Below are 57,671 nucleotides of genomic sequence, written 5' to 3'. Positions count from 1 at the left end.
TGACTTGGTAATTCCACAGCATCCCAAGGCACGCCGTTAATACCCGCCACATCGGATACATCAATTTTCGTGAGCATATGATGGATACCGTGACCAAATTCATGGAATAGCGTAGTGACTTCATTGTGCGTAAATAACGCTGGCTTATTTCCTATCGGTGCATTGAAGTTGCAAGTTAAATAAGCCACAGGCGTTTCAATGCTGTCATCCAGTTTACGCTTGCGTCCGATACAATCATCCATCCAAGCACCGCCACGTTTGTGTTCGCGTGCGTATAAATCAAGATAGAAACTGCCACGGAGTTGATCATTTTCATCGATTAAATCAAAGAAACGCACATCTTTATGCCAAGTATCCACGCCTTTGCGTTCAACTGCACGAATATTGAAAATGCGTTTAATTAATTTAAACAATCCTGAAATCACGCGATTTTCTAGAAAATATGGGCGAAGTTCTTCATCATTAATGGCGTATAAATGTTGTTTTTGTTTTTCGCTGTAAAAACCAATATCCCAAGGTGCAAGTTCCGTGACACCAAATTCTTTTTCGCAGTAATTTTTCAATTCTTGCAGTTCTTTTTCGCCTTGTGGTTTGGCACGTTCGGCAAGATGATCTAAGAAATCAAGCACTTGTTGTGGGTTTTCTGCCATTTTTGTGGCAAGTGAGAGTTCGGTGTAAGTATTAAAACCGAGTAATTTCGCCAATTCCACGCGTAATGTAAGAATTTCTTCCATAACTTTACTGTTGTCCCATTTGCCCGCATTAGGGCCTTGTTCAGAGGCGCGTGTTGCATAAGCACGGTACATTTCTTCACGCAATGCACGATTTTCGCAGTAAGTCATCACAGGCAAATAACTTGGGATTTCTAACGTAAAACGATAACCTTTTAATCCTTTACTTTCGGCAGATTGTTGTGCTGCTTGCAGTGCGGATTCGGGTAAGCCAGCAAGTTCAGCTTCGTTTTCAATGAGTTTTTCCCAACCCATTGTGGCATCTAATACATTATTGCTGAATTGTGAATTTAATTCCGATAAGCGTGCCACAATTTCGCCATAACGTTGTTGTTTCTCTTCGGAAAGCCCGATACCTGAAAGTTCAAAATCACGCAGTGAATTTTCAATGGCTTTCTTTTGTGCAATCGAATAATCGGCAAATTCAGCACTATTTTTTAACGCTAAATAAGCATTATAAAGCCCTTTATGCTGACCAATCCAAGTGCTGTATTCAGAAAGTAACGGTAAGCACGTTTGATAGGCTTCACGTAATTCAGTGCTATTTTTTACTGAATTGAGATGAGAAACGGGCGACCAAGCACGATTTAACCGATCATTAGTTTCCGTTAAAGGCAAAATGAAATTTTCCCAAGTAAAGTGCGGTTGTTTTAACACTTGTTCTATCGTATTGCGACAATCTTGAATTAATTTTTCAACAGCTGGTTGAATGTGTTCTGGCTTGATTTGTGAAAATGGCGGTAAGCCTTGAATGTTAAGTAATGGATTTGACATAGACATAAATGTTCCTTTTTTGAAAACTGTTTTTTTTTATGTGACGGCGAATTTTATAATATCAAGGTTGAAAAATCTAAAAAATCAGTAATAATAGTTTGCATTTTCTTTTTTTATTAGGAACATTATGAAAATTATTTACATTATTTTAGGTTTTCTTTCACTTGCAATTGGCATCATTGGGATTTTCCTTCCTCTTTTGCCTACCACGCCTTTTTTATTACTTACTTTATTTTTCTTCACAAAAGGTTCAAAACGCTTAGAACAATGGTTTTTAGGCACAAGTATTTATCAAAAACATCTCAAGTCCTTTAATGAAAATCGATCATTAAAGAAAAATACTAAAATTTGCATTTTGAGTTTTGCGACCACAATGTTGCTTATTGGTTTTTATTTCACGCCAAGCGTAATCGGGCGTAGCGTTATTGCGGCGTTGATTTGTATTAAGTTTTGGTTCTTTTTATTTTGGGTTAAAACTGAAAATGAATAATTTTCTCGCTTTGTGCCAGCGAAGTGCGGTTATTTTTTCCATCATTTTTACGATGATGGCTTGTGATAAATTGGATAGTCCCAAGCCTATTTCGCCACAAGTTGAAACGCCAAAAAATCCTCAATTAGAGTCCAACCGTGTTGAATTAAAACGTGGTGTTTATGGCGATTTGACTTTGCAACCTTGGCAAGCACAAAGCGAAGAACAAACTCAATTATTACGAGATCTTTTTGAAGGATTAACAGCTTATGATGCGCAGGGCAATCTTGTTCCAGCTGTAGCAGAAAGTTGGCAAACCGAAGACAATAAAACTTGGATTTTCACTTTGCGTGAAAATGCTAAATGGTCAAATGGCGAGCCTATCACTGCATCAGATTTTGTACAATCTTGGCAAACACTTTCTCAATCTGAAAGCCCAATTAAAAATTATTTGGCTTTTATGAATGTGAAGAATGCGAAGGCAGTATTGGAAAAAGCGTTATCTGTTGAATCCCTAGGATTGTTTGCTGAAAATGACCGCACTTTACGCATTGAATTAGATAAAGCATCGCCATATTTACCTTCTATGCTGGCACATGTCAGTCTTTTGCCTCACTATGCTAAATCGACTGAAATATTTATCAGCAATGGTGCATATCAGTTACAAAGTCAGGCTGAAAATCAGCATATTTTAACTACCAATCCTTATTATTGGGCGAAAGAAAAAGTGATATTTCAGCAAGTGAAGTATCAAAAAATTTCAGTTGATGCAGATTTGTCTGATTTTGATGTTGTAATGAATCCGAAAAAAGTCGATCAGAATATCCAAGATTATCCGCAACTTTGTACTTACTTCTATGAGTTTAATCTTTCCGATCCTGTGTTACAAAAAAGTGCGGTAAGAAAAGCGATTGTTTCGATGATTTCTACCAATAATTTGGTTGCAGATATTGCTCATCTTTATCCTAACAATACTTTTTTGCCAAAATCTATGCTAGGTGAGCAAGAATCTGTTTGGGAGCCAGTTTTTGCAGAACAGCTCTTTTCCCAAAATCAAATTAGTGAAACTCGTCCATTGAAATTACGCATTCGTTATGATGATTCATCTCTGAATGAAACCATTGCAATGCGATTAAATCATCAATTATCACAATCTGATTTATTACGAGTTGAAAATCAAGGGATGAACTGGCAAGAATTGCAAACCGCCCGCACAAAAGGCGATTTTCAATTAATTCGTTCTGGCTGGTGTGCTGATTTTAATGATCCTGCAGCATTTCTAAATTTATTCTATTCAAAAAGCCCAGATAACAAAAATGGCTATAAAAATGCGGAATTTGATCGTCTATTTGAAAGTGCAATGACGACGACATCCGAAAAAGTGCGGTTAGAAAATTACGCAAAATTAAAAGGGATAGTTCAACAAGAGCATTTAGTGTTACCCATTTTTCAATATAGTACGCCTGTTTATCTTGCACCGAGTATAATGGGCGCGCAAGTAAATTCTGTCGGTGTCATTTACAGTAAAGATTTGTGGAGAAAGGTTCAAAGTCAATAATTGCCCTTGCAATCAAGGAAAGAATTCTTTAAGATTGGAGGCATTGGGGACAACTCCTACATCGTCCCCTTGCGATTATCTTAGATAACTGTGCCTGAACAGCTAACTAAACAACAGATAATCAAGAAAATGAAAAAGGCAATTTTTTTCATTTTACTTACTCCTGATAAGCCCCGATCTTTGGAATACGAGACGGGGTTTCTCGTTTTTAGCAATATGCTAAAAAATCCTTTTATTATTCCGTAACTGAGAGTTTAAATAAAAAAGCCATACTGTTCAATATAACAGTATGGCTTTTTTAACATGTGTTGTTTTATTAAATAATCTCTTCTTGGCAATGTGGACAGGTCATTAAATGTTGTTCATCATTGTTATGCACAATGTAATGTCCCATTTTTTTCGCTTTTGTATCAAGATATTTTGTGTTGTAGCGGTTTTCGCCTACATTAAGCGGTACTCGTTCAACCACGTTGATACCTGCTTTTTTCATGGTTTCTACTTTTTCTGGGTTGTTGGTCATCAAGCGAACTTTTTTTACACCAAGTAGCTCGAACATATCGGCACAGACTTCAAAGTTGCGTTCATCCGCTTTGAAACCTAAAGCAAGATTAGCTTCAATGGTATCCATTCCTTTATCTTGTAAAGAATAAGCACGGATTTTATTAATCAAACCAATTCCGCGGCCTTCTTCACGATGATAAATTAAGACTCCGCGACCTTCTTCTTGAATTTGTTTTAATGCTGTCGCCAGTTGGAACCCACAATCGCATTTTAAGCTGTGAAGCGCATCGCCAGTTAAACATTCAGAATGGATACGTGCTAATACAGGTTCATCAGCATTAGAAATATCGCCCATCACTAAGGCTACATGTTCTTTTTTTGTATCTGGGAATTCAAATCCCACCATTTTGAAAATACCGTATTCAGTGGGTAAATTGGCTTGCGCAACTAGCTGAATTTTTGCCATAAAGTGATCCTTATTCGTAGTCATTTCTGTTAGAATGCGCGCGTTATTTTTGTTATCAAGGGGCGAGCATGTTCAAAAGGCTGTCATTATATACGTTATTACTTTGTCTTGTACCATTTTTTATTTGGGGTATTTCCTATCAGTGGCATGGTAATAGCCAATTAACTGAAGCTGATTATTGGCTTTATTTGCTCACTGAAACGGGTAGCGTACCTTATGCCTTAATCACCTGTGTGTTGTTTACGCTTTTGTTCGCATTTTTATTTAAAAATCCAAAACAATGGCTATTAGGCGTAATTGTGATGGGGATTTCAGTTATTGCAACTCAAGCCGCAAAAACAGGGGCAAAAGCATTATTTGAAGAACCTCGTCCGTTCACCGTTTATCTAGCTGAGCAAACTCATTCAACGCCTGAAAACTTTTATAAAAATGACCGCACTTTGCGTGCTGAAATAGCTAAGAATTTTTATTCGATGGATGCCATTACACCAGCTTGGTTAGTTCATCATTATGAAAATGAAACGGGGTATTCGTTCCCTTCTGGACATACGATTTTTGCAGCAACTTGGCTAATGCTTGCTGTTGGCTTTACCCAATTATTGGGTAACCGTTCTTTTAAAGCAAAATTGCTGGTGGCGGGTATTGCGGTGTGGGGCTTATTGATGTTGATTAGCCGTGTGCGATTAGGCATGCATTACCCAATAGATTTATTGGTGGCGACATTGCTGGCATGGTTGATTAATAGCATTATTTTTGCCTTTTTAAAGAAAAAGGCGATCTTCGTCATGAAATAGTATTAGGTGCTGACTTGTCTATACAAAATTGTGTGTTTCAAACCACCGTTCTATATTTTGAATAATAAATTGGGGAAGTAATATTTCTTGTTCTAAGAAAGTTTTATCCATGATGAAATAATTCATGTTTTTTAGATTTATTTCTGAAGGTTTTCTTTGTTGCCCTGATAGGTAATAATAGGTTGTCCACAATACTGGTAAAGAACTATTATTCCAAATATCTTCATATCTTTGAATTGAAGTATCAAACCAAAATCTAAACCAGCAGTGACGTTTATTTTTATATGTTCCTTTTTGGTTAGGGCAGTCTGCTAGTGTTAATAGAATATAAGGAATTTGATACTCTTCAAGTTTATCGTATTCCCAAATTTTTTGTTGATTAGCTAATATAATAAATTCAATAGGTTATAAGTTTTTTGCCAAAAAACTAATTTGACGATAATATTTTTGCCAATTTTTTCTGAATGAATTTTTTAATTCAGTCCATGCGTTTTATTTGGTGATAATGGAAAATATGATTGGTATAAATTGCTTTAGTTTAATTTTATGGGGCAGAATTCGCTTTTTGGGTAATTAGAAAAATTGCTATTAGAGGATGGTACTGTATTAACATTTTTCTCAAATAAAACTTGAGCACAAATAGGGCAGTGGCATTTGGGTCTAGTATCTTTTAAACCTAACGGTTTATTACCAAATTCAATAATGTACTCCTTGACAGTGATTAAAATTTCTTTGCTTGGATGGTTTTGCGTTTTCCATTTTATCCTATTTGTTATACACTAAAGAATAAAGCATAACAGGCTTAAATTTTGATGAATTATCCACAGTACAAATAAGGCGTTATTAAAATAATTTACATTCTACTATAGGATAATAATTATTCTGATGATTGGATGAGTTTTCTAGATAATCATTCTGATAAAACAAAAGGATTACAGGTAAAATTACAGACTTGTGAGTATTTTGGGTTAGTATCAAAAAAGTATATAGGTACTGTAAGAGATAAATGGTAATACACAATATATTATTTTATTGTGGTTTTAAAATTACGATTTTGGTACTTTTAGTATAAAGTAAGGGCTATTTTTATTATTTACGAGCACCAAATATCGCAATCAATTCTTTCACTTTTACGCGTTTTTCTGGGTTTTGGCTAATAGAACGTTGGACTTTTACCCGTTTAAATTTAGCACCGTTATAAATTTCACGCGTAAATTTAGTATCGTGATTCGAGATCAATATCGAAATTTGTTTTTCTTTTTGTATAGATTTCGCTAAATCTGCCAAAGCACGTTGCTGCGCCAGTCCAAACTCATTGCCCGCATAACCAGTAAAATTAGTCTCTTGTTGTAGCGGAGCATAAGGTGGATCACAATAAATCACCGAATCCTTATCGGCAAATTCAAAAGTTTTTTGAAAATCACAGCATAAAAACACCGCACTTTGCGCTTTATGCGCAAAATAACGTAATTCATCCTCTGGAAAATAATGAGTTTTGTAAGCACCAAAAGGTACATTAAATTCATTCTTGCTGTTATAACGGCATAATCCATTAAAACCAAAACGATTCAAATACAAAAAAATAATCGAACGTTCGAAAGGATCTGTTGATGCATTGAATTGGCGACGTTTAGCATAGTAATAATCGGGTGTATTGGCATCATCAGCGAAGAAAATCGGCTTACAATCTTCAATATAACCATCTACATTTTCTTTCACAATATTGAATAGATTGATTAAATCAGGATTGATATCTGCCAAAATATAGCGTTCAAAATTAGAATTAAGAAATACTGCTCCAGCGCCCACAAATGGCTCAATTAAGCAGTTTTTTTTGTTTGGAAAGGCTTTATTTATCTCGTCCGTTAAACGAAATTTTCCCCCCGCCCATTTTAAAAATGGACGGTGTTTTAACTTAGGTTTTAAAGATTGTTTTTTCGGACGTAACATCTTAATCCGTTTGAGTACAACGACGAATTGCGTTTAACACGAGGGTATGTTCGGTATCATTCGCCACATAAGCTTGACCTAGAGATTTGAGTAATACCAGACGCAATTTACCCGATAGAACTTTTTTATCACGCATCATATGCGGTAAATAGTCCTCCGGCTGCATCGTATCTGGAGATACGGTGGGCAAATTGGCACGAGCAAGTAATTTTTCAAGGCGAGACACATCTGCAATAGAAATATCTCCAAGTTCTTCCGAAAGCGCCGCTGCCATCATCATTCCCGTAGAAACAGCTTCACCATGAAGCCAGTTTCCATAACCTAAGTGAGTTTCAATGGCATGTCCAAAAGTATGTCCAAGATTAAGCAATGCACGATCGCCTTTTTCTGTTTCATCTCTCGCGACAACATCTGCTTTAATTTGGCAACAACGAGAAATACAATGTTGAAGCGCCTCAGGATGCAAAGCGACAAGTTCATCAATATGTTGCTCTAGCCATTCAAAAAATTCGTAATCTAAAATGGCACCATATTTGATAACTTCGGCAAGCCCCGCGTTTACTTCACGTTTAGGAAGTGTATTAAGCGTGAGCGTATCAATAATAACCATTGATGGCTGATAGAACGCGCCAATCATATTTTTGCCTAATTCATGATTAACCGCCGTTTTACCGCCCACTGAAGAATCCACTTGTGAAAGCAATGTTGTTGGAATTTGAATTAAACGCACGCCGCGCTGATAACTTGCCGCAGCAAAGCCAGCAACATCGCCAATTACGCCACCGCCCAATGCAATAATCGTGGTATCTCGCCCATGATTACCTTGCAAAAGTGCGGTGAAAATTAAGTTTAAAGATTCAAGTGTTTTGTATTTTTCGCCATCTGGCAATAAAACATGATCGACTACGCAACCACGTTTTTCCAACGCATAGATGACTGTATCAAGATAAAACTGTGCAACCGTGGGATTCGTTACAATCATCACGCGATCCCCAGGTTTAATCGGGTAACTACGTTCATCTTGTAACAATTCGCTACCAATTAAAATAGGATAGCGACGCTCTTGCAATTCCACATTGACGCACAACATAATTTATCCTTAGGTGTGTTTAAAGCGAACCATTTAGTCCAGTCATATTATCAATTAAATCAACAATTTGATTTACCATTACTTTGGCATTTTGTTCATCGGTTGGCAACGTGATGTCCGCAATTTCTTCATAAAACGGGTTGCGAGTCTTTGCTAAATCTTCCAATACTTGACGAGGATTCTCTGCATCTTGGAGCAATGGACGTTTTTTATCACGTTGAGTGCGTTGGAATTGTTTTTCCACCGTTGTTTCTAAATAAATCACAATACCACGTGCTGATAAATAATTACGGTTTTCCTTAGAAAGCACTGCTCCCCCACCAGTTGAAAGTACAATACCTTGCATTTGTGTGAGTTCGTTAATAATGCGTTCTTCACGTTTTCGGAAGCCGTCTTCGCCTTCCAAATCAAAAATCCAGCTAATATCCGCGCCCGTACGTTCTTCAATCACTGCATCGGAATCAATAAAATCCATATTAAGCTGTTGTGCTAATTGACGACCGATAGTACTTTTACCTGCACCCATTGGTCCTACTAAAAAAATATTACGTTTTTCCGCCATTGTTCTTTATCTAATTAAATTAAAAGTGAAATAAAATTCGATCATTTCTAATGAAAATAAACTGCGTAAAAATGCAGAAGATAGAAAGATCTCCCAAAAAATGGGGTAGATTATCGCAATAAATCACCCTATTTTTCAACCTCTATAGGGAATTTATTTTCCACGAGAAAGCATCTAAATATGGAATAGTTAAAATTCTTAATCATCTATGAAGTCTTCAAACCTAGGACTAATAACAAAAATAGCGCGTTAAATACGCGCTATTTTTAGCCTATTTTTCAATTTTATTTTTTAGGTAATGCATCAGTTGAAGCATTAAATTTCACATTTGATGAAGTGTAAGCCTCAAAGTGCGGATGTTTTTTCATAAATTTTATGAAACTTTCTGCATCAGGTAAGTAGGTATCAACGCCTTCATATTTTGGATCGTTAAATAATTTACCAAAGGTTTTATAACCGTCTTTACCGCCTGCAACATAAGCATTTGTTCCGACAAGATAACGTTTGTTATCATCAATCGGTTCCCATTGTTGGGTTTGTTTATTCAAGACTTCAACACTCACTAAACGCTTACCTTCCGCATTTGGTGTTTCATTCGCTTCATAACGAATACCTGCACCATAAGGGAATGCGCCTGTAGAGCCATCAACCAAAGCAAATTGCATTGCATCTTCAAGCACTTGTTTCACTAATGAACCTTCCATTTTATAGGTATATAACGTATTCCCGAAAGGTAAGAAAGTATAAGCATCGTTAAAGGTTACATTACCCGGTAAAATATCTGCGCGTACACCGCCAGCATTTTGAATAGTTAAATCCACTGTTTTGAGTTCGTTATACATTGTTTCTGCAATAAAACGCGTTGCAATAGAACCTTCTGGATTTGAGCCTGCTTTATTTGGGATACGGTTTGCTGAACCACCCGGCATTGCAGAACCTGTGATGACACCAACAATTTCTTGTGCTAAACGATCTTTTTCACTTTTATATTTTGAAATAAGCATGTCTGTTTTTGCATCATGATCATCAAGTGAAATACTCTTCATTGATTTTAAAGTATCAAGTGCTTTTTTACGTTCATCGCCAGTTAATTCCGTCCATTTACCTTCCGCATTTTTCACTTGAAGTTTATGAGAACTCATTAACACATGAGGAATTTTACGAGTAATAGACGCTATACCTTCAGGACTGAATTTAACACCCAAATCCCCCACCACGGCAGAATAAGCCCAGCCTTCCATTACAAATACAGGGTCTCCATTTGGATTTTTAAATTCAAGTGGATATTCATAGATTACTGGAAGTTTTAAACTACGTAATTCATCATTTCCGTATAAATAATGTGAATCGCCAGTAACGATCACATCAATATCATTTACTTTTTGAGCAATTTCGATATTTTTTTCACTACCTGCGTGTGAAAGTAGGATAATTTTATTAATTCCTTGCTGTTTTAGCGCATTTGCCATAATTTGTGCAGTAGCAATTTCATCGTAGAACTTCACATCCTTACCCGGAGAAGAGGAATTCACTGTTTTATTCACAGTATCTAAACCGATAATGGCAATTTTTTCTCCATCCACAGTGAAAATATCGTAAGGTTTCCATTTGTTATACAAAATTGAATTTTTATCAGGAATCACATTAGCTGAAAGCACTGGGATTTTTAATGGTTCAAGCAGTTTTAATAACCCTTCATTACCCGCGTCAAATTCATGATTACCTAAAGTAAAATAATGGAAATTACCTGCATTCATCACAGCTGCATCTGCAGAACCACCAAACAGCGTGAAGTAAAGTGTACCAGTAATGGCATCGCCTGCATGCAGTACTAATGGATTTTTGTATTTTTTACGCAATTTGTTAAGTTTTGCATTGACAGCAGAAAAACCACCAATATCCACTTTGGTTTGCTGACCATTTAAATTAATCCGTGTTTCGTGCGGTTCTAAATAAGAATGGTGATCATTGATATGCAAAATACTTAATTCCACAGCTTTGTGAGCTTGTGGTGCCTCTTTGGCAAGAGCTACACTAGTGAAAAGCATCGCAAATGCACTGAGTGCAAAGGAGGCTGATTTTTTGGATAAAAGCATAAAAACTCCTATTGGTAAGGGATTAATTTAAACCTTCTAGCATTGCTTGAAAGGTTTTGTAACGAATTGCATCATTATTGTGCTGTAAATTTTCTCGAGGTTGATCTAGATACGAAAAATCATCAACTTCCACACCTTTAAATTGGAGATTGAACATCATATTTGCTAAAGCAAGGCGAGGCTTAATTTCAGAAGAAGGAGTAATCAAACTTACACGATTTTCAGTAATCGGAAAAATAGTTTGATTAGGAAAATCTTGACGCATTTGTTCAATCATTTTTTGAAATATATCTTTGGCATTCAAAGACAATAATATAATTTGATCTGCTTTCGCTCCCCGCTCCATTAAAGTCTGAACAAATTGCTCTGAATTATCTGTTTGACGAATATAAATTTTTGCCTGATCATTTGCTAAAAAAGACACCAGTAAGTTTTTCTTCATTTCCTGAATTAAATTAGCATCAACAGTATTTATTGGCTCAAAGTATAAGTAATCAAGAAATTTAGGCGTGAGATTTTTATCTGTTTTAAAAATGCGAGTGAGGATTTTTTCGCTTATTTGGATCTGATTATCAAGAAATTGGGGAGGTAAAGAAAAAAGTGCGGTAAGTTTTTTTTGTAAATTTGTAATTTGTTGTTTATCTTGTTTAGCTAAAGCCATTGAAAATTGTTGCTTCAAAGCCTCAGCTGATTCAGTGGATATTGATTGATGAGAAGACGGATTAGCTATTACACCTTGTTGAACACCAATAAATGATGCTAATCCAATTAACACAGAATGAAAACTAATTTTCATATATAAACCTCATTTAACTGATATTTTATCAAGCTAAAATACCGCTATACGCGTAAATTTGACCTAAAACAGCTGGATGCCTCGTATTATATCGTAAAACAAAATAAATTGTGAATGATAATTAAAAGGAATACAACCTACTTTATGCATACAAAACTTGCAATTTTGCTTGAAAAGTATAAAATTCGCAGGCTTTTTGTCTATATATACAGAGAAAAAAGTAAGCTATATTCTCAAATCACTTTCGAATTTGAGAATATTCTTTTAGTAATTAAACATTTAGAGGAAGGTTATGGTAACCATTCGTTTATCTCGTGGCGGAGCTAAAAAACGCCCATTTTATCAAATCGTAGTCGCTGACAGTCGTTCACCTCGTGACGGTCGCTTCATTGAACGTGTAGGTTTCTTCAATCCAATTGCACAAGGTAATGCAGAACGTCTTCGCATTAATCTTGAGCGTGTAAATCACTGGGTTGCTCAAGGTGCTTCACTTTCTGATCGTGTTGCGAGCTTGGTAAAAGAAGCACAAAAAGCAGCATAATTTTGCTTTTTGATTTAGTTCTCAAACTAAGATAGGTGAAAAATATGGAACAACAACATATTGAAGTTGTGGGCAAATTAGGCTCAACCTACGGTATTCGTGGGTGGTTGCGTATTTATTCATCAACAGAACAAGCTGAAAGCATTTTTGATTATCAACCTTGGTTTTTAAAAATCAAAGGCGAATGGCAATCAATTGAATTAGAAAACTGGCGTTATCATAATCACGAAATCATCGTTAAATTAAAAGGCGTTGATGACCGTGAAGCTGCACAAATTTTAGCGAATGTTGAAATTGGTGTAGATTTATCTGTTTTCCCAGAACTAGAAGAGGGCGATTATTACTGGCACGATTTAATCGGTTGTACAGTCGTAAACTTAGAAGGTTATACAATGGGAACAGTAACAGAAATGATGGAAACGGGTTCTAATGATGTATTAGTGGTTAAAGCCAATACCAAAGATGCTTTTGGAAAACAAGAGCGGTTAATTCCGTTTTTGTATGAACAAGTAGTTAAAAGAGTCGATCTCACCACGAAAACTATTGAAGTGGATTGGGACGCTGGTTTCTAATCTCAAGTATGCACAAACGTAATGTAGTAGGCTTTTTATGTGGATAGGGGTAATTTCATTATTCCCCGAAATGTTTAAAGCAATTACGGAATTTGGGGTTACAGGTAGAGCCGTAAAACATAATCTTCTGAAAGTTGAATGTTGGAATCCAAGAGATTTTACATTCGACAAGCATAAAACCGTGGACGATCGCCCTTATGGTGGTGGCCCAGGAATGCTAATGATGGTGCAACCTTTACGGGATGCGATTCATACTGCAAAAGCTGCGGCAGGAGAAGGCGCAAAGGTGATTTACCTTTCGCCACAAGGACGTAAACTCGATCAAGGCGGCGTAACCGAGCTTGCTCAAAATCAGAAATTGATTTTAGTATGTGGACGTTACGAAGGGATTGATGAACGGTTGATTCAAACTGAAATTGATGAAGAATGGTCAATCGGCGATTACGTTCTGACCGGTGGGGAATTGCCGGCAATGACATTAATTGATGCTGTTGCACGTTTTATTCCCGGTGTATTAGGCAAACAAGCCTCGGCAGAAGAAGATTCTTTTGCAGATGGTTTATTAGATTGCCCGCATTACACTAGACCAGAAGTGTTAGAAGGATTAACTGTACCACCCGTGCTGATGTCGGGACATCACGAAGAAATTCGGAAATGGCGATTAAAACAATCGCTACAGAGAACGTGGCTCCGACGCCCTGAGCTCTTAGAAGGCCTAGCTCTGACTGACGAACAACGTAAGCTGTTAAAAGAGGCGCAAGCCGAGCATAACAGTTAGTTTCAGTTACATCTAGGATCAATAAAGGATCAAACAATGTCTAACATTATCAAACAACTTGAACAAGAACAATTAAAACAAAACGTACCTAGCTTCCGCCCAGGTGATACTTTAGAAGTTAAAGTATGGGTGGTTGAAGGTAGCAAACGTCGTTTGCAAGCATTCGAAGGCGTGGTTATTGCAATTCGTAACCGTGGCTTGCACTCAGCATTTACTTTACGTAAAGTATCTAACGGCGTAGGTGTTGAGCGTGTATTCCAAACTCACTCTCCAGCTGTAGATTCTATCGCAGTTAAACGTAAAGGTGCGGTACGTAAAGCTAAACTTTACTACTTACGTGAACGTTCAGGTAAATCAGCTCGTATTAAAGAGCGTTTAGGCGCATAATTCCATTATATTTAATGATAATCTAAAAAACCTTGGGATATTCCAAGGTTTTTTGCTATGTGGATCATGGTAATTTAATTAATCATTAGGATGATCGATTAAAATTCCTTATTTTACTTCAACAACGATATCGGATTCTGATTTAGGTTTCAATTTACCCACTTCATATAAATCAATGCCCGCATCTTTGGCTATGTCAATTACTGTTTGAACGCAATTAGGCTCAACAGCCACTAATAAACCACCTGATGTTTGAGGATCACACAAAATCGCTTTTTGTTCTTCCGTTAATACGCCAATTTTATGTCCATAACTTTCAAAATTACGCCCTGTTCCACCGGGTACGCAACCTTGAGTAATATAATCTTTTACACCGTCCAAAGTTTTAATTTTGTCCGAAAAAACTACCGCACTTACATTTGAACCTTCACAGATTTCAATTAAATGACCAAGTAAACCAAATCCAGTGACATCCGTCATTGCGGTGACGCCATCCACTTGGGAAAATTGACTACCAATAGAATTCATTTGGCACATGGCTGCAGTAGCTAAACCTTGATGTTCTGGTTTTAGTTTTCCTTTTTTTTCCGCCGTCGTCAAAATACCAATACCAAGCGGTTTCGTCATATAAAGCTTACAACCTGATTTTGCAGAAGCATTACGTTTCACTTTTTCAGTGTCAATCACGCCTGTCACGGCTAAACCAAAAATAGGTTCAGGCGAATCAATGGAATGTCCACCCGCCAAAGCAATCCCCGCTTGATGGCAAGCAAAACGCCCACCATCAACAATTTTCTGTGCAACTTCTGCAGGTAATACATTGGTTGGAAAACCTAAAATAGCAATTCCCATTATCGGCTTACCGCCCATAGCAAAAATATCACTGATGGCATTGGTCGCAGCAATTCGTCCAAAATCAAAAGGATCATCCACAATCGGCATGAAAAAGTCTGTGGTACTGATAATTGCAGTTCCATTACCAAGATCATACACCGCCGCATCGTCTGCAGTTTCATTGCCAACGATCAGATTTGGATCATAAAATTTTTCCAGTTCTGAATGTAAAATTGTCCCTAACACCTTAGGCGAAATTTTACAGCCTCAACCTGCACCATGGCTGTATTGCGTCAGCCGAATTTTTTCTTCCATTTCTTATTTACCTTATTGAATATCCGTTTTCGAGAATATGACTTTCAAACCCTATTTTTAATTGTAAAGATCCTCACCATCTTTCCTTGTACGCAATAATTGCAAAATCCAAACATATTGCTCTGGAGATGGTGTAACAAAAGATTCTATTTCTTCGTTCATTGCTCGGGCTGATTGTTCAGGATCATCACTTAAATTCATTGCAGGATGAATTTCCATTTCATATTTGCCCGTTTCAGCGTTATAACGAGGAAACATTGGAATAACAACGGCTTTAGAAAGTTTTGCCATTTTATTTAACCCTGGCAATGTCGCTTTATAAGTCCCAAAGAAATCAACAAATACGCTTTGTTCCGCCCCAAAATCTTCATCTGGTAAGTAATAACCCATTTCGCCTTTACGAACATGATTTAAAAAAGGTTTAATACCATTTTGGCGTGCGTGCATTTTTCCGCCGAAACGTTGGCGTGCAATCGTCCAAAGCCAATCCACCAATGGATTACGGTGTGGATTATACATAGAAGTCATTGGCATGCCTTGAGTGTGCAAAATAATGCCAGACGCATCAATCGCCCAGCCATGTGGCACCATAAGAATAATATTCTTTCCTTCAGCTTTTGCCTGTTCGATATGTTCAAGACCGATAAATTCGCTTCGTTTTTGCAAATGTTTCTTTGAACGGATTGCAATCTCACCAATTCCAAACATAACTTGTGTAACAACCGTAAACATTTTATCAATCACTTGCTCACGTTGTTGTTCAGTCCAATGAGGGAAACAATATTGCAAGTTAGTTTGTGCACGCGTACGCTGTTTCTTTGCTTTATGCCCAATCCAAATACCTAATTTTCCCGCAAATTTATCGCGCAGACGAAAAGGCACAAATGCTAACAACAATAAAAAGAAAATACCAAGCCAAATCCCCAAATATTGAGGCTTTAAATACGACCATGAAAAGTGCGCTTCATAGCCCACTCTCGCCGTCAAACGTAAATTTTGTTGATTATCCGACATAATAAAATGTAATTAATTTTAACCGCACTTTTGCGCGCTTTCCGAATTAAAAATGAAACCAACCCTGATCGTACACCATTTTAGCCGTCATCATAAAAGACATGATAACAACCATCGGTCGAATCAAGGTTTTACCTTTCGTCATCACCATTTTGGCACCTAAATTTGCACCTAAAATGCTCCCAGCCATCATCACGAAACCCACTTTCCAAAGAATTTGTCCGCCCAATAAGAAAAGTGCAAAAGAAGCAAGGTTTGAAGTGAAGTTCATCACTTTTGCATGTGCCGTCGCTTTTGGGAGATTAAATCCTAGCAAAGTAACACAGGCTAAACTCATGATTGAGCCAGTTCCTGGGCCAAAGAAGCCATCATCAAAACCTAAAAATGGGCTAACTAAAAGACCAAATAACATGTAACTTAAACGCTGTTTTCGATCTTTATCACCTAATTTAGGGGTAAATAAAAAATATAGACCAATAGCTAAAATCAAAAAAGGCAGAATTTTTTTGAAAATCGCCATATCAATTGATTGAATTAATAATGTACCTAGGGCTGAACCTAAGAAAACCCAAATCAAAATAAACCAAATATCGCGTAAATTGACCGCTCTTTTTCGCAAGAAATAAAGGCTTGCGGATAATGCACCGCCCATAGCTTGCAATTTGTTGGTGCCTAACGCCATTGCTGGTGGCATGCCAGTCATAAGCAACGCTGGAATAGTAATTAATCCACCACCGCCAGCAATTGCATCGATAAATGATGCAACAAAACCAACACAAAACAATATTGCTAAAAGATCAATGCCGATATCCATATTGATTTACCTTAATGCTATTCTAACCATTCACTCCGATTCGGGGAATTTAAAATTTGTTGGCACAAAAACGGCTCAGGCGGTGTAACTTTAGGTTTGCTCACTGAAGCACCTGGTTTTGGCGGTTCAAACCAAGAATATAATTCGTCTCCACAACCATCACCAGCAGGCACAGGCGCTTGATTTTCACAATAAGGCGCATCTGCTGGGCAAGTTAAACGAACATGAAAATGAGAGTTGTGTCCATACCAAGGACGAACTTTGTGTAGCCAACCGCGATCATTGCCAGCGGTTTGACATAATTTTACCTTAATCGCAGGATTAACAAAAATACGCGTCACATTTGGATCTTGCGCGGCTAACTTGATTAACGTCGCATGATTGCTATTCCATACTCGTTCATCCACTCGTTGCGCCTTTCTATCTACAACTAATAAACCTTTACCATCAGAATTCAGTGCATCGGCGTCTGACATTTCGCCCATTCTTAACCAAATATCCGCATCTAATCCCATCTGATGGCTAGCATGACCCGTTAAAAAACGCCCGCCACCCGGCATGGCAATATCGCCCACTAACATCGTTGGCAACCCAGCAGCTTTAACGCGTTGCCCCAAACGTTCAAGATACTGAATCATATTTGGATGACCATAATAACGATTGCGATTCATACGAATAACTTGGTAACCTTCACCTTTCGGCGGTAATGCTTGCGCTCCAATAATACACCCGTTGGTATAACTACCAATAGGACTTGCTTTACCATCTTCACTTGGAATAGGGCGTTTCACTTTTTGCCAATCTAGAGGAGACGCAACAACGTTCAGAGAGAAAAGTGCGGTAAAAATTATGGTTGTTTTTAATAAAATTTTATTCATTCTAAAGTTTTGCTGTAGGTAAATATATCCTAGGTTTTGCCGTGGGTAAGTATACCCACGGTTAGAAAAATAGTTCCCCTTTGGGGAACTTTACACCTACCCCAAAGGGGTAGCATCAAACTAACCTAGGGTATACCTACCCTAGGCACAGACTCCCATCTTACACTAAGATTATTTACACTGTGCCTTAAAACGTAAGAGATGATCTAATAAGACAATCGCCACCATAGCTTCCGCAATTGGCACAGCACGAATCCCCACACAAGGATCGTGACGACCTTTTGTTACAACTTCTACGGGTTTACCATTAAGATTGATTGAACGACCAGGAATCGTAATGCTTGAAGTTGGTTTTAGTGCAATAGTGGCGATAATTGGCTGTCCTGAACTAATTCCGCCTAAAATACCGCCTGCATGATTACTTTCAAAGCCATTAGGTGTCATTTCATCACGATGTTCCGAACCTCGTTGTTTAACCACAGCAAAGCCATCGCCAATTTCTACACCTTTTACTGCATTAATTCCCATTAATGCGTGAGCAAGATCGGCATCTAAACGGTCAAATACTGGCTCGCCCAATCCTACAGGTACATTTTCTGCAATAACAGTAAGTTTTGCGCCAATAGAATCTCCTTCTTTTTTAAGTTCACGGATCAATTCATCGAATTTTTCTACCGCACTTTCATCAGGACAAAAGAATGGATTACTGTTTACCTTTTCCCAATCAATTTGTCCCACTTTCTGCGGAGCAATTTTTATATTACCGATTTGGCTTAAAAAACCTCGCACCTCAATGCCAAAATGTTCGCGTAAATATTTTTTCGCAATCGCTCCCGCTGCAACCCGCATCGCTGTTTCACGCGCTGACGAACGCCCACCGCCACGATAATCACGGATGCCATACTTTTGCTGATAGGTAAAATCCGCATGACCAGGGCGGAAACGATCTTTAATGTCACCATAATCTTGCGAACGCTGATCACCATTTTTAATGATCATTCCAATACTTGTGCCTGTGGTTTTTCCTTCAAACACTCCCGATAAAATTTGAACTTCGTCATCTTCACGACGAGGCGTAGTATATCGAGATGTTCCTGGTTTACGGCGATCTAGATCTGGCTGAATATCTTTCTCGGATAATTCGAGATTTGGTGGCACGCCATCAACGATACAGCCTAATGCAATACCATGTGACTCCCCAAAGGTTGTCACACGGAAAAGTTGTCCAATTGTATTACCAGCCATAATTTCCCCTTATTTTTTTACATCAACGAAAGGAATTTCTTCGCCTGTATCATTATTTTTGATAAATACATCTAATTGATTAAAGGCAATATCAATATTATGTTCTGCAAATAATTCATTAATACGGCGATTAAGGGCATCTGTAGTACTGGTGCGATCCCCAACTTGTTCTACATAAACACGTAACTCGTGATCCAGTGTACTTGCACCAAAAGTTAAAAAATAAGCAGATGGTTTAGGATCGCGTAAAATAGTCGGCTGTTCATCAGCTGCTTGAAGTAATAATTGGCGCACGAGTGTTAAATCAGAACCATAAGCAACACCAACGCTAATCACTAAACGTGTCATAGTGTTAGATAATGCCCAGTTGGTCACTTGACCTGTCACAAAAGATTTATTTGGCACAATCACTTCTTTGCGATCAAAATCAATCAATGTAATTGCACGGATACGAATTTTCGCTACAGTACCGCTCACTTCATTAATGGTAACCACATCGCCAACTCGGATTGGGCGTTCAAATAACAAAATGATACCTGACACAAAGTTTGCAAAAATCTCTTGCATACCAAAACCAAGACCAACAGAAAGTGCGGCGAATAACCATTGTAATTTTGACCAAGACATCCCTAAGGTTGCAAATGCCCAAGCACCACCAATGGCGATAAAAATATAAGTAAGTAGTGTCGTAATCGTATAAGGCGTACCTTGTGAAAGATTCACGCGAGAGAAAATTAATACTTCCAAAATGCCTGAAATATTACGAACCAACACATAAGTAATTCCTACGATAACCAAAGCAACAAGAAGATTAAATAAAGTAATGCTTTCCATTACAGTGCCAGCATCGGTTGTCGTGGTTTGTTGCCAAAGTGTAATTTCACGTAAATAGCTCACTACTGTGACTAAATCTGACCATACATAGTAGAAAATCCCTAATAATGCTGTCCAAATAAAGAGATCTACAAAACGTAATAATTGGCTACGCACATCATTTAACGCCAAACTTTCCTCTGGCTCTCCCACTGCAACCACATCATCAGAGGATATATTTTCATAATTATTTTCAAGTGCTTTTTGACGACGTTTTTCTGCTAAACGGCGATGTGCTAAACGACGAGAAGAAACCGTAATACCACGGTAAATCGTATTGCGTACTAACCACCATACACACCAAGCAATATAAGAATGAATAAAATGCTCAATTAAATTTAAAGCGGTGTAGTAATAGCCTAAAACAATAAGTACGATTAATCCCACAGGAATTAATCTCAAACCAATTTGTACAATTCTTATTAACCAATGATGTTTATTTGTTTCAGGTTCATAAGAGCGAAGTACTCGATTAAAACGAGGGGCAATAATCGCCGCACAGAAAATTAGAGCCGCAATAGTATTAATTTGACCTAACACATCATTAGCTAAACCTGCATCAGTGACATTGCTAAACACAGAAGTATTTAAAAGCAATACAACCACAATAATAATGCGCTGGATAACACCACGAAAACGTTGTGCATTCTCTTTTGAAGATTCAAAATGATTAACAAAAATACCATTTGGACGGAACAATGAAATCCAAAATGTAAAGAACCACCAATAACCCGCCATACTAAATGACCAATGCCAAAATTCTTCTGGATTTTTGAAGAAAAAGAAGCCGATCATTTGGCAAACTGCTAAAAACCAAAGTGTACTAGAAAGCGTTAAAAACGCTGTTAATAACAGGGCAAGTGGAGTACTCCACTGACTATCTGTATCTAAACGATGTATTTCACGATTAATTTTGTTTAATTGTTGTTTAATACGATTTTTAAATTTAAAAATTGCACCGCCTACAATAAATAATCCTAAGAAATACATCAGCAAATAAGGTAAATTGTCATAATTAGTTGGAAAACCTAATTTTTTCAACATACCATTAAACTGTTCAATTAAAGCTCTTGGCAGCATTTTTACCCAATCTAAATTAATAGGATTATTACTTTTCACCCAAAAACTTTGCTGCTCTAATTTAGATTGAATTTGATCACTGATTTGTGTAATTTGCAGCTGTGTTAATTCCAAAGAAATCGCGAGATTTAATTGATTATTTAAAGATTTAATCAGATCAGATGTCATTTTCCGACGCTCAGTTAATAGCGTTTTAACTTGCGTTCTTTCTGCCTCAGTAAATTGTTTTCCATCTTCACTTTCAACTTTATTAATATAGTTATCTAGATCATAAAGTTCATTGCGTTTTTGAGTAATGTCAAAAATATGTACACGCAAATCGGCAATTTGTTTTGATAAACCTTGAATATTTAAGTTAGTCGGTAATTTTTGTTTTTGTTGTTGGATAATACGTGAAAGAACTAACGTGCCTTGTAATGCACTAATTTGTTCATCAATAGTACGTTGAGTTTGAGTGAGGCTATCTAAAATATTCCGCATTCTTAACTCATCTTGAGTTAATGAATTCGCTTTTTCTGTTTGTTGTAATAAATACTGACCAAGCTGTGCATTGCGATCAAGTTCTTTTTGAATGTAATCATTTTGCACAGTTTTTTGCTGTTGCTGAGCTTGTTCTACTTGATTTTGTGATTGCTGAAGATTTTTTTGATTAATGACTTCTTGAATCGCAATAATATTTTGCTGCTGTACTTGCAAACGTAAATTCAATAGGTCATAACGGCTTTGATAGAGTAAAGAAAGCTGATCATTATTTTTTAATAAGTTTTGATTATAACTATTCTTTAAATCAATCAGTTGTAATTCAATCTGATATTGTTTTCGCAATATGCTACCAATATCATTATTGGCTAATTGTTGATTGATTTGCTGTGTGCGTACAACATTTTCTGTTAATGCCGCTTGTGCTCGTTCAGAAATAGAACTTTGCCCTGCCAATTGTGCATTTACTGTGCTTAATGCGTTTTGCGTATCTTGTAATTGATCATTTAACTTAGTGAGACTATTTTGTAAATAGTCCTGTGATTGCGCATTATAATCAGTACTTGTTGCCGTTTCTTGTTGTTTTTTTAATGCTTGAATTTCTGCATTATTCTTTCTAATTTCACTCTCTGAATGGCTTAATGTTGTTTGCAATGCATCATTGATTTTTTGTTGAGCTTGAATTTGCTGCAATAAATCAATTGATGTTTGTAATTCTGCTAACAACCTATTTTTTGCCTCCCCCTCACTCATTTTTTGAGCGTTAGCCAAATCGGCTTTAAGCGATTGCTCCGTTGGTAATACATTTGTTGAATTTGCCGCCAATACTCCTTGCGAAACGCTAAGGGTAAACATTGCCGAGGCAAAAAGTGCGGTAAAAAATGGAGGTATTTTCATAAGTTTCCTAATCATTATTTTTCCCTAATCTAAATGGTAAATTAATTTATCTCATCTCGCTTTGCCAGCCAATCAGCAAGCTGTTTACGTGAGATCTTAATGCCTTTCTCAAGTATCAGTGGCAAAGGATAATATGCAATAGGTTGTTTAAAACGTGCAAGTTTATCTTGTAAAAAAAACATTAAATTTTCAACCGCACTTTTGCTAAAGGGTTCATTAAAATCCACTAAAGCGACAGGACGCTGACCAAATTCTTTGTTTTTTTGTGGTAAAACAAACACTTGATTAACGGAAGAATGTTGAATAATCACTTGTTCAATTTCTTCTGGCTGAATATTTTCGCCACCTGAAATAAACATATTATCAAGTCGTCCGATAATAACAAGTTCGCCCTCTTGCCAAATGCCTTTATCTTTTGTCTGAATCCAGCCTTGGTTATTCGTTAATGGAACAATTTGTTGATCTTTCCAATAACCCATCGCCAAACCTGCACCTTTCAGCCAAATTTCATCATTTACTAAACAATACTCTCTACCTAAGAGCGGTTGCCCTACGCCTTGTTTTCCGTCAGATTTTTTAGCAAAAACTGTCGAAGCCATTTCCGTCATTCCGTAGCCAGAATACGTTTCGATACCGTATTTCACCATTTTTTGTGTAAGTTCTGTCGGAATATGCGCACCGCCCAGTAAAATATGACGCGTAGCAAATGAAATGCTCGGATTTTCCTGTAAATAATCTAATAAACGCTGTAATTGCGTTGGCACAAGAGAAACGTGGGTCGTCTTTAATAATGAAGCATAAAAATCATCTTCTGGGAAATGTAATTGTGCACCGCAATATAACCAACGCCAAACAATACCTTGCCCTGAAACGTGATATAAGGGTAATGAAAGTAACCAAGATTGATTACAATCAAACTTCATTAAGTTACATACCCCTTTTGCATTATCCAAATGCGCTTGGACATTATGCACAACTGCTTTTGGTAAACCTGTCGAGCCAGACGTGAGCGTCATTGTAGCTGGGCGAAAAAAATCGGCTTTTTGTGTAAAAACACCAATTTCTTGCAAATTCAGTAAATCTTTATCATAAAAACAAAAATCAATTTGATAAAACTCACATAATTTTGCAATTTTTTCTTGTGGAAAAGCAGGGTTTATGCCTAAAACTTTTGCACCAAGCTGAATTGTCGCCAGATATAAAAATAAAATTTTCTCTGAATTTTTTCCCACAAAAGCAACCGCACTTTCCGCATTTACGCCTTTTTTTTGTAAAAAAGCCACTGTTTGGTTAATCTTTGTAGTCAATTCTATCCAAGTAAGCACATCGCCCTGCGTAGTACGCAAAGCGATTTTATTTGAGAAATCAGGTTGAATAGCAAAATCTTGCCAAGGATACATTATTAATTTACCGTGAAATATGATCGCACTTCATCAATCAATGTTTCAGGTAATTCCATAGATTGCATTGCGCCTTCTAGCATTAACATTTTTCGTCCACTATTTGTATTGGTAATAACCCAATAAGGCGTATCTGGAATTTGTTTTGGTTTAGTATGGTTACCTGCCATTAATAATGTCGCTTCATCGCGTGCAAAGTAAACTCGAGTACGTCCTTGTAAAGATTCCGTTGCTTGTGCAAAACTTTCAGGATTTGTACGATAAAGCACACGTAAAATCGCTAAGAAACGTACAACAGCCTTACTTTCTTCTTGAAATTCAGTTGAATTTAATAAAGTTTGGACTTTTTCTACAATCTGATTAATTGCGGTTATTGATTGCTTTTTTGTTGTTTTGATATTTACTTCTTTCACATTGATAGCCTGTTTTGGCTTTTGATCTGTTTCTGCTGAAGTAATAATTAAATCATTAACAATTGAAGTATGCACAGGTAAACTAAGCAAACGGCGTAAAATATCCGAAGCACTTTCTCCAATAGAGCGGGTTTGGCTCGCAATATATTGGTATAATTCTTCATCTACTTCAATGATCTTCATTTTTATCTCTCTGTTTGCTAAAATTTTTTTCAATTATAACGACTTCTTTACAAATTCTCACGTAAAAATTATGGCAAAATCATTACTCAATTATCAATTTCATCAAGTAAAACAAACGATTAATACACCTGTTTTAATTTTTATTCACGGTTTATTCGGCGATATGGATAATCTCGGCGTTATCGCGAGAGCTTTTAGTGAACATTACAGTATTTTACGTATTGATTTACGCAATCACGGCCATAGTTTTCATTCGGAAAAAATGAATTATCAACTGATGGCTGAAGATGTTATCGCAGTAATCCGCCACTTAAATTTATCCAAAGTGATATTAATTGGTCATTCTATGGGGGGAAAAACCGCCATGAAAATCACCGCACTTTGCCCAGAATTAGTCGAAAAATTAATCGTAATTGATATGTCCCCTATGCCTTATGAGGGATTTGGTCATAAAGATGTTTTTAATGGCCTATTTGCGGTAAAAAATGCAAAGCCTGAAAATCGTCAGCAAGCCAAACCGATTTTAAAACAAGAAATTAATGATGAAGACGTTGTACAATTTATGTTGAAATCTTTTGATGTTAATTCAGCTGATTGTTTTCGTTTTAATCTTACCGTGCTTTTTAACAATTATGCCAATATTATGGATTGGGAAAAAGTACGTGTATTTACGCCAACTCTTTTTATTAAGGGTGGAAATTCCTCTTATATAAAAATAGAAAATAGCGAAAAAATTCTAGAACAATTTCCTAATGCAACTGCCTTTACGATTAATGGGAGTGGACACTGGGTTCACGCCGAAAAACCTGATTTTGTTATTCGTGCAATTAAACGATTTCTAAATAAGAATTAAGTGGTTTAAGTGAGAATGCTTTTATGATATAGTTCGCCGAATTTGGATAAGTCTTATAATCAATAGATTAAATTTAATATAAAAGGAAATAAAAATGGCAATAGTTGGTCTTTTTTATGGTAGTGATACTGGAAATACTGAAAACATCGCAAAACAAATCCAAAAACAATTAGGTAGCGATTTAATTGATATTCGTGATATTGCCAAAAGTAGCAAAGAAGATATTGAAGCATACGATTTCTTGCTTTTTGGTATTCCAACTTGGTATTACGGCGAAGCACAAGCAGACTGGGATGATTTTTTTCCAACACTCGAAGAAATCGATTTTACAGATAAACTTGTAGGTATTTTTGGCTGTGGCGATCAAGAAGATTATGCGGATTATTTCTGTGATGCTATCGGAACTGTACGCGATATTATAGAGCCACACGGTGCAATTGTGGTAGGAAATTGGCCAACAGAAGGCTATAATTTTGAAGCTTCAAAAGCCTTATTGGAAGATGGCACTTTCATCGGATTATGTATTGATGAAGATCGCCAGCCAGAGCTTACCGCAGAGCGTGTAGAAAAATGGTGTAAACAAATTTATGATGAAATGTGTTTAGCTGAATTGGCTTAACATTTTTGCATAATAGGAAGAAAAATTATGTCTGAAGAAAATATTAAATTACTCAAAAAAGCAGGATTAAAAATTACAGAGCCTCGCTTAACTATCCTCGCTTTAATGCAAAATCATAAAAATGAACATTTTTCTGCAGAAGATGTTTATAAAATTTTGCTGGAACAAGGTAGTGAAATTGGATTAGCCACAGTTTATCGTGTGCTTAATCAATTTGATGAAGCGCATATTGTAATCCGTCATAATTTTGAGGGAAATAAATCCGTTTTTGAGCTTGCTCCAACAGAACATCACGATCATATTATTTGTGAAGATTGTGGCAAAGTATTTGAATTTACTGATAACATTATTGAACAACGTCAGCGTGAAATCAGCGAAAAATACGGCATAAAATTAAAAACGCATAACGTATATCTTTACGGAAAATGCAGTGATATTAATCATTGTGACGAAAACAATTCAAAATAAATAATATCTAAGGCGACAAAATGTCGCCTTTCTTATATTCAAATTTTATCCGAAAAAATAACCGCACTTTATTACAGTGCGGTTATTTAATTTAACTTTTTTATCTGTTAATAAACGCCTTGAGCCAACATAGCATCAGCTACTTTAACAAAGCCTGCTACATTTGCACCAACAACATAGTTGATGTTTTCTTGACCTTCAATTGTGCCGTATTTTTTACAGTTTGCGTGAATATCTAACATAATGCGATGTAATTGAGCATCCACTTCTTCCGCTGTCCAATATAAACGTTGTGAACTTTGTGCCATTTCTAAACCAGAAGTAGCAACACCACCAGCGTTAGCAGCTTTACCCGGGCCAAATAATACATCTGCAGCTAGTAATGCTTCTGTTGCTTCAATTGTTGTTGGCATATTGGCACCTTCAGCCACTAATTTCACACCATTTTTAATTAAAAGTTGTGCATCAGAAAGTTCTAACTCATTTTGAGTTGCACAAGGAAGCGCGATATCAACTTTCACTTCCCAAGGGCGTTTACCTTCAAAATATTGTAAACCAAACTGTTCTGCATAATCTTTCACACGCCCACGTTTTGTATTTTTAATTTCGAAAAGTGCGGCTAATTTTTCAGTAGTAAATCCATTTGGATCATAAACATAACCCGATGAATCAGAACAAGTTACTACTTTTGCACCAAGCGATAATGCTTTTTCAATCGCGTATTGTGCTACATTACCAGAACCAGAAACTGAAACTACTTTACCTGCAAAACTATCGCCTTTTTCAGCAAGCATTGCTTGAGCAAAATAAACTAATCCATATCCCGTTGCTTCCGGACGAATTAAACTACCACCGAAAGAAAGACCGCGACCAGTGAAAACACAGGCTGATTGGTTTGATAATTTTTTCATATAGCCAGCTAAATAGCCAACTTCGCGCCCACCGACGCCTATATCGCCTGCGGGAACATCTGTATCAGCTCCTACGTGACGATAAAGTTCAGTCATTAATGCTTGGCAAAAACGCATAACTTCAGCATCAGATTTGCCTTTAGGATCAAAATCTGAACCGCCTTTTGCCCCGCCCATAGGTAATGTTGTTAAAGCATTTTTAAAGATTTGCTCAAAACCTAAGAATTTTAAGATAGATAAATTTACTGATGGATGGAAACGCATTCCCCCTTTAAATGGGCCTATGGCACTATTAAATTGTACACGAAATGCTCTGTTTACTTGCACTTGCCCTTTATCGTCAGTCCACGCCACACGGAATTGAAATGCACGTTCAGGCTCAACTAAACGTTCTAATAATGCTTCTGAACGATATTTAGGATTGGCTTCTAAAAAAGGCCAAATTGATGTGAATACCTCGCGAACCGCTTGTAAAAATTCAGGTTGATAACCATCGCGTTGAGCAACTTTTGTTAAAAATGCGTCTAAGGAAGCAACTTTTGACATAATGAATTTCCCTCTTTGTTGATGTTGTGTGTATTGTATTTTTATTGTATTCGCCTCGTGAGGCGTATAGACAATATGCAATGGCTAATTTAATCTTGCAACCATTTTTATAAAGGAAATTTAAAGAAAAGGAAAAAGTAAAGAAATTATCTAAAAAATATCGTATTTATTAGATAAAAAATAAAAAAACGACAGAAAACCATCAGGTAATGATATTTTCAATAAAAAATATAGAGCAGACTACAAATCATATTTCTAGTAAATCACTACGAAAATATGTTTTATGAAAAAACAAAATTAGGGTTATATCAATATAATAAAAACGGGGGCAAAGCCCCATACGATTAACAATTCAGTTCATCATTGTGTTTTTTCTGATTCATCATTATTTTTAACCGCACTTTCGTCGTCTTTTGGTTGATAAAATCGAGCGACCAATAGACCGATCTCAAACAGCAAGCACATCGGTATGGCAAGCAAAGTTTGTGAAAAAACATCAGGAGGCGTTAAAAGCATTCCAATAAAAAATGCCGCAACAATAATATAAGGGCGTTTTTCGGAAAGAGCCTTTACAGTGGTAATACCAGTCCAGCAAAGTAGAATAATCGCAATTGGCACTTCAAAACAAACGCCAAAAGCTAAAAATAACGCTAAAGCAAAATCTAAATAACTACTAATATCTGTTGCGATGGTAACGCCTTCTGGGGCTGTTTGTGTAAAGAAGCTGAATACAAGAGGAAAGACGACATAGTAAGCAAAAGCAACACCGCAATAAAATAAAATCGTACTGGAAAATAACAACGGATAAATCATCCGTTTTTCGTGCTGATATAAAGCAGGTGCAATAAAAGCCCAAATTTGATAAAGCAAATAAGGGACAGAAATAAAAATTGCAACAATCGCAGTTAATTTAATTGGCGTAAAGAAAGGCGTTTGAATATTGGTTGCAATCATTGTTGCGCCTTTTGGCATAACAGCCGTTAAAGGTGCAGCAACAAAATGATAAATATCATTGGAAAAATACACCAAAGCAACAAAAACCAACACTACACAAATCACACAGCGTAATAAACGGTTTCTTAGTTCAACAAGGTGCGTAATTAAAGGTTGAGATTCATCCACATTACTCATAAAAACTCACTATGATTTAGTTTTTGAAGATTGAGATTTTGACGCTGGAGCGATTTCAATATCATCAGGAGGATAATAGCTAGATAAATGTGTGTTCAGTTCTACTTTCTCGTGAGTTTCAAGTGCGGTCAAATCTGTAGGTGTTTTTTCTGCTTCAGATAAAGTTTCTGCAGCCTCCTCAACTGAGATTGCATTTTGAGACTTTTCTGCATTTTCAGCCGCACTTTTGATTTCTTTGATTTGATCTTCCACCGTTGTACCAGCTTGAGCTGCTTTATCTTCTAGCTCCGCTTTCATCTTATCTGCTTGAGCTTTTAATTCTTCCACCGTTTTACTCAATTCTGGTGAAAGAGCTTGCAAATTAAGGGATTCCGCTTTTTTAATACTATCTTGTAATTCTTGCAATTTTAGCTCTTGTTTCAACTCATTTTGAACGTTAGCAGCTAAACCACGAATTGTTTTTACCCAATCCATTACAGTGCGAATTGCTATAGGCAAACGTTTCGGGCCTAATACAACCAATCCCAAAACCATGAGTAAAATAAGTTCTGAAAAACCAATATCAAACACGGATTAAGCCTGTTCTTTCTCTTTTATATTTTCTTTTTTTGCAGACGCTGTTTCATTATCTATAGACTTAAATTCCGCATCTTTTACTTTTTCATCTTCTTTCATCGCCTTTTTGAAACCTTTCACAGCTGCGCCAAGATCTGAGCCAGCATTTCTTAATTTTTTCGTGCCAAAAATCAATAAAATAACGACTAATAAAATAATCAGTTGAGCGGGGGATAAACCAAACATAATAAACTCCGTTCTGTAAAAAAGAAAAAATTTGGCTCGGAATATACTCTTTTTAGCCATTTAGAACAATAGCTATCGGAGATTATTTTTATGTTATCCTGATCTTGATCACAAAACCTGATTTTTAACTTATTTATGTAATAAAAAAGTTAAAATTTATCTATCTCTAAAAATTGTATTTTTCTTCTAATTCTGCGATGTGAGCACTTTTATCCTTTTAGCTCGTTTCAGGAATTTGCGGTAAATTCACAGCTTTTACCGAGCCTAGTGCTTTCGCTTTTTGATAAAATGCTAACTTATATTCCAGTAAGTCTAAATAGCGTTTTAATTCGGCAATTTGACACTTTACATTTTTTGTTTGATTTTCAAATAAGGAAAGGCGTTCTTCAATGGTATCGTCGCCAATGATGGTACATTCCGCAAAGCGTTTGATGTCTTTTAAACTCATTCCTGTATTTTTCAAGCATTGTAATAAACTCAACCATTGCAAATCCTTGTCGGTAAAACGGCGATTACCGTATTCATCACGTCCGACATTAGGTAACAAGCCTTCTTTGTCATAAAAGCGTAAGGTGTAGGCGGAAATGCCTATTTTTTCAGCAGCTTTAGCGGTGGTGTAAGTCACTTTTTATTCCCTTTAAACAAAAATGATAAAAAACACTTGCTTTAGAGTGAACTCTAAAGTGTAAACTGATGCTATCTTGCTTAGGCAAGGCAAATTTGTCAATGAATTAAAAGGAAAAACAATGGAAATTAAACAAATCAACTCAACCATCAAATCTCGTGCGGCGGTAGCATTCGCCCCAAATCAACCCTTACAAATTGTAGAAATCGACGTAGAAATGCCTCGCAAAGGCGAAGTGTTAATTCGTAACACGCACACGGGCGTTTGCCATACTGATGCGTTTACGTTATCAGGAAGCGATCCTGAAGGGGTATTCCCTGTGGTGCTAGGACACGAAGGTGCGGGTGTGGTTGTTGCGGTTGGCGAAGGTGTGTTAAGCGTAAAACCAGGCAATCACGTCATTCCTCTTTATACTGCTGAATGTGGCGAATGTGAGTTTTGCCTCTCGGGTAAAACCAACTTATGCGTCTCAGTGCGTGACACGCAAGGTAAAGGCTTAATGCCAGATGGTACGACGCGTTTTTCTTGCCAAGGCAAGCCAATTTATCACTATATGGGCTGTTCGACTTTCAGTGAATACTCAGTTGTTGCGGAAGTTTCACTGGCGAAAATCAACCCTGAAGCGAACCACGAACAAGTATGTTTGCTCGGCTGTGGTGTCACCACAGGTATTGGTGCGGTACATAATACGGCAAAAGTGCAAGAAGGCGACTCTGTTGCCGTGTTTGGCTTGGGTGCGATTGGTTTAGCGGTAGTGCAAGGTGCGCGTCAAGCCAAAGCCGGCCGTATTATCGCCATTGATACCAATCCTGCAAAATTTGAGTTGGCAAAACAGTTTGGTGCAACGGATTGTTTAAACCCGAACGATTACGATAAGCTGATCAAAGATGTGTTGTTAGATATTAATAAATGGGGCATTGACCATACCTTTGAATGTATCGGTAATGTAAACGTAATGCGTCAAGCATTAGAAAGTGCTCACCGTGGCTGGGGACAATCCATTATCATCGGCGTAGCGGGTGCAGGACAAGAAATTTCAACGCGTCCGTTCCAATTGGTAACAGGCCGTGTTTGGAAAGGTTCGGCATTTGGTGGCGTGAAAGGTCGCTCTGAACTTCCGCAAATGGTGGAAGATTCAATGAAAGGCGACATCCAGTTAGAACCGTTTGTGACTCACACAATGCCACTTGATCAAATTAATGAAGCCTTTGAATTAATGCACGAAGGTAAATCGATCCGCACTGTTATTCATTACTAAGGTACGTTATGAAACTGATTGAACAACATCAAATTTTTGGCGGTTCGCAGCAAGTTTGGGCGCATAATGCCCAAACGCTTCAATGCGAAATGAAATTTGCCGTCTATTTGCCAAATAATCCGGAGAATCGACCTCTTGGCGTGATTTATTGGCTTTCTGGCTTAACTTGTACAGAACAAAATTTCATTACCAAATCAGGCTTCCAGCGTTATGCGGCAGAACATCAAGTGATTGTGGTTGCGCCTGATACTAGCCCTCGTGGAGAGCAAGTGCCGAATGATGCGGTTTACGATTTAGGGCAGGGCGCGAGCTTTTATCTTAATGCGACCGAGCAGCCTTGGGCGACGAATTATCAAATGTATGATTATATTTTGAATGAATTGCCTGATTTGATTGAAGCAAATTTCCCTACCAACGGCAAACGTTCCATTATGGGACATTCAATGGGTGGACACGGTGCATTGGTATTGGCACTGCGAAACCAAGAACGTTATCAAAGTGTTTCTGCTTTTTCGCCCATTTTGTCGCCAAGCCTTGTGCCTTGGGGAGAAAAAGCCTTTTCTGCCTATTTAGGGGAAGATCGTGAAAAATGGCAGCAATATGATGCCAGCTCGCTCATTCAACAAGGCTATAAAGTGCAAGGTATGCACATTGATCAGGGCTTGGAAGATGAGTTTTTGCCTACACAATTGCGTACCGAAGATTTTATCGAAACCTGTCGAGTGGCAAATCAGCCAGTCGATGTGCGCTTCCATAAAGGCTATGATCACAGCTATTACTTCATCGCCAGTTTTATTGGCGAGCATATTGCCTATCATGCGGCATTTTTGAAGTAAGCTAAAGAGCGGTCAGTTTTCAAAGCAGTTTGGGATAGCCGGCACGAGGGCGGTAAAAAGTGCCGGCAATAGTTTATTCAGTCTGAACTAGAAGAAGAACCAAGCCTGAAACAATATCAAAAAATTTCTTTAAATAATAATCTAACTCTTTGGAAAGGTAGATAATCTCTTTCTAGCCATTTTATCTTTATTTCCAAATGCGAGAATCAAATATTTTCTTACGTAATTCAGGGTATTCATCAATTTTAAACTCTGGCGTTTTTCCTTCTTTAAGCTGGCGTTGATAATCTTTCATTAATTTCCATACGATTGGCGACAACATCAAAATTGCAATCAAGTTAATAATTGCCATGACTGCCATTACCGTATCTGCGAAATTCCACACCACATTACCAGAGCGAACCGCACCGAAATACACGAAAAATAGCACCATTAAACGGAACAAAAATACAAACCAAGGTTTATTTTTTATAAAACGGATATTGCTTTCCGCATAAGCATAGTTACCAATAATAGAAGAATAAGCGAATAACAATAAGATAAACGCTAGGAAATGCACCCCAAATTCACCTATGTGATATTGCAAAGCATTTTGCGTAAGAGAGATACTTTTGAGCGTTTCGCTACCATAATTATTCGAAAGCAAAATAATGACGGCAGTACAAGTACAAACGATCATTGTATCAACAAACACACCGAGCATTTGCACTAAACCTTGGCTAACTGGATGTTTAACGTGAGCTGCTGCAGCCGAATTAGGCGCAGATCCCATTCCCGCTTCGTTTGAGAATAAACCACGTTTAATCCCCATCATCATTGCTTTTGATACCAATGCACCAAACATTCCGCCAGCGGCAGCATCAAAACTAAATGCACTTTGAACAATACGATGAATCACGGAAGGGATCATATCAATATGCATGCCAAGAATAATTACCGCCATAATCAAATAGAAAAGTGCCATCATTGGTACAAGGTTGCTCGAAATAATCGCAATACGCTTAACGCCACCGAAAATAATAAGTGCGGTAAAAATTACTAATGAAATACCGACATATTCCCCTTTCCAATTCCACGCATTACTCGTCGCTTCAACAATAGAGTTTGCCTGCACAGAATTAAAGGCAAAACCAAATGTAAAAATTAATGCAAGTGCAAAAGCCACTGCCATACAACGTGATTTTAAACCTTGAACAATATAATAAGCAGGGCCACCGCGGAATGATCCATCTTTATCTTGAATTTTAAATAATTGAGCAAGGGTAGATTCAGCGAAAGCACTCGACATACCAATAAATGCCGTTACCCACATCCAAAACACTGCGCCTTCGCCTCCCAAGGCGATTGCTGTTGCAACCCCACCAATGTTACCCACACCAACGCGGCTCGCAAGACCTGTCGTAAACGCTTGGAAAGGTGTTAATGAATTTCCCTCCACCGCACGACCAAACCACATTTCACGAAGGCTTGCTGGGAATAAACGGAACTGCACAAATCCTGTTGTAATGGTAAAAAATAGACCAGTCCCAAGCAAAATAATAATTGTGGCATTCCATAAAGGCCCATCAAGGTGTGCGACTATCCAAGTTAGCACTTCTTCTAACATTTTTGAAAATTCAAAGTCCATAATCATCCCTCAAGCGATAAATAATTTGATTGTATGGTTTTTCAATGAAAAGGCGAGATTTTTTAATGATTTCTCTAAAGAAAAGAAAAACAAAAAAGAAAAAATCTAATAAATTTAGAATATTCTAAATATTTTTCAAAATAAAGGGCGTATTATTTGAACACGCCCCACTAGTTTGTTGAATTATTTGGTTAAAAACAACGCTGCCGCGCCACGCACACCACCAGAATCGCCGTGTTTCGCTTTTTTAATTGGTGGAACTTTTGCTGTCCGCATCAAATGAGGCGGTAATGCTTTTGGTAAAGCTTCATAAAGGTAATCAAAATTAGATAATCCACCGCCGAGTACAATCATATGCGGATCAAATGCCGTAATGATATTGCCAATAGAAATCGCCGCCAACTCAACAAAAAGATTCACAAAATCTACCGCACTTTTATTGCCTTGATAGAACAAATCAATAATTTCACGAGCGGATAATGTTTCGCCTTTCAAATCTCGATAAAGAATTTCAAAACCGCGACCAGACAGATAATTATCCAAACAAGCCTTGTTGCCACAACCACATTGATAAATAGGGGCGTTATCCCATCCCAATAATTTCAAGGCATGATAATTTAGTTGTAAATGACCAAGCTCTCCAGCCATTCCCACTTGACCTGAATGAACTTTACCGTTTAAGACAAAGCCGCCACCAAAACCAGTTCCAAGAATTAAACCAAGTACAGTCGGATATTGCTGATTTTCCGTATCCCATGCTTCAGATAATGCAAAACAATTTGCATCATTTTCTGCCCGCACTTCACGGCCTAAACGCGCAGACAAATCGTGTAAAATTGGTTTATTATCTGCCACACGAATATTGGTAATTTCGGCTAATCCAGTTTGTTGATTAACAAAACCAGGTACGCCCAAACCTACGGTGCCCACTTCACCAAACTTTTCATCAGCACGATTCACTAAATCCACAATCGTGTTAAGCCATTCTTCATAGTCGGTTTTAGGTGTTGGCACCCGTTCAGAATATAATTTTTCTAATTTTTTATTGAATACGGCAAGCTCTATTTTCGTGCCACCAATATCTAAACCATAATACATAATCTGCTCCTGTATAAAGAAGTGCACTTAAAATTAACCAAAATTTTAACCGCACTTAAATCATTATTTTATGACAAAGATCGCCTTTTTCTTCAAAAAGATCAAAATAATGCTATTAATTACTCAAAATAGCAAGTCTATACACTTAATCTGGTTCGTTTGAAAAAATTATGAATTTGCCTGTTGTGAATAATCAAGGTTTTGGAAAAGTGGATGATTATCTAGGGGAATTCACGGTATTATGCGAATAAAACAAGTTTTAAATTAAGTGCTTTACTTACTCTGAATGTATGAAATTGAGCGAATATTAATATGGGAATTTTGTCTTTAATTAAACAAACCTTGCAAAATATCAAAGTTTGTTGAAATAATTTTTGCTTTTCTTTGCAATGAAAGGGGAGGAGAGTAAAATAGCACCAATTATAGAAGTATTTGTAGTCGTAAACTTGTTAAAAGTATTAAATTTTCATCAACTTTTTCAATGTCAATAGTTGGAGTTTGATTATGGCATCAGAAAATCAAAAACTATCTTCTGTTGCGCTCACACCTGTTGAAGCAACAGATTATGCAGAAAATACAGCAACTTATAAAGCAAATAAACGTCCATTTTTATCGTTTATGTCCGGTATTAGTGCCGGTGCTTGTATTGCCTTGGCCTTTGTATTTTACACGACAACACAAACTGCTAGTGCAGGCGCACCTTGGGGATTAACCAAGTTAGTGGGTGGGTTAGTATTCTCCTTGGGCGTAATTATGGTGGTGATTTTAGGATCTGAATTATTCACTTCTTCTACTTTAACTTTAGTCGCCAGAGTGGGCGGTAGAATCACCACGACACAAATGATTCGAAATTGGATCGTAGTATATTTAGGCAACTTCGTTGGTGGTTTATTTATTGCGGTTGTTATTTGGTTTAGTGGACAAACAATGGCAGCAAATGGCCAATGGGGTTTAACAATTCTTGCAACCGCCCAACATAAAATTCATCACACGTGGTTTGAAGCTTTTAACCTAGGTATTTTATGTAACATTATGGTGTGTGTGGCGGTTTGGATGTCTTATTCTGGTAAGACTGTTACAGACAAAGCATTTATTATGATTATGCCGATTGGTTTGTTTGTCGCGTCAGGATTTGAACACTGTGTGGCTAATATGTTTATGATTCCGATGGGAATTATTACCGCACATTTTAGTACACCTGAATTTTGGCAACAAATCGGTGTTGATCCGATGAAATACGCAGATTTAGATTTGTACCATTTCATCGTGAAGAATTTAATCCCTGTAACGTTGGGAAATATTGTCGGCGGGGCAATTTGTATTGGTGTATTCCAACGTTATTTAACCAAAACGCATTAAAGACTTACTTATTTATTAATTAATTAACAAAGGAAATGACTATGTCAGAACTTAATGAAATGCAAAAATTGGCGTGGGCTGGTTTTGCTGGTGGCGATTGGCAAGAAAATGTCAATGTACGTGACTTTATCCAAAAAAACTATACCCCTTATGAAGGCGATGACTCTTTCTTAGCAGGTCCAACCGAAGCAACAACCAAGCTTTGGGAATCTGTAATGGAAGGAATTAAAATTGAAAACCGTACTCACGCGCCATTAGATTTTGATGAACATACACCATCTACCATTATCTCTCACGCACCCGGTTACATTAACAAAGATTTAGAAAAAATCGTTGGTCTTCAAACTGATGAACCTTTAAAACGTGCCATTATGCCATTCGGTGGTATCAAAATGGTGGAAGGTTCTTGTAAAGTTTATGGTCGTGAGCTTGATCCAAAAGTGAAAAAAATCTTCACTGAATACCGTAAAACACATAACCAAGGTGTATTTGATGTTTACACGCCAGATATTTTACGTTGCCGTAAATCTGGGGTATTAACTGGTCTTCCAGATGCTTATGGTCGTGGTCGTATCATCGGTGACTACCGTCGTGTAGCACTTTATGGTGTAGATTTCTTAATGAAAGATAAATACGCACAATTCTCTTCTTTACAAAAAGACTTAGAAGATGGCGTAAATCTTGAAGCAACAATTCGTTTACGTGAAGAAATCGCAGAACAACACCGTGCATTAGGTCAATTAAAACAAATGGCAGCAAGCTATGGTTATGATATTTCTAACCCAGCAACTAATGCTCAAGAAGCTATTCAATGGATGTACTTTGCTTATCTTGCTGCAATCAAATCACAAAATGGTGCTGCAATGTCATTCGGTCGTACCGCAACCTTTATTGACGTGTACATCGAACGTGATTTAAAAGCAGGAAAAATTACTGAAACTGAAGCGCAAGAATTAGTTGACCACTTAGTTATGAAACTTCGTATGGTTCGTTTCTTACGTACACCTGAATACGATCAATTATTCTCTGGTGACCCAATGTGGGCAACTGAAACCATCGCAGGTATGGGTTTAGATGGTCGTACATTAGTAACCAAAAATACATTCCGTATTTTACACACTCTTTACAACATGGGTACTTCTCCAGAACCAAACTTAACCATTCTTTGGTCTGAACAATTACCTGAAAACTTCAAACGTTTCTGTGCAAAAGTATCGATTGATACCTCATCAGTTCAATACGAAAACGATGATTTAATGCGTCCAGACTTCAACAATGATGACTACGCAATCGCATGTTGTGTATCACCAATGATTGTGGGTAAACAAATGCAATTCTTCGGTGCACGTGCAAACTTAGCGAAAACATTGTTATACGCAATCAACGGCGGTATTGATGAAAAATTAGGTATGCAAGTAGGCCCGAAAACTGCACCAATTACTGATGAAGTATTAGATTTTGATACAGTAATGACCCGTATGGATAGCTTTATGGATTGGTTGGCAAAACAATATGTGACTGCCTTAAACGTAATCCACTATATGCACGATAAATATTCATACGAAGCCGCATTAATGGCATTACATGATCGTGATGTATACCGTACCATGGCTTGTGGTATCGCGGGTCTTTCTGTTGCGGCTGACTCACTTTCAGCAATCAAATATGCGAAAGTTAAACCAGTTCGTGGCGACATCAAAGATAAAGATGGCAATGTTGTTGCAACTAACGTAGCAATCGACTTTGAAATAGAAGGTGAATATCCACAATATGGTAACAACGATAACCGTGTTGATGACATCGCTTGTGACTTAGTTGAACGTTTCATGAAGAAAATTCAAAAACTTAAAACTTACCGCAATGCAGTGCCTACACAATCTGTATTAACCATTACTTCTAACGTGGTTTATGGTAAGAAAACGGGCAACACCCCAGATGGCCGTCGTGCTGGTGCACCATTCGGACCAGGTGCGAACCCAATGCACGGTCGTGACCAAAAAGGTGCGGTAGCATCATTAACTTCTGTAGCTAAACTTCCATTTGCTTATGCGAAAGATGGTATTTCTTATACCTTCTCAATCGTACCAAATGCGTTAGGTAAAGATGCCGAAGCACAACGCCGTAATCTTGCTGGTTTAATGGATGGTTACTTCCACCACGAAGCAACAGTTGAAGGTGGCCAACACTTAAATGTGAACGTGTTAAACCGTGAAATGTTATTAGATGCAATGGAAAATCCGGATAAATATCCACAATTGACTATCCGTGTATCAGGTTACGCAGTACGTTTTAACTCTTTAACTAAAGAGCAACAACAAGACGTAATTACTAGAACTTTCACAGAGTCAATGTAAAAACATTTTTATTTTTGACCGTACTTTGGTGGGAACATAATGAGCCTGATTTAAATCAGGCTCATTTTTTATAGACTAAATATTTGGTAAAATTTAGCTATATCTAATTTTAGGAAATTTATGTATGTCAGTTCTTGGACGAATTCACTCTTTTGAATCCTGTGGCACTGTAGATGGGCCAGGTATTCGTTTTATTTTATTTATGCAAGGCTGCTTGATGCGCTGCAAATATTGCCACAATCGTGATACTTGGGATCTTGAAGGGGGTAAAGAAATCAGTGTCGAAGATTTAATGAAAGAAGTCGTGACTTATCGCCATTTTATGAATGCTACTGGCGGTGGTGTCACGGCATCTGGCGGTGAGGCTGTGTTACAAGCAGAGTTTGTACGCGATTGGTTCCGAGCTTGTAAAGCGGAAGGGATTAATACTTGCTTGGATACAAATGGTTTTGTACGTCATTATGATCATATTATTGATGAATTATTAGATGTAACAGATCTTGTTTTACTCGATTTAAAAGAACTTAATGATCAAGTTCATCAAAATCTTATTGGGGTGCCAAATAAACGTACCCTTGAATTTGCAAAATATTTGCAAAAACGTAATCAACATACTTGGATTCGTTATGTTGTGGTTCCTGGTTATACTGATAGCGATCACGATGTGCATTTATTAGGTCAGTTTATTGAAGGTATGACCAATATTGAAAAAGTTGAACTTCTTCCTTATCATCGATTAGGTGCACATAAATGGAAAACCCTTGGGTTAGATTATGAGCTTGAAGATGTATTACCGCCAACCAAAGAATCCTTAGAGCATATTAAAACAATTCTAGAAGGTTATGGACACACTGTAAAATTCTAGAATAAATGTCAGCTAACATAAGGAGTAAATAATGAAAAAAATTATTTTAACATTATCACTTGGGTTACTTACTGCCTGTTCTGCTCAAATCCAAAAGGCTGAACAAAATGATGTGAAGCTGGCACCGCCGACTGATGTACGAAGCGGATATATACGTTTGGTAAAGAATGTGAATTATTACATCGATAGTGAATCGATCTGGGTGGATAACCAAGAGCCACAAATTGTACATTTTGATGCAGTGGTGAATTTAGATAAGGGATTGTATGTTTATCCTGAGCCTAAACGTTATGCACGTTCTGTTCGTCAGTATAAGATTTTGAATTGTGCAAATTATCATTTAACTCAAGTACGAACTGATTTCTATGATGAATTTTGGGGACAGGGTTTGCGGGCAGCACCTAAAAAGCAAAAGAAACATACGTTAAGTTTAACACCTGATACAACGCTTTATAATGCTGCTCAGATTATTTGTGCAAATTATGGTAAAGCATTTTCAGTTGATAAAAAATAAAAAAATCTGCACCTTAATTAGTTTAAATTTTATTCAACTTTTAGGGTGCAGAGAGTATTCGATTTTTCTGCAGTTATTGCTATTTTACTGCTGGCACTTTTAAGTCTGGCTCGTTTGGTTTTTCAATTGGTGCAAAAGTTTTATCTTTATTCGCATCAATAATTTTTTGAGTATCATTTGCTAATGCGGTTAAACCCATTTTTTCATAAGCTTCCTGCATCAGAAATAATCCTTCATAAGTTGCTTTAGTATCAGGATATTGTTTTAACATTCCTACCACACGATTTGCAACTGCTACCCACGCTTTACGTTTTGCATAGAATTTTGCAATCTCTAATTCGTGACGAGCCAGTGCATCTTTAATATAAGCCATACGCGCTAAAGCATCTTGTGAGTAAGGGCTATTAGGGAATACACGAACTAAGTTTTGGAAATTAGAAAAAGCGGTACGCATAGAGGTTGTTTCACGTGTAGCACGGTCAATTCCAAAAAAATCTTGAATGAAATTATCGCCTGTTGCTGCATTAGTTAAGCCAGCCATATATACCGCATAGGCTTGATTTGGGCTTTGTGGAAATTGATGTAAAAAGCTATCTACCATCAATAATACTTGCGTATAATCTTGAGTTTTATAATTTGCATAAATTAAATCTAACATTGCTTGTTCTTGATAAACGCTACCTGGAAAACGCTCAGTCGTCGCTTTTAAATAGCGAATGGCTTCAGAGTAACTACCTTCTTGTAATGATGTTGTACCTTTTGTGTATAATTCATTTACCGATGCTTGTTCAACATCTTTTGAACCACTTGAACATCCAATAACCAATGCTGCCACGGCAAGCAATGCCAAAGATTTTATTTTATGCATTGTTTTTTCCTTAATTTTTACGAAAACCAATAAATAAGATACAATTGTCCGCTATTGTATAGAACATTAATCAATAAGCCAACTTTTAAAATTTCTGAGAGCTATTTATGCCACAAATTACCCTTTCGGCTGAAGTGCAGCCAGAACAAATGGGACAACGTTTAGACCAAACACTTGCAGAGTTGTTCCCTGAATATTCTCGTTCCCGATTAAAAACATGGATTGAAGCCGATCTCGTAAAACTTAACGACCGCATTACTAATATTCCGCGTGAGAAAGTGCTTGGAGGAGAGAGAATAGAGATTATTGTTGAAGTGGAAGATGAAACACGTTTTGAAGCAGAAAATATTCCATTGAATATTGTGTATGAAGATGATGATATTATTGTGATTAACAAACCCAAAGATCTTGTGGTACACCCTGGTGCTGGCAATCCAAATGGAACTGTACTCAATGCGTTACTCTATCATTATCCACCGATATCAGAAGTACCTCGTGCAGGAATTGTGCATCGATTAGATAAAGATACGACAGGTCTAATGGTTGTTGCGAAAACTATTCCAGCACAAACTAAGTTAGTGCGAGACTTACAAAAACGCAAAATTACGCGCGAATATGAAGCAGTCGCTTCAGGCATTATGACTAAAGGTGGCACAGTAGATCAACCTATGGCTCGTCATGCAACCAAACGTACTTTAATGGCTGTTCATCCAATGGGAAAACCAGCTGTTACTCATTATCGTATTATGGAAAATTACCGTAACTACACCCGTTTACGTTTACGTTTAGAAACGGGGCGCACCCATCAAATCCGCGTTCATATGGCACATATTGCTCATCCATTGCTAGGCGATCAAACCTATGGCGGACGCCCTCGTCCACCCAAAAATGCGAGTGAAGACTTTATGGAAGTATTGCGTAATTTCAAACGCCAAGCTTTACATGCGGTCATGTTACGCTTAGCTCATCCAATTACAGGGGAAATGATGGAATGGTATGCACCATTACCAGATGACTTTGTTGAATTGCTTAATGCCCTCAAAGCCGACTATCTCGAACATCAAGATGAGTTAGATTATTAATATGCAAGCAATTAACCCCAATTGGAATGTTCCAAAGAATATTCATGCCTTTACCACTACTCGTGAAGGGGGCGTGAGCTTAGCGCCTTATTTGAGTTTCAATTTAGGCGATCATGTCGGTGATGATAAAAGTGCGGTAAAAACTAACCGCACTTTATTAGTCGAAAAATTTAGCTTGCCACAAAAACCTATATTTTTAACGCAAACACACAGCACTCGAGTACTTCAATTACCTTATTCAGGACAAAATCTTGAAGTGGATGCAGTTTATACAAATGTTCCCAATCAAGTTTGCGTTGTTATGACTGCAGACTGTTTGCCAGTTCTATTCACTACAACATCTGGCAATGAAGTGGCGGCAGCACATGCTGGCTGGCGTGGTTTATGCGATGGCGTACTAGAAGAAACAGTGAAATATTTTCAAGCTAAACCTGAAGATATTATCGCGTGGTTTGGCCCTGCAATAGGTCCAAAGGCCTTTCAAGTTGGGATTGATGTTGTAGAAAAGTTTGTTGTAGTAGATGAAAAAGCCAAACTCGCCTTTCAACCTGATGCAATCGAAGAAGGTAAATACTTGAGTAATCTTTATCAAATTGCAACTCAGCGATTAAACAATCTAGGTATTACGCAAATTTATGGTGGAAATCACTGTACATTCAACGAAAAAGAAAAGTTCTTTTCTTATCGCAGGGACAATCAAACGGGACGAATGGCAAGTGTCATTTGGTTTGAATAAATAGTTTAAAAGCGCATTTTACGCGCTTTTAGTCATCTTTGTTTTATATTCTTTCTGCGATAATACCGCCACCCAAACAAACTTCGCCAAGGTAAAATACGGCAGATTGCCCTGGGGTTACTGCTGATTGAGGTTCATCAAAAATCACTCGAATGGTTTCATCATCAATTGGTTCAATCACACAAGGAATATCTTGTTGGCGATAACGCGTTTTCACCGTGCAACGTAATGACTCTCGAATTGGTTCGCGATCAACCCAATGTAATTGGCTGGCAATCAATCCTTTTGAAAATAAACGAGGATGATCGTGACCTTGCGCGACAATAAGTTCATTATTTTCTACATCTTTATCTACTACATACCAAGCCTCATCTCCCGCATTTTTTAGACCACCAATGCCTAATCCTTTGCGTTGTCCCAATGTGTGATACATTAATCCATCATGGCGACCAATAATTTCATCATTTACAGTGCGAATATTACCTGGTTGAGCTGGTAAATAGCGTGCTAAGAAATCCTTAAATTTACGCTCACCAATAAAACAAATCCCTGTAGAATCTTTTTTCTTCGCCGTAATTAAGCCAAGATCTTCAGCAATAGCGCGAACAATGGGCTTCTCGATTTCACCAACGGGGAATAAACTTTGCCCCACTTGTTTATGGCTTAAAGTATAAAGAAAATAACTTTGATCTTTATTGGTATCTAAACCACGTAATAGTTTTGCATTTTCATTATCTCCCGCTCTACGTACATAATGCCCTGTTGCAATATAATCTGCACCGAGATCTTCAGCTGCATATTCTAAAAATGCTTTAAATTTAATTTCTTTATTACACAAAATATCTGGGTTCGGTGTGCGTCCTGCTTTATATTCAGTTAAAAAATGCTCAAAGACATTATCCCAATATTCTGCCGCAAAATTAATTTTATGTAGTTTGATCCCTAATTTATCGCATACTGCTTGAGCATCTGCAAGATCAGCTGCGGCAGTGCAATAATCTGTATCGTCATCTTCTTCCCAGTTTTTCATAAACAGGCCTTCCACCTGATAGCCTTGCTGTTGAAGAATAAAAGCTGACACAGAAGAATCCACGCCACCAGACATACCACAAATCACTTTTTTTGTCGCATTTCTCGCAAGCTGTTCTTGCGTCAGTTGAGGAAAGTGTTGATTATAAGTATTTGAAATTAACATAGTTCTCCCGTAACTTCGGTTAAGGCGAAGCACATTGGTCATTGAATTAGAAAACGGCAAAATAATTTTGCCGTTAATTTTATTTTGCACATAAAGTGCGGTCAGTTTTGAGCAAGTTATTTCACTTCATAAAATTGCGAGTCATCATCTTTTTTCGCAAATTTTTGCTCATATTCAGCTTTCGCTTGTTCATCGCCTGCATCTAATTTTGATTGAAGCGTGTCGCAAGGTTTATCACAATCACAAGCTTTGTCAATACCAAGGGTAGATAAACCACCGCAGCTGCCTTTTAAACTTTGTTTTTTGATAATAAAGCCGATAGACATCAACAATATAATTGCGACGAAAGCGATTAAAGTAAAAAATAAAGTTTGCATAACTATTCTTTTGTTTCTGTTAATTTTTTGAAAGCAGAGGATGATTTGGTAACAAAACCATTATCTGTTCTAATGATTAAATAAACGGCAAGATTATTTTTCTCAGCCACTTCTAACGCCTTGTCTTCCCCCAGCACAAATAACCCTGTAGATAAGCCATCTGCAGTCATTGAGGTTGGTGCAAGTACCGTAATTGAGGCTAAATGATGCTGAATTGGATAACCTGTTTTCGGATCAATTTCGTGCGCAAAGCGTTTGCCATTTTCTTCAAAGTAAATACGGTAATCGCCAGAACTTGCCATTCCCATATTGTTTAATCCAATGACAGCTTCAGCCGCTCTTTCGCCTGTTGTAGTTGGTTTTTCAATGGCAATCTGCCAAGGTTTACCTTCAATATTTTTTCCTTTCGCACGAATTTCACCGCCGATTTCAACCATGTAATTCTGAGCATTTAGTTGTTCTAACTTTTCAGCCACCTGATCAACGCCAAAACCTTTAGCAATTGACGATAAATCTACGTAAACTTGAGGAAGTGCTTTGCTTAATGTCGGTTTTGCACCACTCATATCAAGGGCAATTTTATCAATGCCAACCCAGGCTTGGCGTTCAGCTAATTGTTCTGGTGTAGGTTGTTTTTCGGGGCGTTTTTCAGGACCAAATCCCCATAAATTTACAACTGGACCAACAGTTACATCCAACGCGCCTTCGGTCACTTTATTTAAACGAATCGCTTCAGCTAATACTTTGGCAAAATCTGCTGAAATCTCAATCGGTGTGTTCACTTGGGTATTTTGATTGAAGCGGCTCAATTCCGAATCTTTTTTGTAAGTGGACATTTTCGCATTCACATCTTTTAAGATTGCTTCAATTTCTTCATGCGTCTTTTCAGATGTTGCTTTTATTGAACCATCATCAAGGTATTTAACATGATAAGTTGTCCCCATTGTTTTACCGCTTAAAGAGATAACTTTTGTTTCTTTTTGACAAGCAGCAAGACTTAATGCCATTGCTACCGCTATGATACCGCTTATTAATTTTTTCATCTGGATTTCCTAAATTTGTGAATTACTGGCAAACTCAACAAAACTTACCTGTAATCATAGAAAATTTTTAAAAACATCTTAAATTTTGACCGCACTTTATCACAAAGTGCGGTCAGCTTTTATGATGAATTGATTAACTAAAATCAGCCACCAAAGTCATCTAATAAAATGTTTTCATCTTCAACACCAAGATCTTTCAACATTTTAATTACAGCTGCATTCATCACTGGAGGCCCACACATATAGTATTCACAGTCTTCTGGTGCTTCATGATTTTTCAAGTAGTTTTCATAAAGTACATTGTGAATAAAGCCTGTATAGCCAGTCCAATTATCTTCAGGCAATGCATCTGAAAGTGCCACATGCCATACAAAGTTTGGATTTTCAGCTTGTAATTGGTCAAAGTCTTCTTGATAGAATATTTCACGTTTAGAACGTGCACCATACCAGAACGACATTTTACGTTTAGAATGTAAACGTTTTAATTGGTCGAAGATATGTGAACGCATTGGAGCCATACCCGCACCACCACCGATAAATACCATTTCTGCATCAGTTTCTTTCGCGAAGAATTCACCAAATGGACCAGAAATTGTGACTTTATCTCCTGCTTTTAATGACCAAATGTAAGAAGACATTTGACCTGGAGGCGCATCAGGTTGGCGTGGTGGTGGAGTCGCAATACGAACGTTAAGCATAATGATACCTTTCTCTTCAGGGTATGAAGCCATTGAGTACGCACGGATAATATGCTCGTCCACTTTAGAGACATAACGCCATAAATCGTATTTATCCCAGTCTTCGTGGTATTCTTCAGGAATATCGAAATCTTTATAGTTTACCACATGTGGCTCAGCTTCGATTTGGATATAACCACCTGCGCGGAAAGGCACTTCCTCGCCTTCAGGGATCGCTAATTTAAGTTCTTTGATAAAGGTTGCTTTGTTATCATTAGAAATAACAGTACATTCCCATTTTTTCACGCCGAAGATTTCTTCTGGAAGTTCAACTTCCATATTACCTTTTACATTAACTTGACAAGCTAGACGATAACCTTCTTTTGCTTCACGTTTGTTAATGTGAGAGAGTTCGGTTGGAAGAATTTCTCCACCGCCATTTTTCACTTTAACAATACATTGACCACAAGAGCCACCGCCACCGCAAGCAGAAGACACGAAAATACCTTTACTTGCTAAAGCCCCTAATAATTTGCCACCTGCAGGTAATGTGATCGCTTTTTCAGGATCGTCATTGATGTCGATAGTAATATCACCAGAATCGACTAATTTTGATTTCGCAAATAAGATGATTGCCACTAACACTAATACAATAACCGTGAATGCGGCAATACCGAGTGCAAGAATTACTGAATCGCTCATTGATTACACTCCTTATAATTGAATACCAGAGAAAGACATAAAGCCTAGTGCCATTAAACCAACAGAGATAAAGGTAATACCTAAACCTTTTAATCCAGCAGGAATATCAGCGTATTTCATTTTTTCCGTTAAGCCAGCAAGCGCTACAATCGCTAACATCCAACCTAAACCTGAGCCGAAACCATACACGATAGATTCAGGGAAATTGTAATCACGTTGAACCATGAAAGATACCCCACCAAAGATCGCACAGTTTACTGCGATTAAAGGTAAGAAAATCCCTAATGCGTTATAAAGAGATGGCATAAATTTATCTAACACCATTTCAAGAATTTGCACTAAACCAGCAATAACCCCAATGAAAGTGATGAAGTTTAAGAATGATAAATCTACACCTTCAATTAAAGCATTTTCTTTTAGTACATTTGCATAAATTAATTGGTTTACTGGCACTGCGATACCAAGAACGAAAGTTACCGCAATCCCAAGACCAAACGCAGTGGACACCTTTTTAGATACCGCTAAGAAAGTACACATTCCTAAGAAGAAAGAAAGTGCCATATTTTCAATGAAGACTGCCTTAACAAATAGGCTAATATAATGTTCCATTGATTACTTCTCCTGTTGTTCTGGTTTCCAAGTTCTTAATCCCCAGATCACAAATCCGATGATAAAGAATGCACTTGGTGCAAGTAGGAATAAACCATTTGCTTGATACCAGCCACCATTTTGAATAGTTTCGAAAATCATCATACCAAATAATTTACCTGAACCGATAAGTTCACGGAAAAATGCTACGATAATTAACATCGAACCATAACCTAAGCCATTTCCGATACCATCTACAAAACTTTCAACTGGAGGGGATTTCATCGCAAATGCTTCAGCACGCCCCATTACGATACAGTTAGTAATAATCAAACCAACGAATACTGAAAGTTGTTTAGATAAACCATAAGCATAGGCTTTTAGAATTTGATCCACTACGATAACAAGCGAAGCGATGATTGCGAGCTGTACAATAATACGAATGCTGTTAGGGATATAATTGCGGATTAGGGAAACAAATAAGTTTGATAATCCAGTTACTAAGGTAACTGCAATCGCCATAACAAAAGCAGTTTCTAATTTTGTTGTTACAGCTAATGCAGAACAAATCCCTAAGATTTGCAATGCAATAGGGTTGTTTTTAGCAATTGGCGATAACAACAGATCTTTATAACTTGTTTTTCCAGACATTAGTTTTCTCCTGAATGAAGTTTTTCAAGATATGGACCAAAGCCATCTTTGCTGAACCAATAATTAAAGGTACCTTGAACACCATTACCTGTTAAAGTTGCACCAGATAAACCATCAATGCTATGTTCATCTTGTGGAGCTTGACCTTTCACAATACGAATGGCAGGTTGATGTTGCTCATCAAATAATTTTTTACCTTTAAATAGACTTGCCCAGTTTGGATTTTCAATTTCTCCGCCCAATCCCGGTGTTTCTCCGTGTTGATAGTAAGTGATTCCATTAATAGTATTACCATCTGGTTGAACAGATACTAAGCCATACATCACTGACCACAAGCCAGTGCCATAAATTGGTAAAATAACTTGTTGAGTTTGACCCTGTTCATCTTTTACAAGATAAACTTCAGTTGTTTTGCTACGAGAACGAATACGTGCTTTATCCGCATCAGCAGGAATTGCTTGTTGGCTATCATCTGCTTGTTGTGTGTATTCGCCTGTTGCTAAATTAACGAAACGCGGCTCAATAAATTTTGCATAAGTTTCTTTTACATTCGTGTTTTCTTGTAAAAGACCAGCTACATTTAAGATATTTTTTTGTTTATCGAGTAACTTTTGTTCTTCTTGTGCAGGCTTTAACATTACTGCGGAACCAGCAACAATAATGGAACAAACTAAACTCAGTAGTAGCACAACAAGGATTGTGCCGCCTACGCTGTCTTTATTAAACTTAGCCATTTGTTCTTGCTCTCCGACGTTTGATATTTGCTTGAACAACGATGTAGTCGAAAATCGGTGCAAATAAGTTTGCAAATAAAATCGCTAACATCATTCCTTCTGGATAGGCTGGGTTTACAGTACGAATTAATACAGCCATTACGCCAATTAATGCACCGTACCACCATTTACCAGTATTAGTAAAAGATGCTGAAACAGGATCGGTCGCCATAAATACCATACCCAATGCAAATCCACCTAAAACAAAGTGCCAATGCCAAGGCATTGAGAACATAGGGTTAGTCTCTGAGCCAATTAGGTTAAACAAGGTTGAGGTTGCAATCATGCCAATCATCACACCAGCAATAATGCGCCAAGCTGCAATGCGAGTGAATACAATAACAGCACCGCCAATTAAAATTGCAAGGGTAGAAACTTCCCCCATTGAACCAGGTAAGTTACCAACAAAAGCATCCATCCAAGTAATTGGAGCGCCTGTTACGGTATGTTGCAATGCACCTTGACCACCTTGTGACCACTGTGAAAGTGCGGTTGCACCAGAGAAACCATCTGCGGCAGTCCAAACCGTATCGCCTGAAATTTGAGCTGGATATGCGAAGAATAAGAACGCACGACCAGCAAGTGCAGGGTTCATAAAGTTACGACCTACGCCACCAAAAATTTCTTTTGCAACAATGATACCAAAAGTAATACCTAATGCGGCTTGCCATAGTGGCAATGTTGGTGGAACGATCAAGGCAAATAAAATGGTTGAAACGAACATTCCTTCATTTACTTCGTGACCACGAACCACAGAGAATAACAATTCCCAAATAGTACAAACGGTAAATACCACTAAGTAAATTGGTAAAAAGAAAATTGCTCCAAGAGCCATTTTAGAGCCCCAAGTTGCATTGGCAGTTAAATCTAAACCTAATGAACTTGCAAGAGCATAGTGCCAATCGTTAGCAATTAGTTGATCTAAATTGCCTAATTGATTTAACGCTGGAATCGCTTGGTTACCCACATTGTACATCCCATAGAAAATCGCAGGGAACAACGCAAGGAAAACCGTAATCATCATACGTTTTGAATCTAACGCATCACGAACGTGAGTGTTTTTGTGCGTTACCGTACCTGGTGTATAAAGCAAGGTATAAATCGATTCAAAGATCGGATAAAGCTTGCTGTATTTACCACCGGGTAAAAACGCGGGTTCCATTTTTTCAAAAAGATTTTTCAAACCCATTTTTAACCTTCCTTCTCAATCTTATCTAAGACTTGACGCAAGATTGAACCGTATTCATATTTGCCTGGACAAACGAAAGAACATAACGCCAAGTCTTCTTCGTCTAATTCCAGACAACCTAACTCTTGAGCACCATCGGTATCGCCCACGATTAAATCACGTAATAATAATGTAGGTAAAATGTCCAATGGCATTACGCGCTCATAGCTACCGATTGGCACCATTGCACGTTCGCCACCATTTTCTGAAGTAGTAAAATTAAACAATTTTTTACTGAAGTGGCCTAATACGGTACGAGTCACAGAATATTTATTGGCTTGTGGCATAATCCAACCAAAAAATTCTTTTTCATTACCTTCAGCGATTACTGATACTTGCAAAGCATAGCGACCTAAATAATCATGTGAATCTTTTGCTATTTGACCACAAAGAACTGAGCCAGAAATTACACGATTTTTACCCGCACTTAATTCATTTTGGGTTAATTGAGAAAGATTAGCCCCGATTATTGTACGTACTAAACGAGGTTCTTTCACTTGAGGACCTGCAAGAGAAATTACTCGTTCTGAATAAAGTTCGCCTGTTGTAAATAATTTACCTACAGCGATCACATCTTGATAATTGATATGCCATACAGTTTTTTGAATACCGACAGGATCAATAAAGTGAATATGCGTCCCTACAAGACCAGCTGGATGAACACCAGTAAAATCATGAATCTGTAAATTTTCAAGATCAGCAGTTGGAATATTAGAATCGCCCGCTTTACATAAGTGTAATGGTTTTGAAGGGAATAGACGACTTAATACGGTTAAACCGTTAGTGAAGTCTTGCGAATATTCTTTTAATACGACAGAGGGATCGGCTGCTAATGGATTGGTATCCATCGCGTTTACAAAAATAGAAGATGCTTCACTTTCAATGGATGGAACTTTACTAAATGGACGAGTACGTAATGCCGTCCATAAGCCAGATTCTATCAAGTTTTGTTTTACTTGTTCAGAAGAAAGTGTATTCAATTGTTCTGTGCTATACTTTGCAAAAGTGATTTTTTCATCACCTTCTACATTAATAACAACAGATTGTAATACCCGTTTTTCGCCACGATTGATTGCAGTGATGGTACCGCTTGCAGGGGCTGTAAAAATTACACCAGGATTTTTTTTGTCTTCAAAAAGTACTTGACCTTTTTTCACAACATCGCCTTCGCGCACCTTCATTGAAGGACGCATCCCCACATACTCCTCACCTAGAATCGCAACTTGATTCACAGCGTTGCCGCTATGGATTACTTGTGCTGGTTTTCCCGCGATTGGGAGATCCAAACCTTTCTTAATTGTAATCATACTATTTGCACTACTTTTCAAGGTTAAAAATACAATTGCTAATATAGTAAAAATACCCTAGAAGCAATCTCACGTTTGAGTGTGACAAACCGCTAAAAAAACATTAATGTCACAAAATAAAAAACTCAAATGGATTGATTTCAAAGTTAATAATTTTACCGAGAAATCGAATTTGGACTAAATTAAACGCCTTATTCTAGCGAAAATCTCTGTTTTTCGCTACTTAAACAGAGGGTTTTTTGTTAGAACTTTTGCGATATATCAAAAATGTTACATTTTTATAACAAAATTAACGCCCAATACCTGCACATTTTGTTGAGTGCGGTACAGTTTCATTTTGTGCTTTCCATTCTTCTGGAGTGAATAAATGTAATGCTAATGCGTGAATACTATGATTTAATTCTTCGTTCAATAATTGATAAATACGCTGATGACGTTGTACTTTTCGAATATTTTTAAAGTCTGCGCTGACAATAACGCATTTAAAATGTGATTCAGAACCTCGATTAGAGTGATGTAAATGGCTTTCATTTTCTATTGCTAAAAAGTGCGGTTGAAATTCTTTTTGAATTTTTTGCTCAATAATTTGTTGAATTGACATTATAAGTTCTCCACAAAAACTACAATGAAACGCTATACATTAATAAGGAAGTTTGTAAGAATAGCACAATTCTAATTGATTTATGGGGAAACTATGACATTAGTAAACAAAATTAAAACATTATCATCAGTAGGTATTCTAGCGGCTACATTATTTCTTGCAGGCTGCCAAGCACAATCAAATATATTAGCATTTACACCGCCTGCGCCAAGTGCTTCAATGAATGTTAATCGAACTGCCGTTGTATCTGTTACAACAAAAGATAGCCGTGCAATACAAGAGATTGCAAGTTATACGAAACACGGGGAACTGATTAAATTAAATGCATCCCCAAGTGTTACACAATTATTTCAGCAAGTGATGCAGCAAAATTTAATTAGTAAAGGTTTTAGAGTTGGGCAATTAAATGCTTCAAATGCGTGGGTAACTGTGGATGTGCGTGAATTTGGTACGCAAGTAGAACAAGGTAATCTTCGTTATAAACTTAATACCAAAATTCAAGCGACAGTTTATGTACAAGGTGCGAAAGGTTCGTATAATAAATCATTTAATGTCACGCGTTCACAAGAGGGCGTATTTAATGCGGACAATGATGAAATTCATAAAGTGCTATCTCAAACTTTTAATGATATTGTGAACAATATTTATCAAGATCAAGAAGTTGCGGCTGCGATTAACCAATATTCTAATTAATCACATATCTACAGTGAGGAAGATTGAACAATCTTCCTCTTTTTCTATCACGCTATTTTATTCTACATACTAGGCTTCACATAAAATCATTTCAAACTAATCATCTGTTCAAAAGAATAAAAAATATTCATAAAACCAATTAAATCAATTTATAGCATTCTTTATAAAAATTAGGCAAAATACGGAAAATTTTTGAGTTCAAAAAAGGATCAAACTATGACTAAACATTATGATTATATTGCTATTGGCGGTGGCAGTGGCGGTATTGCGTCTCTAAATCGAGCAGCAAGCTATGGAAAAAAATGTGCAATCATTGAAGCAAAACATCTTGGCGGCACTTGTGTAAATGTAGGTTGCGTACCTAAAAAAGTAATGTTTTATGGCGCGCATATTGCAGAAGCAATCAACAATTATGCGCCAGATTATGGTTTTGATGTTGAAGTGAAAAAATTTGATTTTTCAAAACTGATTGAAAGTCGCCAAGCCTATATTAGTCGTATCCATACATCTTATAATAATGTATTAGCGAAAAATAATATTGATGTAATTAATGGTTTCGGAAAATTTGTCGATGCCCATACTATTGAAGTAACACTTGCTGATGGTGCAAAAGAGCAAGTAACCGCAGATCATATTTTAATCGCAACAGGTGGTCGTCCATATCGTCCAAACATTAAAGGACAAGAATACGGCATTGATTCAGATGGTTTCTTTGCATTAACCGAATTACCAAAACGTGCTGTTGTTATTGGTGCAGGCTATATTGCTGTTGAACTTTCTGGCGTATTAAACAGCTTAGGCGTGGAAACACATTTATTAGTGCGTCGCCATGCGCCAATGCGTAATCAGGATCCATTAATCGTAGAAACATTAGTGGAAGTGCTTGCACAAGATGGAATTCAATTACATACCAATTCTACCCCATCTGAAATTGTAAAAAATGCAGATGGTTCACTTACTGTAAAATGTGATGGTCAATCTGATGTTACCGTAGATTGCGCTATTTGGGCGGCAGGTCGTGTTCCAGCGACAGATAAAATTGGCTTAGAAAATGCAGGTGTAGAAACAAATGAACACGGCTATGTCAAAGTAGATAAATATCAAAATACTAATGTGAAAGGCATTTATGCGGTAGGCGATATTATTGAAAACGGCATTGAATTAACACCAGTTGCAGTTGCAGCAGGTCGTCGCCTTTCTGAGCGTTTATTTAATAATAAACCGACTGAATATTTAGATTACAGTTTAGTTCCAACCGTTGTATTTAGCCATCCGCCTATCGGCACTGTAGGTTTAACTGAACCGCAAGCGATTGAGCAGTACGGCGCAGAAAATGTTAAGGTATATAAATCTTCTTTCACAGCGATGTACACTGCGGTAACTCAACATCGCCAACCGTGCAAAATGAAATTAGTTTGTGTGGGTAAAGATGAAAAAGTTGTGGGTTTACATGGTATTGGTTTTGGTGTAGATGAAATGATTCAAGGATTTGCAGTAGCAATCAAAATGGGCGCAACAAAAGCTGATTTTGACAATACGGTGGCAATTCATCCAACAGGTTCAGAAGAATTTGTAACAATGCGTTAATTGTTCAAATGAAAGAAGAAAAAGGCAGTAAGGTTATACTGCCTTTAAAGAAGTGAGAAATATCTATTTTCAGGATTTGTTTCTGTCATTTATGGAAATAAATCCTGTTTATTTTTTATATGCCAAGATTTCGCCCATGCGAACAGGTTCATTTACGCTTAAATGCTCAGCCAAACGCACTTGATTTGCTTGGAATAAATTAATTACTGTTGAACCAAGTTGGAACCAACCCATTTCTTGACCTTTCAATAATTTGACCGCACTTTCGCCTTCATAAGTCCAAGTTTTCACTTCGTTGTGGCGTGGTGGATTAATTAGGCCTGCCCAAGTTGTGCCAATACTTGCAGTGATGGTTGCGCCGACTAAAATTTGTACCATTGTGCCAAATTCAGTATCAAATACACAAATCACACGTTCATTACGTGCAAATAAATTTGGTACATGTTGGGCTAAAAATGGATTCACAGAGAATAAATCGCCTGGCACATAAATCATTTTGCGTAGCGTAGCATCGCACGGCATATGTACTCGGTGATAATCACGAGGAGAAAGATAAGTAGTGGCAAATTCCCCATTTTTAAAGGTTTCCACTAATTCTTTATCTTCTGCCAATAAGTCTTCTAGGCTGAAAAAATGCCCCTTAGCTTGCAATAAAAGATTATCGTCAATATGACCGCACTCACTAATGCGACCGTCTGCTGGTAAACAAAGTGCGGTTGGATTTTGATTAATTGGACGTGCGTTTTCTTTTAACGGGCGAGTAAAAAATTCATTAAAACTTGCGTAATCAGAAAATTGTTCTTTTTGCGCAATGCTCATATCAATGTTGTATTTTTTCGCAAAAGCTTTAATTACAAAATGTGTTGTTTTGCCCCATTTTTGTTTAGCAAACCAGCCAGCAATTTGAGTTAAATAAATTTGCGGCATGACATATTGAAATGCCACTTTTAAGCGTTGCCAATAAGAATTTGAAGTCATCATTATCTTTCCTTGTTAAAAAAAGAGGCGTGATTATAGCAATTTTTATCAAAGTGCCAACTTTTTTGATAATTAGAAATTTTTCTCTCGTTATTATCCAATAAAAATGTGATTTCCCTTTGACTATCTTCGCAACAACGGGTAATATTCACGCCCTATGCAAAAGGTAAAACTACCCCTAACCGTTGATCCGGTAAAAGATGCTCAAAGACGGCTTGATTATGTTGGTTATTATTCGGCAAATCAGCTTGAGCGTTTGGCGGAATCAGTGGTAAACGTGCTCAGCGATGCACAGGTAACATTATCGTTTTATGTTGATCCACAAAAATTAGTGGTGATGAAAGGTAAAGTACAGATTGATATCGAGCTTGAATGTCAGCGTTGTAACGAACCTTACAAACAAACATTGGAATGTGAGTTTACTTATAGTCCAGTGGCTAATTGGGATCAGGCTGATGACTTGCCCGAAATTTATGAGCCAATCGAGTTCAATGAGTTTGGCGAAATAGATTTAATTGGCACGGTGGAAGATGAGCTAATTTTAGCTTTGCCGCTTGTACCAATGCATTCATCTGAACACTGTGAAGTGTCCGCGCAGGAACAGGTTTTTGGCGAATTGCCTGAAGAATTGGCAAAAAAACCGAACCCGTTCGCTGTATTAGCTAATTTAAAGCAAAAGTAAATTAAATTTAGGAGTATAGCCAATGGCTGTTCAACAAAACAAAAAATCTCGTTCACGTCGTGATATGCGTCGTTCACACGATGCTTTAACAACTGCTGCTGTATCAGTAGATAAAGCAAGCGGTGAAACTCACTTACGCCACCACGTAACTGCAGACGGTTACTATCGTGGTCGTAAAGTGATCAATAAGTAATTTTTTACTTATAGGTGTTCACTTGAACCGTCTAACCTTGGCGTTAGATGTGATGGGCGGGGACGTTGGTCCCCGTATTACTATCTGCATTCCATTAACATCGGAAAATAATCCGGTGTCGTCTTATCTCTTACTTGGCGATAGTCCATAGATTTTTTTCCTTTTTAATCGCTTATCTTATTGAGTATGAATAGTAGAATTTTATCCACCGGTAGCTATCTGCCGAGTCATATTCGCACAAATGCGGATTTAGAAAAAATGGTTGATACATCAGATGAATGGATTGTCACTCGTTCTGGTATCCGTGAACGTCGTATCGCAGCGGCAGATGAAACTGTTGCAACAATGGGATTTGAAGCGGCAAAAAATGCGATCGAAGCTGCTCAAATTAATCCTCAAGATATTGAACTGATTATTGTTGCAACTACAAGTCACTCACATGCTTATCCAAGTGCGGCTTGCCAAGTGCAAGGTTTATTAAATATTGATGATGCGATTTCTTTTGATTTAGCCGCAGCTTGCACAGGCTTTGTCTATGCTTTGAGCGTAGCTGATCAATTTATTCGTGCAGGCAAAGTGAAAAAAGCCTTAGTGATAGGCTCAGATCTCAATTCTCGTAAATTAGATGAAACAGATCGCAGCACTGTTGTGCTATTTGGTGATGGTGCGGGTGCTGTAATTTTAGAAGCGAGTGAACAAGAAGGAATTATCTCCACCCATTTACACGCTTCAGCAGATAAAAATAATGCCCTTGTTTTAGCTCAGCCAGAACGTGGTATAGAAAAATCTGGCTATATCGAGATGCAAGGTAACGAAACCTTCAAATTGGCAGTTCGTGAACTTTCAAATGTGGTGGAAGAAACACTTTCAGCCAATAATTTAGATAAAAAAGATTTAGACTGGCTTGTGCCACACCAAGCAAATTTACGTATTATTACAGCAACAGCTAAAAAATTAGAAATGGATATGTCGCAAGTGGTGGTAACGTTAGATAAATACGCTAATAACAGTGCAGCAACTGTTCCTGTCGCTTTAGATGAGGCTATTCGAGATGGCCGTATTCAACGTGGGCAGTTACTATTATTAGAAGCCTTTGGCGGTGGTTGGACTTGGGGTTCAGCGTTAGTGAGATTTTAGTTGATTTGATATAATTATTGATGATTTTAAAGTGCGGTAAAAATTGACCGCACTTTTTGTGTTAAATGTCAGGGGTTCGCCTGGCGGCGACCTACTTTCTTTTACTCGTGTAAAAGAAAGTAGGCAAAGAAAACACGCCCCAATTAAATCGCTGTTCTTTGCTTTGTTTCAATTTTCTTAACGGCAATTTGCTGAACTCGCTACGCTCAAACAGACG

General features: G+C 37.4%; 57 protein-coding genes and 1 pseudogene (1 of these 58 running past the window's edge). 24 read left to right on the top strand and 34 right to left on the bottom strand.

Annotated features, from left to right (window positions below):
• Nucleotides 1-1,505, bottom strand: partial view of an oligopeptidase A gene (gene prlC, locus HMPREF2813_RS02835; RefSeq protein WP_014550541.1) — the 5' portion only. It extends 535 nt beyond the left edge of the window; 1,505 of the gene's 2,040 nt are visible here — the first part of the coding sequence; its start codon is at nt 1,503-1,505; its stop codon lies beyond the left edge, outside the window.
• A 127-nt stretch (nt 1,506-1,632) separates the two neighbouring features.
• Between prlC and HMPREF2813_RS02830 the strand changes: the two genes are divergently transcribed.
• The gene (locus HMPREF2813_RS02830) at nt 1,633-1,995 is read left to right on the top strand and encodes a YbaN family protein (RefSeq protein ID WP_014550542.1); all 363 of its coding nucleotides are present in this window, start codon (nt 1,633-1,635) and stop codon (nt 1,993-1,995) included.
• Nucleotides 1,988-3,532: a peptide ABC transporter substrate-binding protein gene (locus tag HMPREF2813_RS02825; protein WP_014550543.1), complete on the top strand. Its 1,545-nt coding sequence runs from the start codon at nt 1,988-1,990 to the stop codon at nt 3,530-3,532. The genes HMPREF2813_RS02830 and HMPREF2813_RS02825 overlap by 8 nt, the downstream gene beginning before the upstream one ends.
• A gap of 316 nt (nt 3,533-3,848) precedes the next feature.
• On the opposite strand, the gene ribA is transcribed toward HMPREF2813_RS02825, so the two are convergent.
• The gene (gene ribA / locus HMPREF2813_RS02820) at nt 3,849-4,499 is read right to left on the bottom strand and encodes a GTP cyclohydrolase II (protein WP_005629111.1); all 651 of its coding nucleotides are present in this window, start codon (nt 4,497-4,499) and stop codon (nt 3,849-3,851) included.
• A 68-nt stretch (nt 4,500-4,567) separates the two neighbouring features.
• On the opposite strand from ribA, the gene HMPREF2813_RS02815 reads away from it, so the two are divergent.
• Entirely contained in the window at nt 4,568-5,293 is a 726-nt protein-coding gene (locus HMPREF2813_RS02815) for a phosphatase PAP2 family protein (RefSeq protein WP_014550544.1), read from the top strand.
• Between the two features lie 1,089 nt (nt 5,294-6,382).
• Here the strand turns inward: HMPREF2813_RS02815 and HMPREF2813_RS02810 are convergent.
• The 5 genes from HMPREF2813_RS02810 to HMPREF2813_RS02790 all read right to left on the bottom strand — a co-directional run bounded on the left by HMPREF2813_RS02810 (nt 6,383) and on the right by HMPREF2813_RS02790 (nt 11,787).
• Nucleotides 6,383-7,243 carry a Dam family site-specific DNA-(adenine-N6)-methyltransferase gene (locus HMPREF2813_RS02810; protein ID WP_005694087.1) on the bottom strand — a complete coding sequence of 287 codons (861 nt, stop codon included), beginning with the start codon at nt 7,241-7,243 and terminating at the stop codon, nt 6,383-6,385.
• A 1-nt stretch (nt 7,244) separates the two neighbouring features.
• Nucleotides 7,245-8,333 carry a 3-dehydroquinate synthase gene (gene aroB, locus HMPREF2813_RS02805; protein WP_014550545.1) on the bottom strand — a complete coding sequence of 363 codons (1,089 nt, stop codon included), beginning with the start codon at nt 8,331-8,333 and terminating at the stop codon, nt 7,245-7,247.
• Between the two features lie 19 nt (nt 8,334-8,352).
• Nucleotides 8,353-8,895, bottom strand: coding sequence for a shikimate kinase AroK (gene aroK, locus HMPREF2813_RS02800; protein ID WP_014550546.1), 543 nt, complete (start codon nt 8,893-8,895; stop codon nt 8,353-8,355).
• A 284-nt stretch (nt 8,896-9,179) separates the two neighbouring features.
• The gene (gene nadN, locus HMPREF2813_RS02795; protein WP_010868956.1) at nt 9,180-10,991 is read right to left on the bottom strand and encodes an NAD nucleotidase; all 1,812 of its coding nucleotides are present in this window, start codon (nt 10,989-10,991) and stop codon (nt 9,180-9,182) included.
• 22 nt (nt 10,992-11,013) lie between these two features.
• Nucleotides 11,014-11,787, bottom strand: coding sequence for a hypothetical protein (locus HMPREF2813_RS02790; RefSeq protein WP_014550547.1), 774 nt, complete (start codon nt 11,785-11,787; stop codon nt 11,014-11,016).
• Nucleotides 11,788-12,079: 292 nt separating this feature from the next.
• Here HMPREF2813_RS02790 and rpsP point away from each other — a divergent pair, with 292 nt between their 5' ends.
• Genes rpsP through rplS form a run of 4 tightly spaced genes read left to right on the top strand, consistent with a single transcriptional unit; the run spans nt 12,080 to nt 14,065 of the window.
• A complete protein-coding gene (gene rpsP, locus HMPREF2813_RS02785) occupies nt 12,080-12,328 on the top strand; it encodes a 30S ribosomal protein S16 (protein WP_005653865.1) in 249 nt (82 codons plus the stop codon).
• Between the two features lie 44 nt (nt 12,329-12,372).
• Entirely contained in the window at nt 12,373-12,900 is a 528-nt protein-coding gene (rimM, locus tag HMPREF2813_RS02780; RefSeq protein ID WP_005653863.1) for a ribosome maturation factor RimM, read from the top strand.
• A gap of 37 nt (nt 12,901-12,937) precedes the next feature.
• The gene (gene trmD, locus HMPREF2813_RS02775) at nt 12,938-13,678 is read left to right on the top strand and encodes a tRNA (guanosine(37)-N1)-methyltransferase TrmD (protein ID WP_005661387.1); all 741 of its coding nucleotides are present in this window, start codon (nt 12,938-12,940) and stop codon (nt 13,676-13,678) included.
• A 36-nt stretch (nt 13,679-13,714) separates the two neighbouring features.
• Nucleotides 13,715-14,065 carry a 50S ribosomal protein L19 gene (gene rplS / locus HMPREF2813_RS02770; RefSeq protein ID WP_005648735.1) on the top strand — a complete coding sequence of 117 codons (351 nt, stop codon included), beginning with the start codon at nt 13,715-13,717 and terminating at the stop codon, nt 14,063-14,065.
• 108 nt (nt 14,066-14,173) lie between these two features.
• Here rplS and selD read toward each other — a convergent pair whose 3' ends face one another.
• The 8 genes from selD to seqA all read right to left on the bottom strand — a co-directional run bounded on the left by selD (nt 14,174) and on the right by seqA (nt 24,491).
• Nucleotides 14,174-15,214 carry a selenide, water dikinase SelD gene (gene selD, locus HMPREF2813_RS02765; RefSeq protein ID WP_014550548.1) on the bottom strand — a complete coding sequence of 347 codons (1,041 nt, stop codon included), beginning with the start codon at nt 15,212-15,214 and terminating at the stop codon, nt 14,174-14,176.
• Between the two features lie 57 nt (nt 15,215-15,271).
• A complete protein-coding gene (gene lpxM / locus HMPREF2813_RS02760) occupies nt 15,272-16,228 on the bottom strand; it encodes a lauroyl-Kdo(2)-lipid IV(A) myristoyltransferase (protein WP_005688096.1) in 957 nt (318 codons plus the stop codon).
• Between the two features lie 46 nt (nt 16,229-16,274).
• Nucleotides 16,275-17,042, bottom strand: coding sequence for a TSUP family transporter (locus HMPREF2813_RS02755; protein WP_070646959.1), 768 nt, complete (start codon nt 17,040-17,042; stop codon nt 16,275-16,277).
• A gap of 17 nt (nt 17,043-17,059) precedes the next feature.
• Nucleotides 17,060-17,920, bottom strand: coding sequence for a penicillin-insensitive murein endopeptidase (mepA, locus tag HMPREF2813_RS02750; protein ID WP_014550549.1), 861 nt, complete (start codon nt 17,918-17,920; stop codon nt 17,060-17,062).
• A 171-nt stretch (nt 17,921-18,091) separates the two neighbouring features.
• The gene (gene aroC / locus HMPREF2813_RS02745; protein ID WP_005688091.1) at nt 18,092-19,165 is read right to left on the bottom strand and encodes a chorismate synthase; all 1,074 of its coding nucleotides are present in this window, start codon (nt 19,163-19,165) and stop codon (nt 18,092-18,094) included.
• A 9-nt stretch (nt 19,166-19,174) separates the two neighbouring features.
• Nucleotides 19,175-22,495, bottom strand: coding sequence for a mechanosensitive channel MscK (gene mscK / locus HMPREF2813_RS02740; RefSeq protein ID WP_041174605.1), 3,321 nt, complete (start codon nt 22,493-22,495; stop codon nt 19,175-19,177).
• Nucleotides 22,496-22,536: 41 nt separating this feature from the next.
• Nucleotides 22,537-23,895 (bottom strand): o-succinylbenzoate--CoA ligase, encoded by a 1,359-nt coding sequence (gene menE / locus HMPREF2813_RS02735; RefSeq protein WP_014550551.1) that lies wholly within the window; start codon nt 23,893-23,895, stop codon nt 22,537-22,539.
• A 2-nt stretch (nt 23,896-23,897) separates the two neighbouring features.
• A complete protein-coding gene (gene seqA / locus HMPREF2813_RS02730; RefSeq protein ID WP_005648714.1) occupies nt 23,898-24,491 on the bottom strand; it encodes a replication initiation negative regulator SeqA in 594 nt (197 codons plus the stop codon).
• 70 nt (nt 24,492-24,561) lie between these two features.
• Between seqA and HMPREF2813_RS02725 the strand changes: the two genes are divergently transcribed.
• The 3 genes from HMPREF2813_RS02725 (at nt 24,562) to fur (ending at nt 26,431) form a co-directional block, all read left to right on the top strand.
• Entirely contained in the window at nt 24,562-25,344 is a 783-nt protein-coding gene (locus HMPREF2813_RS02725) for an alpha/beta fold hydrolase (protein ID WP_014550552.1), read from the top strand.
• 94 nt (nt 25,345-25,438) lie between these two features.
• Entirely contained in the window at nt 25,439-25,963 is a 525-nt protein-coding gene (gene fldA, locus HMPREF2813_RS02720; protein ID WP_005648709.1) for a flavodoxin FldA, read from the top strand.
• A gap of 27 nt (nt 25,964-25,990) precedes the next feature.
• The gene (fur, locus tag HMPREF2813_RS02715) at nt 25,991-26,431 is read left to right on the top strand and encodes a ferric iron uptake transcriptional regulator (RefSeq protein ID WP_005671209.1); all 441 of its coding nucleotides are present in this window, start codon (nt 25,991-25,993) and stop codon (nt 26,429-26,431) included.
• 107 nt (nt 26,432-26,538) lie between these two features.
• Here fur and gdhA read toward each other — a convergent pair whose 3' ends face one another.
• From gdhA to HMPREF2813_RS02690, 5 genes are all read right to left on the bottom strand, one after another.
• The gene (gene gdhA, locus HMPREF2813_RS02710; protein ID WP_048946737.1) at nt 26,539-27,888 is read right to left on the bottom strand and encodes an NADP-specific glutamate dehydrogenase; all 1,350 of its coding nucleotides are present in this window, start codon (nt 27,886-27,888) and stop codon (nt 26,539-26,541) included.
• A gap of 360 nt (nt 27,889-28,248) precedes the next feature.
• Nucleotides 28,249-29,019, bottom strand: a complete 771-nt coding sequence (tatC, locus tag HMPREF2813_RS02705; RefSeq protein WP_011961785.1) for a twin-arginine translocase subunit TatC — start codon at nt 29,017-29,019, stop codon at nt 28,249-28,251.
• A 9-nt stretch (nt 29,020-29,028) separates the two neighbouring features.
• Nucleotides 29,029-29,589 (bottom strand): Sec-independent protein translocase protein TatB, encoded by a 561-nt coding sequence (gene tatB, locus HMPREF2813_RS02700; protein ID WP_005648701.1) that lies wholly within the window; start codon nt 29,587-29,589, stop codon nt 29,029-29,031.
• A 3-nt stretch (nt 29,590-29,592) separates the two neighbouring features.
• Nucleotides 29,593-29,820: a twin-arginine translocase TatA/TatE family subunit gene (tatA, locus tag HMPREF2813_RS02695; protein ID WP_005648696.1), complete on the bottom strand. Its 228-nt coding sequence runs from the start codon at nt 29,818-29,820 to the stop codon at nt 29,593-29,595.
• 217 nt (nt 29,821-30,037) lie between these two features.
• Nucleotides 30,038-30,445, bottom strand: a complete 408-nt coding sequence (locus tag HMPREF2813_RS02690; RefSeq protein WP_005691542.1) for a MerR family transcriptional regulator — start codon at nt 30,443-30,445, stop codon at nt 30,038-30,040.
• A 148-nt stretch (nt 30,446-30,593) separates the two neighbouring features.
• On the opposite strand from HMPREF2813_RS02690, the gene HMPREF2813_RS02685 reads away from it, so the two are divergent.
• On the top strand, nt 30,594-31,703 hold the full coding sequence (locus tag HMPREF2813_RS02685) for an S-(hydroxymethyl)glutathione dehydrogenase/class III alcohol dehydrogenase (protein ID WP_196427695.1): 1,110 nt from the start codon (nt 30,594-30,596) through the stop codon (nt 31,701-31,703).
• Nucleotides 31,704-31,711: 8 nt separating this feature from the next.
• Nucleotides 31,712-32,539 (top strand): S-formylglutathione hydrolase, encoded by an 828-nt coding sequence (fghA, locus tag HMPREF2813_RS02680; RefSeq protein WP_014550554.1) that lies wholly within the window; start codon nt 31,712-31,714, stop codon nt 32,537-32,539.
• A 187-nt stretch (nt 32,540-32,726) separates the two neighbouring features.
• Here fghA and HMPREF2813_RS02675 read toward each other — a convergent pair whose 3' ends face one another.
• A complete protein-coding gene (locus tag HMPREF2813_RS02675) occupies nt 32,727-34,166 on the bottom strand; it encodes an alanine/glycine:cation symporter family protein (protein WP_041174606.1) in 1,440 nt (479 codons plus the stop codon).
• 183 nt (nt 34,167-34,349) lie between these two features.
• A complete protein-coding gene (nagK, locus tag HMPREF2813_RS02670) occupies nt 34,350-35,264 on the bottom strand; it encodes an N-acetylglucosamine kinase (RefSeq protein ID WP_014550556.1) in 915 nt (304 codons plus the stop codon).
• Nucleotides 35,265-35,768: 504 nt separating this feature from the next.
• On the opposite strand from nagK, the gene focA reads away from it, so the two are divergent.
• From focA to HMPREF2813_RS02650, 4 genes are all read left to right on the top strand, one after another.
• Nucleotides 35,769-36,623, top strand: coding sequence for a formate transporter FocA (gene focA / locus HMPREF2813_RS02665; protein ID WP_014550557.1), 855 nt, complete (start codon nt 35,769-35,771; stop codon nt 36,621-36,623).
• A 41-nt stretch (nt 36,624-36,664) separates the two neighbouring features.
• Complete coding sequence (gene pflB / locus HMPREF2813_RS02660; protein ID WP_005653814.1) at nt 36,665-38,977, top strand: formate C-acetyltransferase; 2,313 nt, start codon at nt 36,665-36,667, stop codon at nt 38,975-38,977.
• A gap of 124 nt (nt 38,978-39,101) precedes the next feature.
• On the top strand, nt 39,102-39,842 hold the full coding sequence (pflA, locus tag HMPREF2813_RS02655; protein ID WP_014550558.1) for a pyruvate formate lyase 1-activating protein: 741 nt from the start codon (nt 39,102-39,104) through the stop codon (nt 39,840-39,842).
• A gap of 31 nt (nt 39,843-39,873) precedes the next feature.
• A complete protein-coding gene (locus tag HMPREF2813_RS02650; RefSeq protein WP_005668088.1) occupies nt 39,874-40,356 on the top strand; it encodes a surface-adhesin protein E in 483 nt (160 codons plus the stop codon).
• Between the two features lie 79 nt (nt 40,357-40,435).
• On the opposite strand, the gene HMPREF2813_RS02645 is transcribed toward HMPREF2813_RS02650, so the two are convergent.
• The gene (locus HMPREF2813_RS02645; protein WP_005658164.1) at nt 40,436-41,224 is read right to left on the bottom strand and encodes an outer membrane protein assembly factor BamD; all 789 of its coding nucleotides are present in this window, start codon (nt 41,222-41,224) and stop codon (nt 40,436-40,438) included.
• A gap of 107 nt (nt 41,225-41,331) precedes the next feature.
• Between HMPREF2813_RS02645 and rluD the strand changes: the two genes are divergently transcribed.
• Entirely contained in the window at nt 41,332-42,306 is a 975-nt protein-coding gene (gene rluD / locus HMPREF2813_RS02640) for a 23S rRNA pseudouridine(1911/1915/1917) synthase RluD (protein ID WP_014550559.1), read from the top strand.
• Nucleotide 42,307: 1 nt separating this feature from the next.
• Nucleotides 42,308-43,042: a peptidoglycan editing factor PgeF gene (gene pgeF, locus HMPREF2813_RS02635; protein WP_014550560.1), complete on the top strand. Its 735-nt coding sequence runs from the start codon at nt 42,308-42,310 to the stop codon at nt 43,040-43,042.
• A 43-nt stretch (nt 43,043-43,085) separates the two neighbouring features.
• Here the strand turns inward: pgeF and mnmA are convergent, their stop codons facing one another.
• The 10 genes from mnmA to HMPREF2813_RS02585 form a co-directional block, all read right to left on the bottom strand.
• Nucleotides 43,086-44,237 carry a tRNA 2-thiouridine(34) synthase MnmA gene (gene mnmA / locus HMPREF2813_RS02630; RefSeq protein ID WP_105175690.1) on the bottom strand — a complete coding sequence of 384 codons (1,152 nt, stop codon included), beginning with the start codon at nt 44,235-44,237 and terminating at the stop codon, nt 43,086-43,088.
• 116 nt (nt 44,238-44,353) lie between these two features.
• Complete coding sequence (gene nqrM, locus HMPREF2813_RS02625; protein WP_005687979.1) at nt 44,354-44,614, bottom strand: (Na+)-NQR maturation NqrM; 261 nt, start codon at nt 44,612-44,614, stop codon at nt 44,354-44,356.
• A 2-nt stretch (nt 44,615-44,616) separates the two neighbouring features.
• Nucleotides 44,617-45,657, bottom strand: a complete 1,041-nt coding sequence (locus HMPREF2813_RS02620; protein ID WP_005660833.1) for an FAD:protein FMN transferase — start codon at nt 45,655-45,657, stop codon at nt 44,617-44,619.
• 143 nt (nt 45,658-45,800) lie between these two features.
• Entirely contained in the window at nt 45,801-47,036 is a 1,236-nt protein-coding gene (gene nqrF / locus HMPREF2813_RS02615) for an NADH:ubiquinone reductase (Na(+)-transporting) subunit F (protein ID WP_005648666.1), read from the bottom strand.
• Nucleotides 47,037-47,048: 12 nt separating this feature from the next.
• Nucleotides 47,049-47,645, bottom strand: a complete 597-nt coding sequence (gene nqrE / locus HMPREF2813_RS02610) for an NADH:ubiquinone reductase (Na(+)-transporting) subunit E (protein ID WP_005631374.1) — start codon at nt 47,643-47,645, stop codon at nt 47,049-47,051.
• A gap of 3 nt (nt 47,646-47,648) precedes the next feature.
• Nucleotides 47,649-48,275 carry an NADH:ubiquinone reductase (Na(+)-transporting) subunit D gene (gene nqrD / locus HMPREF2813_RS02605; protein WP_048946736.1) on the bottom strand — a complete coding sequence of 209 codons (627 nt, stop codon included), beginning with the start codon at nt 48,273-48,275 and terminating at the stop codon, nt 47,649-47,651.
• Nucleotides 48,275-49,009: a Na(+)-translocating NADH-quinone reductase subunit C gene (locus HMPREF2813_RS02600; protein ID WP_014550563.1), complete on the bottom strand. Its 735-nt coding sequence runs from the start codon at nt 49,007-49,009 to the stop codon at nt 48,275-48,277. The genes nqrD and HMPREF2813_RS02600 overlap by 1 nt, the downstream gene beginning before the upstream one ends.
• The gene (locus HMPREF2813_RS02595) at nt 49,002-50,237 is read right to left on the bottom strand and encodes an NADH:ubiquinone reductase (Na(+)-transporting) subunit B (RefSeq protein ID WP_005653793.1); all 1,236 of its coding nucleotides are present in this window, start codon (nt 50,235-50,237) and stop codon (nt 49,002-49,004) included. The genes HMPREF2813_RS02600 and HMPREF2813_RS02595 overlap by 8 nt, the downstream gene beginning before the upstream one ends.
• A 2-nt stretch (nt 50,238-50,239) precedes the next feature.
• The gene (locus tag HMPREF2813_RS02590) at nt 50,240-51,583 is read right to left on the bottom strand and encodes a Na(+)-translocating NADH-quinone reductase subunit A (protein WP_005671165.1); all 1,344 of its coding nucleotides are present in this window, start codon (nt 51,581-51,583) and stop codon (nt 50,240-50,242) included.
• A gap of 289 nt (nt 51,584-51,872) precedes the next feature.
• Complete coding sequence (locus tag HMPREF2813_RS02585) at nt 51,873-52,184, bottom strand: BolA family protein (RefSeq protein WP_005668108.1); 312 nt, start codon at nt 52,182-52,184, stop codon at nt 51,873-51,875.
• A gap of 93 nt (nt 52,185-52,277) precedes the next feature.
• On the opposite strand from HMPREF2813_RS02585, the gene HMPREF2813_RS02580 reads away from it, so the two are divergent.
• Together HMPREF2813_RS02580 and gorA are read left to right on the top strand one after the other, a co-directional pair.
• Entirely contained in the window at nt 52,278-52,877 is a 600-nt protein-coding gene (locus tag HMPREF2813_RS02580) for a YajG family lipoprotein (protein WP_014550564.1), read from the top strand.
• A 216-nt stretch (nt 52,878-53,093) separates the two neighbouring features.
• Nucleotides 53,094-54,464, top strand: coding sequence for a glutathione-disulfide reductase (gorA, locus tag HMPREF2813_RS02575; RefSeq protein ID WP_014550565.1), 1,371 nt, complete (start codon nt 53,094-53,096; stop codon nt 54,462-54,464).
• A 108-nt stretch (nt 54,465-54,572) separates the two neighbouring features.
• Here the strand turns inward: gorA and asd are convergent, their stop codons facing one another.
• Nucleotides 54,573-55,442, bottom strand: a complete 870-nt coding sequence (asd, locus tag HMPREF2813_RS02570; protein WP_041174654.1) for an archaetidylserine decarboxylase — start codon at nt 55,440-55,442, stop codon at nt 54,573-54,575.
• Between the two features lie 157 nt (nt 55,443-55,599).
• Between asd and yceD the strand changes: the two genes are divergently transcribed.
• The 4 genes and pseudogenes from yceD to HMPREF2813_RS02555 all read left to right on the top strand — a co-directional run bounded on the left by yceD (nt 55,600) and on the right by HMPREF2813_RS02555 (nt 57,454).
• Nucleotides 55,600-56,124 carry a 23S rRNA accumulation protein YceD gene (gene yceD, locus HMPREF2813_RS02565; RefSeq protein WP_005660861.1) on the top strand — a complete coding sequence of 175 codons (525 nt, stop codon included), beginning with the start codon at nt 55,600-55,602 and terminating at the stop codon, nt 56,122-56,124.
• A gap of 22 nt (nt 56,125-56,146) precedes the next feature.
• Nucleotides 56,147-56,317, top strand: coding sequence for a 50S ribosomal protein L32 (gene rpmF / locus HMPREF2813_RS02560; protein ID WP_005544470.1), 171 nt, complete (start codon nt 56,147-56,149; stop codon nt 56,315-56,317).
• A 22-nt stretch (nt 56,318-56,339) separates the two neighbouring features.
• Nucleotides 56,340-56,462: pseudogene (locus HMPREF2813_RS09985) on the top strand (phosphate acyltransferase); the annotation flags it as partial.
• Nucleotides 56,463-56,503: 41 nt separating this feature from the next.
• Complete coding sequence (locus HMPREF2813_RS02555) at nt 56,504-57,454, top strand: beta-ketoacyl-ACP synthase III (RefSeq protein ID WP_014550567.1); 951 nt, start codon at nt 56,504-56,506, stop codon at nt 57,452-57,454.
• The last annotated feature ends 217 nt before the right edge of the window (nt 57,455-57,671 follow it).

This window comes from Haemophilus sp. HMSC066A11 (assembly GCF_001811665.1).
GTDB classification, from domain to species: Bacteria; Pseudomonadota; Gammaproteobacteria; order Enterobacterales; family Pasteurellaceae; genus Haemophilus; species Haemophilus influenzae.
This window is presented reverse-complemented; position numbering and strand designations above follow the sequence as displayed.

What these genes read in the sequence shown, in the direction of transcription:
- HMPREF2813_RS02830 (WP_014550542.1), top strand. Translation starts at nt 1,633, where the DNA reads ATGAAAATTATTTACATTATTTTAGGTTTTCTTTCACTTGCAATTGGC.
- HMPREF2813_RS02825 (WP_014550543.1), top strand. Translation starts at nt 1,988, where the DNA reads ATGAATAATTTTCTCGCTTTGTGCCAGCGAAGTGCGGTTATTTTTTCC.
- ribA (WP_005629111.1), bottom strand. Translation starts at nt 4,499, where the DNA reads ATGGCAAAAATTCAGCTAGTTGCGCAAGCCAATTTACCCACTGAATAC.
- HMPREF2813_RS02815 (WP_014550544.1), top strand. Translation starts at nt 4,568, where the DNA reads ATGTTCAAAAGGCTGTCATTATATACGTTATTACTTTGTCTTGTACCA.
- HMPREF2813_RS02810 (WP_005694087.1), bottom strand. Translation starts at nt 7,243, where the DNA reads ATGTTACGTCCGAAAAAACAATCTTTAAAACCTAAGTTAAAACACCGT.
- aroB (WP_014550545.1), bottom strand. Translation starts at nt 8,333, where the DNA reads ATGTTGTGCGTCAATGTGGAATTGCAAGAGCGTCGCTATCCTATTTTA.
- aroK (WP_014550546.1), bottom strand. Translation starts at nt 8,895, where the DNA reads ATGGCGGAAAAACGTAATATTTTTTTAGTAGGACCAATGGGTGCAGGT.
- nadN (WP_010868956.1), bottom strand. Translation starts at nt 10,991, where the DNA reads ATGCTTTTATCCAAAAAATCAGCCTCCTTTGCACTCAGTGCATTTGCG.
- HMPREF2813_RS02790 (WP_014550547.1), bottom strand. Translation starts at nt 11,787, where the DNA reads ATGAAAATTAGTTTTCATTCTGTGTTAATTGGATTAGCATCATTTATT.
- rpsP (WP_005653865.1), top strand. Translation starts at nt 12,080, where the DNA reads ATGGTAACCATTCGTTTATCTCGTGGCGGAGCTAAAAAACGCCCATTT.
- rimM (WP_005653863.1), top strand. Translation starts at nt 12,373, where the DNA reads ATGGAACAACAACATATTGAAGTTGTGGGCAAATTAGGCTCAACCTAC.
- trmD (WP_005661387.1), top strand. Translation starts at nt 12,938, where the DNA reads ATGTGGATAGGGGTAATTTCATTATTCCCCGAAATGTTTAAAGCAATT.
- rplS (WP_005648735.1), top strand. Translation starts at nt 13,715, where the DNA reads ATGTCTAACATTATCAAACAACTTGAACAAGAACAATTAAAACAAAAC.
- lpxM (WP_005688096.1), bottom strand. Translation starts at nt 16,228, where the DNA reads ATGTCGGATAATCAACAAAATTTACGTTTGACGGCGAGAGTGGGCTAT.
- HMPREF2813_RS02755 (WP_070646959.1), bottom strand. Translation starts at nt 17,042, where the DNA reads ATGGATATCGGCATTGATCTTTTAGCAATATTGTTTTGTGTTGGTTTT.
- mepA (WP_014550549.1), bottom strand. Translation starts at nt 17,920, where the DNA reads ATGAATAAAATTTTATTAAAAACAACCATAATTTTTACCGCACTTTTC.
- aroC (WP_005688091.1), bottom strand. Translation starts at nt 19,165, where the DNA reads ATGGCTGGTAATACAATTGGACAACTTTTCCGTGTGACAACCTTTGGG.
- mscK (WP_041174605.1), bottom strand. Translation starts at nt 22,495, where the DNA reads ATGAAAATACCTCCATTTTTTACCGCACTTTTTGCCTCGGCAATGTTT.
- menE (WP_014550551.1), bottom strand. Translation starts at nt 23,895, where the DNA reads ATGTATCCTTGGCAAGATTTTGCTATTCAACCTGATTTCTCAAATAAA.
- seqA (WP_005648714.1), bottom strand. Translation starts at nt 24,491, where the DNA reads ATGAAGATCATTGAAGTAGATGAAGAATTATACCAATATATTGCGAGC.
- HMPREF2813_RS02725 (WP_014550552.1), top strand. Translation starts at nt 24,562, where the DNA reads ATGGCAAAATCATTACTCAATTATCAATTTCATCAAGTAAAACAAACG.
- fldA (WP_005648709.1), top strand. Translation starts at nt 25,439, where the DNA reads ATGGCAATAGTTGGTCTTTTTTATGGTAGTGATACTGGAAATACTGAA.
- fur (WP_005671209.1), top strand. Translation starts at nt 25,991, where the DNA reads ATGTCTGAAGAAAATATTAAATTACTCAAAAAAGCAGGATTAAAAATT.
- gdhA (WP_048946737.1), bottom strand. Translation starts at nt 27,888, where the DNA reads ATGTCAAAAGTTGCTTCCTTAGACGCATTTTTAACAAAAGTTGCTCAA.
- tatC (WP_011961785.1), bottom strand. Translation starts at nt 29,019, where the DNA reads ATGAGTAATGTGGATGAATCTCAACCTTTAATTACGCACCTTGTTGAA.
- tatA (WP_005648696.1), bottom strand. Translation starts at nt 29,820, where the DNA reads ATGTTTGGTTTATCCCCCGCTCAACTGATTATTTTATTAGTCGTTATT.
- fghA (WP_014550554.1), top strand. Translation starts at nt 31,712, where the DNA reads ATGAAACTGATTGAACAACATCAAATTTTTGGCGGTTCGCAGCAAGTT.
- HMPREF2813_RS02675 (WP_041174606.1), bottom strand. Translation starts at nt 34,166, where the DNA reads ATGGACTTTGAATTTTCAAAAATGTTAGAAGAAGTGCTAACTTGGATA.
- nagK (WP_014550556.1), bottom strand. Translation starts at nt 35,264, where the DNA reads ATGTATTATGGTTTAGATATTGGTGGCACGAAAATAGAGCTTGCCGTA.
- focA (WP_014550557.1), top strand. Translation starts at nt 35,769, where the DNA reads ATGGCATCAGAAAATCAAAAACTATCTTCTGTTGCGCTCACACCTGTT.
- pflB (WP_005653814.1), top strand. Translation starts at nt 36,665, where the DNA reads ATGTCAGAACTTAATGAAATGCAAAAATTGGCGTGGGCTGGTTTTGCT.
- pflA (WP_014550558.1), top strand. Translation starts at nt 39,102, where the DNA reads ATGTCAGTTCTTGGACGAATTCACTCTTTTGAATCCTGTGGCACTGTA.
- HMPREF2813_RS02650 (WP_005668088.1), top strand. Translation starts at nt 39,874, where the DNA reads ATGAAAAAAATTATTTTAACATTATCACTTGGGTTACTTACTGCCTGT.
- HMPREF2813_RS02645 (WP_005658164.1), bottom strand. Translation starts at nt 41,224, where the DNA reads ATGCATAAAATAAAATCTTTGGCATTGCTTGCCGTGGCAGCATTGGTT.
- rluD (WP_014550559.1), top strand. Translation starts at nt 41,332, where the DNA reads ATGCCACAAATTACCCTTTCGGCTGAAGTGCAGCCAGAACAAATGGGA.
- pgeF (WP_014550560.1), top strand. Translation starts at nt 42,308, where the DNA reads ATGCAAGCAATTAACCCCAATTGGAATGTTCCAAAGAATATTCATGCC.
- mnmA (WP_105175690.1), bottom strand. Translation starts at nt 44,237, where the DNA reads ATGTTAATTTCAAATACTTATAATCAACACTTTCCTCAACTGACGCAA.
- nqrM (WP_005687979.1), bottom strand. Translation starts at nt 44,614, where the DNA reads ATGCAAACTTTATTTTTTACTTTAATCGCTTTCGTCGCAATTATATTG.
- HMPREF2813_RS02620 (WP_005660833.1), bottom strand. Translation starts at nt 45,657, where the DNA reads ATGAAAAAATTAATAAGCGGTATCATAGCGGTAGCAATGGCATTAAGT.
- nqrF (WP_005648666.1), bottom strand. Translation starts at nt 47,036, where the DNA reads ATGAGCGATTCAGTAATTCTTGCACTCGGTATTGCCGCATTCACGGTT.
- nqrE (WP_005631374.1), bottom strand. Translation starts at nt 47,645, where the DNA reads ATGGAACATTATATTAGCCTATTTGTTAAGGCAGTCTTCATTGAAAAT.
- nqrD (WP_048946736.1), bottom strand. Translation starts at nt 48,275, where the DNA reads ATGTCTGGAAAAACAAGTTATAAAGATCTGTTGTTATCGCCAATTGCT.
- HMPREF2813_RS02600 (WP_014550563.1), bottom strand. Translation starts at nt 49,009, where the DNA reads ATGGCTAAGTTTAATAAAGACAGCGTAGGCGGCACAATCCTTGTTGTG.
- HMPREF2813_RS02595 (WP_005653793.1), bottom strand. Translation starts at nt 50,237, where the DNA reads ATGGGTTTGAAAAATCTTTTTGAAAAAATGGAACCCGCGTTTTTACCC.
- HMPREF2813_RS02590 (WP_005671165.1), bottom strand. Translation starts at nt 51,583, where the DNA reads ATGATTACAATTAAGAAAGGTTTGGATCTCCCAATCGCGGGAAAACCA.
- HMPREF2813_RS02585 (WP_005668108.1), bottom strand. Translation starts at nt 52,184, where the DNA reads ATGTCAATTCAACAAATTATTGAGCAAAAAATTCAAAAAGAATTTCAA.
- HMPREF2813_RS02580 (WP_014550564.1), top strand. Translation starts at nt 52,278, where the DNA reads ATGACATTAGTAAACAAAATTAAAACATTATCATCAGTAGGTATTCTA.
- gorA (WP_014550565.1), top strand. Translation starts at nt 53,094, where the DNA reads ATGACTAAACATTATGATTATATTGCTATTGGCGGTGGCAGTGGCGGT.
- asd (WP_041174654.1), bottom strand. Translation starts at nt 55,442, where the DNA reads ATGACTTCAAATTCTTATTGGCAACGCTTAAAAGTGGCATTTCAATAT.
- yceD (WP_005660861.1), top strand. Translation starts at nt 55,600, where the DNA reads ATGCAAAAGGTAAAACTACCCCTAACCGTTGATCCGGTAAAAGATGCT.
- rpmF (WP_005544470.1), top strand. Translation starts at nt 56,147, where the DNA reads ATGGCTGTTCAACAAAACAAAAAATCTCGTTCACGTCGTGATATGCGT.
- HMPREF2813_RS02555 (WP_014550567.1), top strand. Translation starts at nt 56,504, where the DNA reads ATGAATAGTAGAATTTTATCCACCGGTAGCTATCTGCCGAGTCATATT.